This window comes from Streptomyces sp. NPDC079020 (assembly GCF_044542225.1).
Classification (GTDB): Bacteria; Actinomycetota; Actinomycetes; order Streptomycetales; family Streptomycetaceae; genus Streptomyces.
Genome location: NZ_JBITUB010000013.1, coordinates 1 through 56,671 on the forward strand (window position 1 = coordinate 1; position 56,671 = coordinate 56,671).

At 68.5% G+C, this 56,671-nt stretch carries 49 protein-coding genes, 1 tRNA gene and 2 pseudogenes; 31 read left to right on the plus strand and 21 right to left on the minus strand.

The window, feature by feature from the left end; all coding sequences use genetic code 11:
• Positions 1–144 precede the first annotated feature (144 nt).
• The 6 genes from ACIGJO_RS25485 to ACIGJO_RS25510 all read right to left on the minus strand — a co-directional run bounded on the left by ACIGJO_RS25485 (position 145) and on the right by ACIGJO_RS25510 (position 6,241).
• A complete protein-coding gene (locus ACIGJO_RS25485) occupies positions 145–564 on the minus strand; it encodes a hypothetical protein (RefSeq protein ID WP_266922509.1) in 420 nt (139 codons plus the stop codon).
• Positions 565–671: 107 nt separating this feature from the next.
• Positions 672–2,411 (minus strand): relaxase/mobilization nuclease domain-containing protein, encoded by a 1,740-nt coding sequence (locus tag ACIGJO_RS25490; protein ID WP_266922510.1) that lies wholly within the window; start codon positions 2,409–2,411, stop codon positions 672–674.
• Entirely contained in the window at positions 2,408–2,896 is a 489-nt protein-coding gene (locus ACIGJO_RS25495; RefSeq protein ID WP_358369609.1) for a mobilization protein, read from the minus strand. The genes ACIGJO_RS25490 and ACIGJO_RS25495 overlap by 4 nt, the downstream gene beginning before the upstream one ends.
• Positions 2,897–3,237: 341 nt before the next feature.
• A complete protein-coding gene (locus tag ACIGJO_RS25500) occupies positions 3,238–4,533 on the minus strand; it encodes a hypothetical protein (RefSeq protein WP_399961753.1) in 1,296 nt (431 codons plus the stop codon).
• 95 nt (positions 4,534–4,628) lie between these two features.
• On the minus strand, positions 4,629–5,327 hold the full coding sequence (locus ACIGJO_RS25505) for an ATP-binding protein (protein ID WP_327379880.1): 699 nt from the start codon (positions 5,325–5,327) through the stop codon (positions 4,629–4,631).
• Positions 5,324–6,241: a hypothetical protein gene (locus ACIGJO_RS25510; protein ID WP_147958778.1), complete on the minus strand. Its 918-nt coding sequence runs from the start codon at positions 6,239–6,241 to the stop codon at positions 5,324–5,326. Before ACIGJO_RS25510 ends, ACIGJO_RS25505 begins: the two co-directional genes overlap by 4 nt.
• 623 nt (positions 6,242–6,864) lie before the next feature.
• On the opposite strand from ACIGJO_RS25510, the gene ACIGJO_RS25515 reads away from it, so the two are divergent.
• The 4 genes from ACIGJO_RS25515 to ACIGJO_RS25530 all read left to right on the plus strand — a co-directional run bounded on the left by ACIGJO_RS25515 (position 6,865) and on the right by ACIGJO_RS25530 (position 10,254).
• Positions 6,865–7,116: a helix-turn-helix domain-containing protein gene (locus tag ACIGJO_RS25515; RefSeq protein WP_032791520.1), complete on the plus strand. Its 252-nt coding sequence runs from the start codon at positions 6,865–6,867 to the stop codon at positions 7,114–7,116.
• Between the two features lie 197 nt (positions 7,117–7,313).
• The gene (locus ACIGJO_RS25520; protein ID WP_007450342.1) at positions 7,314–7,664 is read left to right on the plus strand and encodes a helix-turn-helix domain-containing protein; all 351 of its coding nucleotides are present in this window, start codon (positions 7,314–7,316) and stop codon (positions 7,662–7,664) included.
• 30 nt (positions 7,665–7,694) lie between these two features.
• On the plus strand, positions 7,695–9,218 hold the full coding sequence (locus ACIGJO_RS25525; RefSeq protein WP_399961756.1) for a LacI family DNA-binding transcriptional regulator: 1,524 nt from the start codon (positions 7,695–7,697) through the stop codon (positions 9,216–9,218).
• A gap of 190 nt (positions 9,219–9,408) precedes the next feature.
• Positions 9,409–10,254, plus strand: coding sequence for a PE-PGRS family protein (locus ACIGJO_RS25530; RefSeq protein ID WP_390332607.1), 846 nt, complete (start codon positions 9,409–9,411; stop codon positions 10,252–10,254).
• Here ACIGJO_RS25530 and ACIGJO_RS25535 read toward each other — a convergent pair.
• Positions 10,184–11,476, minus strand: a complete 1,293-nt coding sequence (locus ACIGJO_RS25535) for a hypothetical protein (RefSeq protein WP_390332605.1) — start codon at positions 11,474–11,476, stop codon at positions 10,184–10,186. The two genes, ACIGJO_RS25530 and ACIGJO_RS25535, sit on opposite strands and share 71 nt — an antisense overlap.
• A gap of 599 nt (positions 11,477–12,075) precedes the next feature.
• On the opposite strand from ACIGJO_RS25535, the gene ACIGJO_RS25540 reads away from it, so the two are divergent.
• Positions 12,076–12,936 (plus strand): hypothetical protein, encoded by an 861-nt coding sequence (locus tag ACIGJO_RS25540; protein ID WP_399961759.1) that lies wholly within the window; start codon positions 12,076–12,078, stop codon positions 12,934–12,936.
• Positions 12,937–13,127: 191 nt separating this feature from the next.
• Here the strand turns inward: ACIGJO_RS25540 and ACIGJO_RS25545 are convergent.
• Both ACIGJO_RS25545 and ACIGJO_RS25550 read right to left on the minus strand, forming a co-directional pair.
• A tRNA-Pro gene (locus tag ACIGJO_RS25545) sits at positions 13,128–13,201 on the minus strand.
• Positions 13,202–13,301: 100 nt separating this feature from the next.
• The gene (locus ACIGJO_RS25550; protein ID WP_399961761.1) at positions 13,302–14,240 is read right to left on the minus strand and encodes a metallophosphoesterase; all 939 of its coding nucleotides are present in this window, start codon (positions 14,238–14,240) and stop codon (positions 13,302–13,304) included.
• Positions 14,241–14,319: 79 nt separating this feature from the next.
• Between ACIGJO_RS25550 and ACIGJO_RS25555 the strand changes: the two genes are divergently transcribed.
• Positions 14,320–14,784 (plus strand): GatB/YqeY domain-containing protein, encoded by a 465-nt coding sequence (locus ACIGJO_RS25555; protein ID WP_399961763.1) that lies wholly within the window; start codon positions 14,320–14,322, stop codon positions 14,782–14,784.
• Between the two features lie 400 nt (positions 14,785–15,184).
• On the opposite strand, the gene ACIGJO_RS25560 is transcribed toward ACIGJO_RS25555, so the two are convergent.
• On the minus strand, positions 15,185–17,428 hold the full coding sequence (locus ACIGJO_RS25560; RefSeq protein WP_399961765.1) for a transglycosylase domain-containing protein: 2,244 nt from the start codon (positions 17,426–17,428) through the stop codon (positions 15,185–15,187).
• 419 nt (positions 17,429–17,847) lie between these two features.
• Between ACIGJO_RS25560 and ACIGJO_RS25565 the strand changes: the two genes are divergently transcribed.
• On the plus strand, positions 17,848–18,198 hold the full coding sequence (locus ACIGJO_RS25565) for a WhiB family transcriptional regulator (protein ID WP_266927671.1): 351 nt from the start codon (positions 17,848–17,850) through the stop codon (positions 18,196–18,198).
• 118 nt (positions 18,199–18,316) lie between these two features.
• On the opposite strand, the gene ACIGJO_RS25570 is transcribed toward ACIGJO_RS25565, so the two are convergent.
• Positions 18,317–19,753, minus strand: a complete 1,437-nt coding sequence (locus ACIGJO_RS25570) for an ArsA-related P-loop ATPase (protein ID WP_399961768.1) — start codon at positions 19,751–19,753, stop codon at positions 18,317–18,319.
• 8 nt (positions 19,754–19,761) lie between these two features.
• Entirely contained in the window at positions 19,762–20,736 is a 975-nt protein-coding gene (locus ACIGJO_RS25575; RefSeq protein ID WP_399961770.1) for an ArsA family ATPase, read from the minus strand.
• Between the two features lie 71 nt (positions 20,737–20,807).
• Between ACIGJO_RS25575 and ACIGJO_RS25580 the strand changes: the two genes are divergently transcribed.
• The 4 genes from ACIGJO_RS25580 to ACIGJO_RS25595 all read left to right on the plus strand — a co-directional run bounded on the left by ACIGJO_RS25580 (position 20,808) and on the right by ACIGJO_RS25595 (position 23,474).
• Entirely contained in the window at positions 20,808–20,966 is a 159-nt protein-coding gene (locus ACIGJO_RS25580) for a DUF4177 domain-containing protein (RefSeq protein ID WP_019992579.1), read from the plus strand.
• Positions 20,966–21,436: a RidA family protein gene (locus ACIGJO_RS25585; protein ID WP_399961772.1), complete on the plus strand. Its 471-nt coding sequence runs from the start codon at positions 20,966–20,968 to the stop codon at positions 21,434–21,436. The genes ACIGJO_RS25580 and ACIGJO_RS25585 overlap by 1 nt, the downstream gene beginning before the upstream one ends.
• Before the next feature lie 254 nt (positions 21,437–21,690).
• Entirely contained in the window at positions 21,691–22,641 is a 951-nt protein-coding gene (locus ACIGJO_RS25590; RefSeq protein WP_399961775.1) for an NUDIX hydrolase, read from the plus strand.
• Positions 22,638–23,474 carry an MBL fold metallo-hydrolase gene (locus ACIGJO_RS25595; RefSeq protein ID WP_399961777.1) on the plus strand — a complete coding sequence of 279 codons (837 nt, stop codon included), beginning with the start codon at positions 22,638–22,640 and terminating at the stop codon, positions 23,472–23,474. The genes ACIGJO_RS25590 and ACIGJO_RS25595 overlap by 4 nt, the downstream gene beginning before the upstream one ends.
• Positions 23,475–23,781: 307 nt before the next feature.
• Here ACIGJO_RS25595 and ACIGJO_RS25600 read toward each other — a convergent pair whose 3' ends face one another.
• Positions 23,782–24,456 (minus strand): Crp/Fnr family transcriptional regulator, encoded by a 675-nt coding sequence (locus ACIGJO_RS25600; RefSeq protein WP_014046869.1) that lies wholly within the window; start codon positions 24,454–24,456, stop codon positions 23,782–23,784.
• 193 nt (positions 24,457–24,649) lie between these two features.
• On the opposite strand from ACIGJO_RS25600, the pseudogene ACIGJO_RS25605 reads away from it, so the two are divergent.
• From ACIGJO_RS25605 to ACIGJO_RS25670, 14 genes and pseudogenes are all read left to right on the plus strand, one after another.
• Positions 24,650–25,396: pseudogene (locus tag ACIGJO_RS25605) on the plus strand (endonuclease III); the annotation flags it as partial.
• Positions 25,397–25,483: 87 nt separating this feature from the next.
• On the plus strand, positions 25,484–27,268 hold the full coding sequence (locus tag ACIGJO_RS25610; protein WP_399961779.1) for a recombinase family protein: 1,785 nt from the start codon (positions 25,484–25,486) through the stop codon (positions 27,266–27,268).
• A gap of 698 nt (positions 27,269–27,966) precedes the next feature.
• Positions 27,967–28,398: a hypothetical protein gene (locus ACIGJO_RS25615; RefSeq protein WP_399961781.1), complete on the plus strand. Its 432-nt coding sequence runs from the start codon at positions 27,967–27,969 to the stop codon at positions 28,396–28,398.
• The gene (locus ACIGJO_RS25620) at positions 28,398–29,831 is read left to right on the plus strand and encodes a phage/plasmid primase, P4 family (protein ID WP_399961783.1); all 1,434 of its coding nucleotides are present in this window, start codon (positions 28,398–28,400) and stop codon (positions 29,829–29,831) included. Before ACIGJO_RS25615 ends, ACIGJO_RS25620 begins: the two co-directional genes overlap by 1 nt.
• A gap of 658 nt (positions 29,832–30,489) precedes the next feature.
• Positions 30,490–30,933, plus strand: coding sequence for a hypothetical protein (locus ACIGJO_RS25625; RefSeq protein ID WP_399961785.1), 444 nt, complete (start codon positions 30,490–30,492; stop codon positions 30,931–30,933).
• Between the two features lie 23 nt (positions 30,934–30,956).
• Entirely contained in the window at positions 30,957–31,784 is an 828-nt protein-coding gene (locus ACIGJO_RS25630; protein WP_399961787.1) for a hypothetical protein, read from the plus strand.
• 1,646 nt (positions 31,785–33,430) lie between these two features.
• Entirely contained in the window at positions 33,431–33,676 is a 246-nt protein-coding gene (locus ACIGJO_RS25635) for a hypothetical protein (protein ID WP_399961789.1), read from the plus strand.
• A gap of 28 nt (positions 33,677–33,704) precedes the next feature.
• Positions 33,705–34,169 carry a DUF6879 family protein gene (locus tag ACIGJO_RS25640; RefSeq protein WP_399961791.1) on the plus strand — a complete coding sequence of 155 codons (465 nt, stop codon included), beginning with the start codon at positions 33,705–33,707 and terminating at the stop codon, positions 34,167–34,169.
• A gap of 23 nt (positions 34,170–34,192) precedes the next feature.
• Positions 34,193–34,393 (plus strand): annotated as a pseudogene (locus tag ACIGJO_RS25645) (helix-turn-helix domain-containing protein); the annotation flags it as partial.
• 54 nt (positions 34,394–34,447) lie between these two features.
• Positions 34,448–35,044 (plus strand): DUF5753 domain-containing protein, encoded by a 597-nt coding sequence (locus ACIGJO_RS25650; RefSeq protein WP_399962086.1) that lies wholly within the window; start codon positions 34,448–34,450, stop codon positions 35,042–35,044.
• Positions 35,045–35,141: 97 nt separating this feature from the next.
• On the plus strand, positions 35,142–35,339 hold the full coding sequence (locus ACIGJO_RS25655) for a hypothetical protein (RefSeq protein ID WP_381293651.1): 198 nt from the start codon (positions 35,142–35,144) through the stop codon (positions 35,337–35,339).
• A 355-nt stretch (positions 35,340–35,694) separates the two neighbouring features.
• Positions 35,695–36,525 (plus strand): endonuclease III, encoded by an 831-nt coding sequence (nth, locus tag ACIGJO_RS25660; protein WP_399961794.1) that lies wholly within the window; start codon positions 35,695–35,697, stop codon positions 36,523–36,525.
• Between the two features lie 187 nt (positions 36,526–36,712).
• A complete protein-coding gene (locus tag ACIGJO_RS25665) occupies positions 36,713–37,393 on the plus strand; it encodes an NUDIX hydrolase (protein WP_399961796.1) in 681 nt (226 codons plus the stop codon).
• 90 nt (positions 37,394–37,483) lie between these two features.
• Entirely contained in the window at positions 37,484–38,686 is a 1,203-nt protein-coding gene (locus ACIGJO_RS25670; protein WP_399961798.1) for a MarP family serine protease, read from the plus strand.
• Positions 38,687–38,781: 95 nt separating this feature from the next.
• Here the strand turns inward: ACIGJO_RS25670 and ACIGJO_RS25675 are convergent, their stop codons facing one another.
• The 6 genes from ACIGJO_RS25675 to ACIGJO_RS25700 form a co-directional block, all read right to left on the minus strand.
• Positions 38,782–38,997: a hypothetical protein gene (locus tag ACIGJO_RS25675; protein ID WP_399961800.1), complete on the minus strand. Its 216-nt coding sequence runs from the start codon at positions 38,995–38,997 to the stop codon at positions 38,782–38,784.
• Positions 38,998–39,102: 105 nt separating this feature from the next.
• On the minus strand, positions 39,103–40,077 hold the full coding sequence (locus ACIGJO_RS25680) for an alpha/beta fold hydrolase (protein ID WP_399961802.1): 975 nt from the start codon (positions 40,075–40,077) through the stop codon (positions 39,103–39,105).
• Complete coding sequence (locus tag ACIGJO_RS25685) at positions 40,074–40,604, minus strand: phage holin family protein (RefSeq protein WP_399961804.1); 531 nt, start codon at positions 40,602–40,604, stop codon at positions 40,074–40,076. The genes ACIGJO_RS25680 and ACIGJO_RS25685 overlap by 4 nt, the downstream gene beginning before the upstream one ends.
• A 39-nt stretch (positions 40,605–40,643) precedes the next feature.
• On the minus strand, positions 40,644–42,050 hold the full coding sequence (nhaA, locus tag ACIGJO_RS25690) for a Na+/H+ antiporter NhaA (RefSeq protein ID WP_399961807.1): 1,407 nt from the start codon (positions 42,048–42,050) through the stop codon (positions 40,644–40,646).
• A gap of 232 nt (positions 42,051–42,282) precedes the next feature.
• Positions 42,283–44,280 carry an acetate--CoA ligase gene (acs, locus tag ACIGJO_RS25695; RefSeq protein ID WP_399961809.1) on the minus strand — a complete coding sequence of 666 codons (1,998 nt, stop codon included), beginning with the start codon at positions 44,278–44,280 and terminating at the stop codon, positions 42,283–42,285.
• Positions 44,281–44,485: 205 nt separating this feature from the next.
• Entirely contained in the window at positions 44,486–47,263 is a 2,778-nt protein-coding gene (locus tag ACIGJO_RS25700) for a SulP family inorganic anion transporter (protein ID WP_399961811.1), read from the minus strand.
• Between the two features lie 282 nt (positions 47,264–47,545).
• On the opposite strand from ACIGJO_RS25700, the gene ACIGJO_RS25705 reads away from it, so the two are divergent.
• A complete protein-coding gene (locus tag ACIGJO_RS25705; RefSeq protein ID WP_399961813.1) occupies positions 47,546–48,997 on the plus strand; it encodes a hypothetical protein in 1,452 nt (483 codons plus the stop codon).
• 48 nt (positions 48,998–49,045) lie between these two features.
• Here ACIGJO_RS25705 and ACIGJO_RS25710 read toward each other — a convergent pair whose 3' ends face one another.
• Positions 49,046–50,041 carry an ATP-binding protein gene (locus ACIGJO_RS25710; protein ID WP_399961815.1) on the minus strand — a complete coding sequence of 332 codons (996 nt, stop codon included), beginning with the start codon at positions 50,039–50,041 and terminating at the stop codon, positions 49,046–49,048.
• Between the two features lie 102 nt (positions 50,042–50,143).
• Here ACIGJO_RS25710 and ACIGJO_RS25715 point away from each other — a divergent pair, with 102 nt between their 5' ends.
• Positions 50,144–50,968, plus strand: a complete 825-nt coding sequence (locus ACIGJO_RS25715) for an oxidoreductase (RefSeq protein WP_399961817.1) — start codon at positions 50,144–50,146, stop codon at positions 50,966–50,968.
• A 374-nt stretch (positions 50,969–51,342) separates the two neighbouring features.
• Here ACIGJO_RS25715 and ACIGJO_RS25720 read toward each other — a convergent pair whose 3' ends face one another.
• A complete protein-coding gene (locus tag ACIGJO_RS25720) occupies positions 51,343–52,185 on the minus strand; it encodes an HAD family hydrolase (protein WP_399961819.1) in 843 nt (280 codons plus the stop codon).
• A 498-nt stretch (positions 52,186–52,683) separates the two neighbouring features.
• Here ACIGJO_RS25720 and ssd point away from each other — a divergent pair, with 498 nt between their 5' ends.
• The 4 genes from ssd to ACIGJO_RS25740 are packed head-to-tail and all read left to right on the plus strand — an operon-like array spanning position 52,684 to position 56,658.
• Complete coding sequence (gene ssd / locus ACIGJO_RS25725; RefSeq protein ID WP_399961821.1) at positions 52,684–53,835, plus strand: septum site-determining protein Ssd; 1,152 nt, start codon at positions 52,684–52,686, stop codon at positions 53,833–53,835.
• Positions 53,832–54,980: a TadA family conjugal transfer-associated ATPase gene (locus ACIGJO_RS25730; protein ID WP_399961823.1), complete on the plus strand. Its 1,149-nt coding sequence runs from the start codon at positions 53,832–53,834 to the stop codon at positions 54,978–54,980. The genes ssd and ACIGJO_RS25730 overlap by 4 nt, the downstream gene beginning before the upstream one ends.
• Positions 54,977–55,849: a type II secretion system F family protein gene (locus ACIGJO_RS25735; protein ID WP_399961825.1), complete on the plus strand. Its 873-nt coding sequence runs from the start codon at positions 54,977–54,979 to the stop codon at positions 55,847–55,849. Before ACIGJO_RS25730 ends, ACIGJO_RS25735 begins: the two co-directional genes overlap by 4 nt.
• Complete coding sequence (locus tag ACIGJO_RS25740; protein ID WP_399961827.1) at positions 55,846–56,658, plus strand: type II secretion system F family protein; 813 nt, start codon at positions 55,846–55,848, stop codon at positions 56,656–56,658. Before ACIGJO_RS25735 ends, ACIGJO_RS25740 begins: the two co-directional genes overlap by 4 nt.
• Positions 56,659–56,671: the final 13 nt, after the last annotated feature.

Genomic DNA, 56,671 nt, shown 5'->3' on the forward strand with positions numbered 1-56,671 from the left:
CACCGAACTCCACGACGCCTTCGTCTCCCTCGCCTGCAGCCTCATCTGCTGGAGACGCCTCAAGAAGTCCCGCTCATGATCGTGTTACGAGCTCTATGTGACCTTCCTTGACTGCGATTACCGGGTGGGTGAGGCTCTGCCGGGTCAGCTTCTTGCTCTGGCCGGTGAGTGACGCTCCCGGTGTGAGAAGGCGTAAGGGGTGAACGGGCGTATCGGTTCGTCCGCGAGGGCGAGCAGGCGATTGAACTCCGCCATTTCGGTCTCGCTCATGAGCGCGACTGCGTTTCCGAGCTTCTTCTCGGTGAGCTGCTCCATGAACGGGGCAAGGAAGCGCTGTGTGACGTCAGGGGCGTCGCATATCTCATGCACGTATTTCATGTACTGCGTGTGCTGCGCACTCAGCTCTTCGACTTCGGCGCGGGTTGCGCTGTCGGCAAGGGCCTGTTCCTCCTCGCTGAAAGGGCGACCGTCGCGGTGGGACCACGTGCCGGTGTCTTTTCGGGGCTGGAAGTCCGAGTCGCAGAGAAGGGCGAAAATCCAGGGATTGAAGTCGGGATTGGCCATACGGGTGTCGTGCTCCTCATGGATCGCTTGGGGCCCATCAATGGTCTGGAGAATCACCGGTTTGGCTAACCGACGATCGTCGGCTATGTTGCGCCCGCTTTTCCGGGTCAGGGCCGACGGCTGGAGTGGTTCGCTGCCCTGGCCGCCGGTGGTGTGGCGGGGTTTGACGGCGAGGCGCGTCGGCTGTCTCGGGCGGTCGTCGCCGGAGGGCTTTCGGGCGCGGCAGGCAGATGGGCGCTTCGGCGCAGGCGCCAGACGAGGACGTCGCTGATGGAGTCGGCGGTGTCGAGCTCGCGACGGTGGGTGGCTTCGGCGAGCAGTGCGGCCGGGTCTTGGCCTGCCTGCCGGGCGTCGGCGAGCGTGGCGGACAGGGCCGGCCAGCCGGGCTCGGCCTCGATTCGATCCGCGAGCTCCGGCAGCACGTGGTGCAGGAGATCGGCGTGCCGCTGCCGGATCTGCGGCGTCAGACGCTGGCCACGCTGGCGGAGGGCGGCGATGGGGTGGGCTGCGGCGGCCTGGTAGGCGGCGCGCAGGTGCTCGGCGGCTTGCCGGGCCGCAGCGGCTTGCTGGCCGTGGTGCTTCCTGGCGTGCCAGTTGGCCGCAGTGATCGCGAGGAAGACGGCCATGTCGATGACCATCGCCGTGGTGGCTCCGTCTTCGCCGCGGCCGAGGGCGGGGCCGCTGTGGACGAGATCGTGGGCGGCCTGTCGCAGGGCGTGGTCATGCCCGCGTACGGCACGGATGTGGGAGCGGCTGGCCCGCTCGAACGCGAAGGCCGCCTGCCGGAGTTCAGCACGGGTGTGGACGGCAGAGGTCTTGGCGAGTGCGTCCAGGACTTCTCCCGCCGCAGCGATCTGCGCTGCTGCCATGCCGTCGTCACCGTGATCAATGATCAGCAGAGCCTGCCAGGTGGCAGCAGCAGCCCGGCGCCGAGCGAACGCGGGATGGGTCACCGGTGGCAGAGCGGGCTGCACCGGCTCACGCTCGCCCTCGGTGTCCGCCTCCGCGTGAAGGGCCCAGCGTTCGCGTATGCGAGGCAGGGACAGGTCGGGGGCGAGTGTGGAGCCGGCGTAGAAGACCGGCTCGTCGTCCTTGTTGCGGTCGTCAGGCAGCGCGACCTTGTAGCCGAGCAGGTCGCCCGACGGTGCGATGCGCTTGCGGATCAGCAGACCGTCGGCGGCCAGACGGTCGAAGAACTCATCCGTGGAGGCAGCGCCGGCCGAGGCAGTGCGTACGGTCTCGCGTAGCTTCTCCCTCGCCGTGCGCTCTTGCCCTTGCCGTTCGGCCTTGTGGCGCTCGGCGCTGGTGGGGCGCTTGGCCGCAGTGCCGTCGCCGGGGGCGACACGGTGCAGGTCGTAGTCGGCTTCGATGAGGCGGGCAGCGGCCTGTGCGCGTTGGCCGGAGCGGTGGTGGTTGGGGCGGTGGCCGTCCTCGCGTACGAGGGTGGCGATGATGTGGATGTGGTCGTCGGCGTGACGGACGGCGGCCCACCGGCACCCGGCGTCGTCTACGCCGCCGGGGTCGATGCCGGTGGCGGCCACGATGCGCCGGGCGATGTCGCCCCACTCCTCGTCGCTGAGAATGGGGTCGGTGCCTGCTGCGCGTACGGAGCAGTGCCACACGTGCTGGTCGGGTCGCTGGCCTTCGTCGAGCAGGTGCAGTGGCTGGTCGAGAAGCAGCTGGAGATCCTCCTTCGTCGCGGAGGGGTCGCGGCCGGGGTCGGGTGCCATGGAGTCGAAGGAAGCGACCAGGTGCGGGTCGACGTGCTCCTCGCGGGTGCCCTTGCCGTAGAGGTAGTTGAGCAGCCCGCGGGTGCTGCTGCCTTGCTTGTGGATACGGGGGATCAAGCGGTCTCGTCTTTCTGCCGGTTGTTGATCCGCTCGACGGCCGCCCTGGTCGCGGTGGCCGCGTGGCGGACGGCGGCGAGGGTTTCCTCAATGCGGGCGATATCGCCGCCGGAGTTGAGGGCCTTGGTCATCTGGTTGAGGTTGCTGCCGGCCCAGCCAAGCTTGCGTCCGGTGGCGAAGAGCTCGGTGAGGATGTCCTGCTCGGCGGCGATGGTTGCGGCGGTGCGGGTCTGGTCGCGGGCGGCGGCCAAGGCGGAGTGGGCGAGGAAGCCGGCGACGCTCATGCCGACGGCGTCGGCGCCGGCCTGGATGACTGTGTGTTCGCGTTCGTTGAGTCGGACGCTCTGGGCGGGACGCTGCTTCTTGTCGCGCGGTCGCGATTTTCCCTTGGGGCGGCGCTTGCGGACGGCCGTTGTTGGCTGCGATCCGCCCTCGGTCGCAGCCTTTCCGTCCGGCGCCCCCTGGCGCTGGTCGGACCCCGCCACCCCTGGGGCGGGGCCGGGTTCGGACGCTCCCCCTGCGGGGGAGTGTCCGAACCTCCAACTTGCTCCGCTTCGGGTTGGCGTGGCGTGGGTCGCGTTTTGGTGCACGGGGCTGTTGGGGTACGAATCCTGTATGGAGATCAGCTCCTGGTATGGGGATGGGGAGAGCGCACCAGGCCGACGAACGGGCAGCAGCCCCGCCTCCCGCTGGTTCGAGTGGGAAAGCGCGGGGGAGGGCCGTGCGTGCCTGGCATAGCGGCCGAATGAGGCGGTGCCGTGGATCAGACAGAGTGGCTGGTCCACAGGTCCCCGTGCGGGCATCCGGGGGCTGACCGGATATCCGGTCAGCCCGTCGGGATGCCGCTCTTGGCGTCCTGCTCTGCGGCGAGTAGGGCCTTGAGTTCGGTGAGCCGGTCTTCGGAGATGGTGAGCTCGGCCGCGCGAATGGCGTTCCGCAGCACGGCGCGAGTGGCTGTTCCGTGCGTAGCGACGGCCCTGCGGCCGATCGCCAGCAGTTCCTCCATTTCGGCGCCGGGAGGACGTCCGTAGCGTTGCGCGGCGGGGACCTCGACCTCGGGGGCCGGCTCGGCGGTCTCGCGAGTGGGGGCCGAATCGTGCAGGGGAAGCCGGTCCTGCACGGATCGAGGAGGCAGGAGCTCGGAGCGAAGGCCGGAGGCGGGGTGCTCCGTGGCCTCCTCGCCCTGCATGGGGTAGTCGGCACTCGGCTGGCTGCGCCGGAGCGCCGTTGTCTCGCCGCGATGCGTCGTGCCCCCATCCAAGGGGGAAGCAGTCCAAGGCGATGCGAGTTCGATGGTGGCCAGCGCTGCCGCGTGACGGCGGACGGCAAGCTGCTGCAGCAGCACTTCGCGTTGGTGCTGGTCGATGCCCACTGCGGCTTGGGCGATGGCCTGTGAAAGTCGTCGTGAAGTGCGCCGACCTCGCCAGCCGGCGCGCTGCTTCTGAGTTCGCTCCGCGAGATGAGAGGCCAGGGCGACGGCCTTGCGGGTGGCCCGGTCGCGGGTGATCTGGGCGGCATCACGATCGCGTGCGGCGATACCGAGGCGGGAGAGAAGGCGCTCACGTGCTTCGCGCCCGACCCGGGCGAGCACGCTGTGGGAAGCGCCCTCGGGTGTGCGGATGCGCAGTTCGATGCCCATGGCCTGATGCCAGAGCAGGGCGGCCATGATGGGGCCGACGAAGGCTCGCACTGTGCCGCCGACCACGCCTGACTCGGCGTACGCGGGGATCACCTGCACGGCGGTGATCACCCAGGTCAGGGTTCCGGGCAGGCCGGGTGCCTGCTTGGGCCCGTGCAGATTCTGCCGGGCGAGCAGCGCCGTGGCGAAGAGGGCGAGTTCGGCCGCGGCGAACATCGCGATGCGCTCGGTGGTACCGCTCATGTCCAGGTAGTCGGCGGCGAACCGCCAGCTGGTGTCGGCGCTGTAGGCGGTACAGCCGACCGCAGCCAGTGCGGCGACCCTGACCGCAGGCGTTCCGGGCTGGTGCTTGCTGCGGTTCCGGGTAGTGCGTCGGCAGATCAGGAAGCCGACCAGCAGCATCGTGGAAGTGCCCAGGAGGGCGGTAAGCGTGAGAGACGTTGAGGTCCAGTGTCCGAGTGCGGGCAGGGCGAGTTGCGTCATGCAGGGGTCTCCAAAGTGGCCCGCCGCGCCGTTTGGGCAGGCGTGGACGCGGGCGAGCGGAGTGAGGAAGGGGTGAGGTGGTCGACGCCGTGCGGTCAGGCGCGGGGCCGGCGCCTGCGGTCTGCGCCGGTGAGGACGACGGTGGTGGTCATCTCGGCGAGACGGGAGGCGACGCGGTCGCCGACGGCATCGCGCAGCGCGGCGGTCGGCAGATTGGTCGTGAGGAGCGTGGGGAGCAGGTCGGTGTAGCGGCGGTTGATCAGCCGGTACGTGATCTCCTCGGTCCACTCCGACTGCTTGGCCGCGCCGAGGTCGTCCAGGATCAACAGCGGGCAGGTGCTGAGAGTGGCGAGGTCTCGCTCGGCGTCGTGGCCGGCGCGTGGGCGCAGGCGGGCGTACAGGTCGGCTGTAGTGGCGGCTTCCCACCGCAGGCGCACACCGGCGGTCAGCAGCGACCGCACCGCGCCGTACGCCTGGTGCGTCTTGCCGGTGCCGGTGGGGCCGGCGATCAGCAGGGACGGTCCGAGCGCGATGCCCCGGGTGCCGCTCGGGCCGGGCCGTGCGGCGAGGGCCACTTCGTCAACCCAGGCGGCAACCTGCTCGTGACCAGCGAGGGCGTCGCGGTAGCGAGGTGGGATGCGTGCCTCGGCCAGTTCCAGTGCGGTCACCCGCTCGGAAGGCGCCTCGGCGGGTGCGGCGGTCGCGTCGATGCCCCGGTCGGCGAGGATCGTGTCGAGGCGGGCTGCCAGGGAGCTGATGCGCTGCGGCTCCCGGCTGGTGGTGGCTGTGGTCACAGCTGGCCTCCGTAGGCCGCCTCGACGTCAGAGGACGCCGGGTTGGTCCACGCGCGGTGCGGGGCAGCAGCTGCTTGAGGAGCGTTCATGGCCTCGTTGACCAGGCTCGGCAGCAGGTTCGCGGACAGGCCCTTGGCCCGCATGCGGCTCATCCCGGCGCGGATGTGCTCGGCCGAGATGCCCTCGCCGAGCAGTTTGCCGGCCACCTTGCCGAGGCGACCCAGTACGTCGCTGGGCGGCCGGTGCTCGCAGGATGCGACGTACTCGCCGACCAGGTCCCTGGCCGAGATCGCGCCCGAGATGGCGGGTGGCGCGGGGGCGCTTGCGCTCCCCACCGGAGGTGATCCTAGATCCAGGATCCTAGGTCCTAGATCCGGACCCTGATTCCTCACCGCCATCTCCCGGCGTTGTGGTGAGGGCTCACTGAAAATGCCCTGACCTGCAACTTCCCGGTTCACGGATGGTTCGCTGCATTCACCGGACCCCTCAGGTCCTCCACGGTGAGGGCTCGCGTCCTGTTCACGGAGGACACCGTGAACAGGCGAGGCCGGCTCGGTAGATCGGCTTCCCTGATGGCGCGGGCAGGCCGGGCAGCGGCTGCCGCTCGGCCGGTTGATCTTCTGGTGACGAGCCCAGGTGACGATGTGCAGGTAGCGCTTGCCGTCGTCACCCTCGTACCGGCAGACCAGACCGGCGCCGTCGAGCTGTGTGAGGTCGTCCTCGACCTCCAGAGGGCCGTGTTCGGGGCGGAGGGACCACAGGGCGCCGGCGATGACAGCAGCCTGGTCCCGGAAACGGCCGTGGTCGTCTGCCTGGGTGAGGAGGCCGAAGAAGGTCCGCTCGGCGTGGACGCTCACCGCAGCGAGCGACTCGGAGATGAAGGCTTCCGGCTTGATCGTGCGTATCCGCGCCATGACTATCGCCCCGCCTTCGTGGGCAGAGCGGGCGACTTCGGCGACGAGGATGCGACTACGGCCGCGAGGGCTGTAGCTTGTTGGGGCATAGACGGTTCCTCACCCGGTGGCGTTGTGACCGCCACCGTCTTGATCGTTCAGGTACGGGCGATATCGGTAGGGGCTCCCTGACCCCCGGCGTTGGCCCGCCGGGGGTTTTCATGTGCCCGGAGTCGCCAGGTGTTCCGGCTGCATGGCCAAGACAGCCACACCCTCCCCGCACAAGTCCAGCATTCCGCCGAGAAAGCAAACAGCTCTCGGCGAACGCGTCGTGCGCGGCTTCCCTATAACGGTAGACCCGAATTAGCGGTTGACCTAGAAGCGGCACAAATGGGGCGACTGGTGAATCGCTGTCTGCCTGCATCAGCGATCGGTCTGACATGACCGCGTGATGCAACAACCCACGCCAGGGCAGTCGAAGGCGGCGCTCCTTCCGGACGAGCACAGGGATTTGGGCAGCGCCGAATTCCGGTCTATATTGCGTCGCTCGCGGATGCGGGGGACCAGATCTGACAAAAAAGACGTGGAACATAGCAGCAGATCGCCGGTTACCCAAACCGGCAATGCGGAGCTACAACAGACGCATGCCTGAAATCCCCCTGGGAATTGGTCCGGCCGGCGTGCTGACCGCCCAAGCCATAACCCGTTCCCGCGCAGCGCGCGGATTCGCTCAGCGCCAGCTGGCCGAACGAGTGACTGCGCTCGGCCGCCCCATGACCATCACGATGCTGTCCCGCATCGAATGCCGGCAGCGCCGCTGCGACGTCGACGACCTCGTCGCCATCGCAGCCGCCCTCGACGTCTCGCCGCTCACGCTGCTCGCCGAGACGAGTTAGCGAAGCACTCGCAGCGCCGTCCGGGGTGGGCCAACACCCGGCAGCGTCCGCTCACATCACCTCGCCCGTACCAAGCGATCAACCAGCGCGTCACGGGTCACACCGCCGCGCCAGAGAAGGAACCCCCTTGCGCCAAGAGGCCATTCCCCCTGCCTTGTCGCCCTTCCGCCGCAGGACCACGAAGGAGGCGATCTCACGTGGCTGAGCAAACAGGCGCCGAGGTCGCACCGGCCCGCCTCTACCGCCCCGACGAGGTCGCCGCCGTGCTCGGCTGCTCTGCCTGGTGGGTCAAGGACCGCGCCCGCCGTCGCCAGATCCCCTTCGCCCGAGTGGGTCGTGCCTACCGTTTCACCGCCGCCCATCTCGCCGAGATCATCCGCCTCCACGAGGAGCGACCGACCGTCGCTGCGCGGCCACCGTCCCCCGACGCCCCGCCTGCGGCCCCTGCCCGACGCTCCAGCGCACCCGAGCCGGGTGCACCCTCCGGCCGCCTGCGCGCCAGGCCGCCGCGCCGATCCGACCGAGCCGCATTCGACACCGCCGCGTAGAACACCGCACCGAAGAGGAAGGAAACGCACTTGGGTTTCGCGGAGAAGCGCGGAAACTACTGGCGTGCCCGCTACAAGACCGCTCCCGGCAAGCACCTCACGGTCGTCGACGAGCAAGGCAAGACGATCAAGTTCGCCACCAAGGGCGAGGCCCAACGCTCGGCGAGCGAGGCCGAGAACAAGTACCGACGCGGCGACTGGCGCGACCCCGCCCTGGGGCAGGAGACGTTCGGCGAGTACGCGAGTCGCTGGTACGAGGCCCAGGATCTGGCAGCCTCGACCATGCAGAACTACAAGCGCCACATCGAGGAGCACCTCCTCCCCGACTTCGAGGACCATGCGCTCGCCGGCATCTTGCGCTCGGACGTCGACCGGTGGGAGAAGAAGGAAAGGGCCCTGTACGCGGCCTCCAGCGTGAAGACCTGGCGCTCCACGTTCCACCTGATCTTCGAGGACGCGATCGACGAAGGTCTGATCACGTCGAACCCGGCGACCAGGCGACGCGGGCGGGGCAAGCGCGCGGGCCGCTCTCGTGACAGAGGCCCGGAGAAGGTCGTCACCGATCCGCTCGGCGTCCTGCTCACCGCCGAACGGGCAGCCCTGCTGTCCGGCCGCGACGACGAGTTCGTCGCCGTGGTGCTCAAGGGATACACCGGCATGCGCTGGGGCGAAGTCGTCGGCCTGGAGACCGAGTTCGTTCGCGCCGGATCCGTCCGTGTCGAGTGGCAGCTCTACGAGCTCGACTCGGGTGAGATGGTGCGCTGCCCGCCCAAGGATGACAGCTATCGCACCCTCGACTCGATGGACTGGCTGTCCGCCCTGGTCGCCAACCACGTCGCCCGCACGAAGCCGACGCCCTGCCCCTGCCACGGCATGACCTACGTCTTCCGTGGCCAGGGCGCGGCTCGTACCGGAGGGCACCAGGGCGCGAAACTTGTCGACGTCGCACGCCGGGCCGAGGTCTCCACTGGGACGGTGTCCAACGTCCTCAACCACCCTGATCGCGTCGCCGAGGCCACCCGAATGCGGGTGGAGAGGGCCGTCAGCGACCTCGGGTTCGTGCGTGGCGGAGTTGTGGCGGAACATGCGGCGCACTGGCGCAGAAACGGCTTCGGGACCTGGCTGTTCACCCCGGCGGTGTCAGGCTGGTACCCGAAGAAGGCCCCGCAGGAGGCGCGCCCCGTGCCTCTGCTCGGCGAGCCGTGGCCGGGCGTCCCCGTACGGGGACGCGGCGCCGGCAACCGGGCCGACGCCTGCTGGCTCCCGATCGCGAAGGGCCTCACCCCCCACGGCCTGCGCCACACGCATCGAACGATGATGGAAGACCTCGGTACCGAGAAGGTCCTCATGGACCAGCGCATGGGCCACATCGACGGCTCCGTATCGGCGCGCTATGCCCACGTCACCCCGGGCATGCGCAAGCGGCTGATGGCCGGGATGACAGAGCAGTGGGAGGCAGCTCTCGACTTGCGGCTGGCCATGTGTCCCACATCATCGGTGCGCGTGCTCCGCGACCTTCTGCACGTACGCAGGCAAGCACGCGGCCTGGAGTAACACCAGTAGCGAGTTACGCCTGTGCCCCACGGGGGTGCAGGCGTACGAGCGCTTCGTCGTCGCTCGAAGGGATGGGACTACCCACCGATCCTGACCACGCCGACGGAACCTGGGGCGCTTGCTCGATTCCGCCTGGTGGTTTTGGTGAATCGGCGGGCGCTGGTGCCAGCAGACCTGGCTCAATAGGCGCATGGAAATGGGTGAGCACTGGGCGTACCGCGTGAGGCCGAAGGACCTGGGCAGCGCGGTTCACCAGGTAGAGATTGTTCGTGTCGGCGGCCCCGGCAGGACGGGCGGGGTCCACGTGCGGTTCCTTGACGGTGACGCCGCCGGGCTACAGGAATGGGTCAACCCCACGTGCCTCGTGGTTCCGTGGGCGGAGGCCGAAGAGTTCCACGCGGACGACGCGGCGGAGTTGGCGTTGGCCGAGGCGTCGCGACACGTGAGGGGCAGCACGGAGTTCGAGGCCGCGCGGCTGATCCTCGGGTTCGTCAGACCGAAGAGCAAACTGCGCCTGCGGCGAGGCGTCCAGGACGCCGGCATCCTGGACATGGGCCGACTGGATGAAACCGCACCGCTCGTCGGTATGGACCCCGCGAAACTGCGGGACGATCCTGCGGTCCACGAGAACCGCGACGGCCACTGCCTTGCAGGTTGGCCAGTCACTGAACGTCTCGCCCGCCATGTGGCCGAACGTCTCGCCGACACGATCCTGCCGGAGGTGGACCGCAAACAGCAGAGCCTTGAGCAGGAACGCGCCCAGGGTTCTTGGTACTCCTCCTACAGCCGTCGCGATGACCGCAAGCTGGACGCCGAAGCGACCGTCCTGAGGACCGTGCGGGCCTGGTGCGGCGAGGACAAGTCTGAGCGCTATGACGAACTGGTCGCCCTGCGGGCGGAGGTCATCCGCCTCGGGCAACTGGTCGAGCGAGCCGTGACGACCCTACGTGACCGCGGACACGGCTTCATCGCCTCCACCATTGAGCGCGAGCTGGGCGTCCATATCTCCAGCCTTGATCCAGACGTTCGTCGCTGAAGTCGTGCCGCCGGTCTGGCTCCGGCTTGGGTGACGCGACTTCCACCTGTGGCTTCTCCTTCACCAATTCCACTCTCTCGGGACGCTGCGGGTGCCAGCCGTCGAGAAACGGCCGCAGTTGGTCGCCCGTCGGCTGCGCATGGAAGCCGTGGCCGGTAAGTCCCCTGCCGCGCACAGTGGGGTCGAGCCGCTCGGCCTCGGCCTTCCCCCACGCCGACCACTCCCGCAGCCTTTCGGCGTCGAGGTCGTCGCTCGACGTGGCAGCGGCCTTGTCCAGCGCTGAGCAGAAATCTCTGATCTCCCCCGCAGTCCGCCAGTGCTCCAAAGCCGTACTGAAGCGCTCGACCCGCACCGCGTCCACGGCCTTGATCGTCGCGACGCTGACAGCGGCCTCCCACTCCTGCTGCCTGCGCTGCATCTCCTCCGCTTCCTGTAGGCGGCGCTCTCTCTCCTCCCGCTCCCGCTCCTCACGCAGTCGCAGTTGCTCAGCTTCCCGCTCCTCCCGCAGCCGCCGCTGCTGAGCCTCGCGCTCCAACCGAGCCCGCTCCTCCTCTTCGGCGTGTGCCTTGAGCGCGCGGAAGACCGAACCGATTTGGTCCTCCAGCGACTTCTTGGCGGTGTCGGCCCAGTCCTTCTTCCATCCGGATCCGTAGCTGTAGCCCGAGTGCTGGCTGAGATGCAGTTCCAGCTCGCCGGACGGCTCGGACCGGTTCGCCGGAGCAACCCGCTGCCAGTCGTACGTACGCCGGCCCGGTTGCTTGGGCACGTACCTGACCTGCTTCTGCCGCTCGCGGAAGCTGACCTCGTACGTCCTGCCGTGGACCGTCAGCAGGGGGCGCGCCTGCCTGCGCTTCTTGGACACCGCGATCTCGCCATGGCGAACGAGGGCCTGCTCGGTGAGGAGACGGAGCAGTGCGATCACCCGGGGGAGGACCTCCTCGGAGATCTCAAAGGCACTGTGGTCTGCGGTGACCGCCGCGACCACGTCCTCAACGTCGGTGATCACGCGGCTACGAGCCAGGCGAATCCGATTCCACTCGGTGTCGTCCTCGCCGGTCACCCTGAGCAGGCCGAGAACGAAATCACCCCTCTCCCGCCCCGTGTGCTTGAGGTGGTACCCCTCGGGGGCGCATTGCCGCGCAGCATCGAATGCTCGCCGGTAGCGGGCCCGCTCCCCGTCGCTCGGGTTCGGGATACGGAGGAAGCGGCCGGCCTCCTGCACTTGGGTGATCAGGGCCGCGCCAATCGAGGGCGGTGAGGGACGCGAGGGCTTCGCAGCCGCAGACGAGGGCGCTGTCTGTCGGCTGGGAGGGCCAGCCTGTGGTGTCAGCTTGGGGGCCGCCGAACGCTGCCTGCGTGGAGTCCGCTCCGGCCGGTCCGGGTGGTGCCCGTGCTCCAAGTAGAAACGTCCGTCGTTGGTGATGTCCGCCTGCCACCTCCCGCCCTGCTTCGGCATGATGATCAAGCCCCGCCCCTTGAGGGCGTGAGCGGTGGCGGCAAGTTCCGGGCTGTCTGAGGTAACAGGTTCCGTCCCCTCCCCAATGCGGGTGAGCAGGACCAGCTGGCGATCATTGAGTGGCGACCAACGGTGCATGGCACGGTCGTACCGTGTGTGCTCGCGTCAGCACAACTTGTATCAAGAAACTCGCTCAGGTTCCCTACGAGGGGTTCCTGTGGGATCAATTCGCCTGAATGCGACCTGGCGCTTGTGAGCGCGGCAGGCGCGATGCGCACGACAAGGCGTTTCACGACTTTACGCCTTCCTCGCTATGAACCGGACCAAGACTGGGTGACCCGGTTCAAACGAAGGAAGGGAACCTTATGCAGAAGCAAGCAGTGCAAGTCGCACCCGAGGGAACCCATGGGGAGGGCAGGATCCGACCGCATGACGCCTGGGCATTGGAACTGCCGGTACTGCTGGATGCGATGAACACACAGGCAGTCGAGATCGACCTCGGGCAGCACGGCATGCAGGCTGCATTGGCCGTCCTTCCAGACCGGATCTGCGTGCTGGTGCGCCCCGGCCTCAGCGAGCAAGAACTGTCGGTTGCCATCCGGTCGCTTCTCGCTCGATACATTCACCGTCCCTTCCCTCACCTGGTCCTCTGGCCGCAGCGAGAAGGCCAAGGTGTAGTGGTGAAGGAGCCGAGCGACGTGTTGGCGGACTTGGTGCTGGGAGACCCGCCGGACGCGACGGTCGATGTCCTCCATCTCTACAAGGATGGAAACTGGGCGCCGAAGGACGGGTGGCGGAGCGACGAAGAGGTCCTCACGGAGCTCCTGAAGCTTGCTGCCGTCGACATGAAGGGCGTAGTGGAGGACATCCCTGAGGAGATGTACCCGCTACCCGACGGGCTGGGTGCCGTCGTCTCCGCCGGCTACGACAGTGAAGGGCTGGCACACCCGCTGGTGTTCCTTCGAGGTGACCTGGCCGTCGGCCTGCGCGTCGATCTCCTCGGCTTCTGCCTCGCGCTGGCCGCCGGCACCGAGCACGAGGGCCGGGAGCCGGACGAGAACGGCTTGTTCTATGTCGGCACGGATGCGGGACCGCTGTGTGGCCCGGGGACAGCGCTCCTCGGCGCTCTCATGGTCCAGCGCTTGGGGCGGCGTCCAGGAGACTGCGCTTTCAGACTCCTCGACCCGCCGGAGGATTCCGCCCCAGGGGTGGAGTCCGCTGCTTGACCGCGGGGAGGCTCTGCCGGGCGTCCGTCCCGTAAGTGTCGCGTCGAGGTTCTGCTCGGCAGGCTCAATGGCGGCTCCCTGGGAGCCGGATCCTGAGATCGGCTCCCAAACGGCTCCCAAGACGCCCCCAGAAACCACTCAGGGGCCTGATCCACTAAGTGGATCAGGCCCCTGACCTGGTGTTTCAGCTGTCGGGGTGGCGGGATTTGAACCCACGACCTCTTCGTCCCGAACGAAGCGCGCTGCCAAGCTGCGCTACACCCCGATGTCCACCGGTCTCCCGGCGACATCGATTACTTTAGCCCACCCGCGGCCGGAGGCGAAATCTGCTTTCTCCGGGTGCTGCGGGAGGGCACCGGCGGGCGTCAGTCGCGGGGGGTCAGGGTCAGCAGGGTCACCTCGGGGGGGCAGGCGAAGCGGACCGGGGTGTAGCGGTTGGTGCCGCAGCCTGCGGAGACGTGGAGGTAGGCGCGCTTGGGCCCCACCGTGTGGCTGGACAGGCCCTTCACCCGGTCGGTGTCGAGGTCGCAGTTGGTGACGAGCGCTCCGTAGAACGGGATGCAGAGCTGGCCGCCGTGCGTGTGACCCGCCAGGATCAGCGGGTATCCGTCCGCCGTGAAGGCGTCCAGGGAGCGCAGGTACGGGGCATGGACCACGCCGATCGAGAGGTCGGCGCCCGTCTCGGGGCCACCCGCCACCTCCGCGTAGCGGTCCCGCCTGATGTGCGGGTCGTCCAGGCCGGTGAACGCGATCTCCAGGCCGTCGGCTTTGAGCCGGCCGCGGGTGTTGGACAGCCCCAGCCAGCCCGCCTCGTCGAACGCGTCGCGCATCGGCTTCCACGGATTGTGCACGACCCCCACCGCCGGGGCGTTCCCGTTGAGGCCGTGCTTGCCATGGACCTTCTCCAGGAGGTAGCGGGCCGGGTTGCGGAGCTTGGGGCCGTAGTAGTCGTTGGAGCCGAAGACGTACACGCCCGGGAACTCCATCAGCGGACCGAGCGCGTCCAGCACCTCCGGCACCGCCTCCGGGTCGGAGAGGTTGTCGCCGGTGTTCACGACGAAGTCCGGGCGCAGCCCGGCCAGCGACTGCAGCCAGGCCCGCTTCTTGCGCTGGCCGCTCACCATGTGGATATCGGAGACCTGGAGCACGCGCAACGGGCGTGCCCCGTGCGGGAGTACGGGGACGGTGACCCGCCGCAGACGGAACGAGCGGGCTTCGAATCCGGCGGCGTAGGCGAGGCCGGCAGCGCCGACCGCGGCGCCGACTGCCGTGACTTTCAGGGGTACTCCGTAGCGTGCGCGCATGCGTCCATCGTCGCAGACACGGTGCGGCGAGCGGAAAACCGGCGGGCGGCGGGCGGGCCGCACCTGTCACAATCGCGGCATGACCACGCTCAAGTCCAAGCTCAAGGAAGACCTCCACACGGCCATGAAGGCGCGCGACGAGCTGACCTCGTCCACCCTTCGGCTCACCCTCACCGCGATCACCAAGGAAGAGGTCAGCGGCAAGACGGCGCGCGAACTCTCCGACGACGAGGTGCAGAAGGTGATCGCCAAGGAGGCGAAGAAGCGCCGCGAGGCGGCCGAGGCCTTCGCCCAGGGCGGCCGGACCGAGCAGGCGGAGCGGGAGAAGGCGGAGGGCGAGCTGCTCGACGGCTATCTGCCCAAGCAGCTGTCCGACGACGAGCTGAACGCCATCGTCGCGTCCGCCGTCGAGGAGGCGAAGGCCGCCGGGGCCGAGGGACCGCGGGCGATGGGTGCCGTCATGAAGATCGTGAACCCGAAGGTCGCCGGACTCGCCGAGGGCGGCCGCGTCGCCGCCGCGGTGAAGAAGCTCCTCGCGGGCTGAGAGGGTCTGCCGGGGTCCGCGTGCCCGGCAGACCCTCTCACGGGGTCCGCGTGCCCGGCAGACCCTCTCACGGGGTCCGCGTGCCCGGCAGACCTCTCACGGGGTCCGCGTACCCGGCAGCCCAGGCGCCTGGGGCCCTGTGCCGTATCCGCACTCCTTCCCCGGGCCCCTGTGCCGTATCCGCACCCCCCAGGCGCCTGGGGCCCTTGTGCCGTCGCCACATCCCTTCCCCGTGGCCCGACCGGTGCCGGAGGCCCGCGTGGCCCGACCGGTGCCGGAGGCCCGCGTGGCCCGGCCGGTGCCGGTGCCGGGGCCGGTGAGTACACAGACGAAAGTGGGGCCCTCCCGGTCGATCGTGACCGACCGGGAGGGCCCCACTGCCGTACAGGCACCTGACGGGTCAGGGGCCGTTCGTTTCGCCGTCGTGGTTGCCGCGGGAGTCGCCGCCGTTACCGAACCCGCCCGGCGGGATGCTGATACCGGGGAACGGGTTGTTGTCGCCGGGCTTGCCGTCCTCGCGGTCCTCGTGGTCCTCGTCCCTGTCCCGGCCCTTCTCCTTGTCCTCCTTGGGCTTCGCCCGGGGGACGGAGACAGGCGTGAAGGAAGGCGTTTCGGAGGCGTTCAGCGCCCCAGTCATCGCGATCTTCCAGATCGGGCCCGGGAGACAGCCACCACAGACCTTGTCGTAGTACTGGCCGCCGATGGTGACGCCGAACATCGAGCTCTTTTCGCCGATGTCGTCGCCCACCCACACCGCTGTGGAGAGGTTGGGGGTGTACCCGACGAACCAGGCGTCCTTGCGGTCGTTCGTCGTACCGGTCTTGCCGGCGTTGTCGCGGTCGCTGAGCCCGGCCTGCGTACCGGTGCCGTCCTCGACGACGCCCTTGAGCATCTGGTTGATCATGTCGGCGGTCCGCTCGGTCATCGCCCGCGAGCACGAGGACTTCGGGACCTTGAGCTTCTTGCCGTTGGCGTCGGTGATCGACTCGATGGCGATCGGCGTGCAGTACGTGCCGCGGTTGGCGAACGTCGCGTACGCGGCGGCCATCGAGAGAGGCGTGCTCACCTCACCGCCGAGGGTGATCGACGGGTTCTCGCCGATCTCCTTGCCGTCGCCCCGCTCGTACCCCATCTTCTTCGCCATCTTGACCGTGTCGCAGAGCCCGGCCTTCTGCTCCAGCAGCGCGAAGTAGGTGTTGATGGACTTGCCGAGCGCGCTCGTCATGTCCCAGGAGCCCTTCTCCGACTCCATCTCGTTCTGCAGGTCCCAGTTGCCGCCACCGGCGGTGGAGCCCGAGCAGGTGGTGAAGGAGCTCATCGGGACCGAGAGCCTCCAGTCCGTGGAGAACGACGTGGACGGGCTGATGCCCTTCTCCAGCGCCGCCGCCGCGGTGATCGGCTTGAACGTCGAGCCGACCTGGAAGCCGTAGGTGCTGCCGCCCATCTTGTTGCTGACGGAGAGGTTGAGCACCGTCTCGTTCTTCTTCTGGTCCAGGCCGTAGGGACGGGACTGGCCCATGGAGAGGATCTTGCCGGTGCCGGGCTGGAGCTGCACCACCGACGCCGCGAACTTGTCGTCCTTGTTGACCTTCGCGGTGGCGGCCTCGTTCGCGGCCTGCTGCGCGCGCGGGTCCAGCGTGGTCCTGATGGTCAGACCGCCGAGGTTCCAGAGCTTTGAGCGCTCCTCCTCGGTCTTGCCGAACGCAGGGTCACGGAGGATCGCCTTGCGCACGTAGTCGCAGAAGAACCCGGAGCCGCTGACGGCGGTGATGCAGCCGTTCTTCGGCTTCTTGACCTTCAGCTTGATCGGAGTGGCCATGGCCTTCTCCGCCTCGGTCTGCGAGATGCTGCGGACGGCGGCCATCCGGGCGAGCACGGTGTTGCGGCGCTTGGTCGCTTCCTCCGCGTCGTTGACCGGGTCGAAACGGCTCGGAGACTGGACGACGCCGGCGAGCAGCGCGGCCTCCTCCAGCTTCAGGTCCTTGGCGTGCTTGGAGAAGTAGCGCTGGGACGCGGCCTCGATGCCGTACGCCTGCTGCCCGAAGAACGTGATGTTGAGGTAGTTCTCCAGGATCTTCTTCTTGCCCAGCTCCTCCTCGACCTGGATCGCGTACTTCAGCTCGCGGACCTTGCGGCCCAGGGTCTGCTGGGTGGCCTCCGCGACCTTCTCCGGATCGTCGCCCGCCTCCTCGACGAAGACGTTCTTCACGTACTGCTGGGTGAGGGTCGACGCGCCCTGCGCGGCCCCGCCCGCCTGCACGTTGCGGTTCATCGCGCGGAGGATGCCCTTGAGGTCGACCGCCCCGTGCTCGTAGAAGCGGGAGTCCTCGATCGCGATGATCGCGTCCTGCATGTACGGGGAGATGTCCTTGAGGGGGACCACGGTGCGGTCACGCGAGTAGACCGTCGCGAGCGCGCCGCCCTCGCGGTCGAGGATCGTGGTGCGCTGACTGAGCGGTGGAGTCTTGAGGTTGGAGGGGATTTCGTCGAATCCCTCGACCGTCCCCTTGGCGGCGAGGCCCAGTGCTCCGGCCGCGGGCAGCGCGATGCCCGCCAGCACAGCTCCGGAGAGTGCGGCGACACCGAGGAACTTGGCGGCCTGCTGGGTCGTCGTGAGACCCCCGCCCGAGCGCTTCTTTGGCATGGGGGCAGCCTACGTTCTCATTTGCCGGACAGGCGTATATGCATTGGCCTAAGCTGCTCTCAACTGTCACAGCAGTCCGGTTACGTATCAAGCCCCATGCGCAATTTCTGGTCATTCTCCGTCACGCCGTCGCGCACCCGAGCCATCCACCGGGACGTTCCCGAAAACGCCTCGTGTGTCATGGAACGTCCGCTGCAACTCGGGTGTACTGTCCCGATTTCGCGGAGATAGTCCCGCATGTCCTCACCTCACTCCCCTGGGTGATCTGCCGCGTACGCATAGTCCGTTCGGACCATTCAAGATTGGGCCCGAAGGGGGTGTTGTGCTGTCCCCACCTTCCGTAACGTCCTCAACTGGCAGCGGTGAATATGCCGCTGCCGCCGTGGGGGAGCCTCGATTCGGGAGAGGACGGCGCCGGCATGGGCTGGGTAACCGACTGGAGTGCGCAGGCAGCCTGCCGCACTACCGATCCGGATGAACTGTTCGTACAAGGAGCAGCGCAGAACAGGGCCAAGGCGGTGTGCACCGGATGCCCGGTGCGGACCGAGTGCCTGGCCGATGCGCTCGACAATCGCGTCGAATTCGGCGTGTGGGGCGGAATGACGGAGCGGGAAAGACGCGCACTGCTGCGCCGTCGCCCCACCGTCACGTCCTGGCGCCGACTGCTGGAGACCGCGCGCAGCGAGTACGAGCGGTCGACGGGCATCCTGCCCGCGGTGATCGGTCTGGAGGACGACGAACTGCACGAGACGTACGCCGCCGCCGGCTAGCGGCCCTGGGACACCCCTGACGTTGTGGCAGCTGTGGGCAGCCGCTTCGGGCGGGGCAGGCAACAGGGGCGGGTACGACGACTGCGTGGGACCGGCGTGTCCGTGCGGGTGTGCTCGGCTACGCGGCTCCGTGCGGGGGCTGACCGGAGCCGGCCGCGAGCCGTTCACCGATGGCCCGAAGACCCGCGAGGTCGTGCACATCACCGGGCAGGGCCGCCACTTCGGTCACCAGGACCTCCGGGTGCAGCGCGGCGAAGCGGTCGCGGGTGTGCTGCTCGCGCGCGACGACCTGCATACGCTCGGCGTGCAGCCGCAACAGACCTGCGGTCAGTTCTTCGACAGGGACCGCGGCAAGGACGTCCTCGGATTCGGAGCCGTGACGTGCACCGGGGCGGGGGTCGGGGCCGGGTTCCGGTTCGGCGTGCGGCTCATGTGCGGGTGCGGGTGCGGGATCGGATGAGGCGTTGGACTCGGATACGGCGTCGGATGCGAGGTCGGGCTCAGATGTGGGCTCGGGCTCGGGGGAGAGCGACGGCTCGGGGGCTTCGGGAGAGGTGACCGCCGGGCCCGACGGGTCACAAAGGGCAGCCTTCCCTGCCGTCTGATCGACAATGCGGGCCTCTTCAAGATTTTCCGCGGCGGCCAGCGCCTGCTCGGCGGAGAGCCGTGAAGCCTCGCTTCCATGGACCCGGTTGAGGACCAGACCGGCCAGCGGCATGTCCTCGGCGGCCAGCCGTTCCACGAAATACGCGGCCTCCCGCAGCGCGTCCCGCTCCGGGGTCGCGACCACGAGGAACGCCGTACCGGGCGCCTGGAGCAGCTTGTACGTGGCATCGGCCCGCGTGCGGAACCCGCCGAACATCGTGTCCATCGCCGCGACGAAGGTCTGTACGTCCCGCAGGAACTGGCCGCCGAGCAGTTTGCCCAGCGTCCCCGTCATCATCGACATGCCCACGTTGAGGAACTTCATCCCCGCCCGGCCGCCCACCTTCGCGGGCGCCATCAGCAGCCGGATGAACTTGCCGTCCAGGAACGAACCCAGCCGCTTCGGCGCGTCCAGGAAGTCCAGCGCGGAGCGCGAGGGAGGGGTGTCGACGATGATCAGGTCCCACTCGTCGCGCGCCCTCAGCTGCCCGAGCTTCTCCATCGCCATGTACTCCTGCGTACCGGCGAAACCGGCCGACAGGGACTGGTAGAAGGGGTTCTCCAGGATCGCGCGGGCCCGCTCGGCGTCCGTGTGGGCCTCGACGGTCTCGTCGAAGGTCCGCTTCATGTCGAGCATCATGGCGTGCAGTTCGCCGTCGCCCTCGATGCCCTCGACGCGGCGCGGGATGTTGTCCAGCTGGTCGATGCCCATCGACTGGGCGAGCCGGCGGGCCGGGTCGATGGTGAGGACGACGGCCTTCCGGCCGCGCTCCGCCGCCCGTACGCCGAGCGCCGCCGCGGTCGTGGTCTTGCCGACCCCGCCCGAGCCGCAGCACACGACGATCCGGATGCCCGGGTCGTCGAGCAGCGCGTCGGTGTCCAGCCCGGGTGCCGCGTCTTCGGCCGTCATGACCGGGGTCATGAGCCCACCTCTTCCCCTGCGCCCTGTTTACGGAGCTCCGCCGCCAGTTCGTACAGCGCGGCGAGGTCCACGCCCTCGCCGACCAGCGGGAGCTCGGCGGCCGGCAGTCCGAGACCGGCCAGTACGGCGCGCTGCTCCCGCTCCAGGCCGACCCGCTGTGCGTGCTCGGCCGCCTGCTCGACCAGCGGTCGTACGAGCGCGGCGGAGCCGGTCACTCCGGCCCGGGTCAGCGTCTTCGCGATCTCCTTGCGGCGGCCGCTCGAAGCGGTGCGCAGCGCGTCCTCGTCCAGCAGGTGCGGGCGCACCATGTTCACGACGACCCGGCCCACGGGCAGCTCGGCGGCCCGGAGCTCGGCGATACCGTCCACCGTCTCCTGGACCGGCATCTCCTCCAGGAGGGTCACCAGATGCACGGCGGTCTCCGGGGACTTCAGGACCCGCATCACGGCCTGGGCCTGATGGTGTATCGGGCCGATCCTGGCCAGCCCCGCCACCTCGTCGTTCACATTGAGGAAGCGGGTGATGCGGCCGGTCGGCGGGGCGTCCATGATCACGTGGTCGTAGACGAACCGTCCCTGCTTGTCCTTGCGGCGCACGGCTTCGCAGGCCTTGCCGGTCAGCAGGACGTCCCGGACCCCGGGCGCGATGGTGGTGGCGAAGTCGATGGCGCCGAGCTTCTTCAGGGCCCGGCCCGCGCTGCCGAGCTTGTAGAACATCTGGAGGTAGTCGAGGAGCGCGCGCTCGGCGTCGATCGCGAGGGCGTACACCTCGCCGCCGCCGGGCGCGGAGGCGATCATCCGCTCCTCGTAGGGAAGCGCTTCCGACTCGAAGAGCTGGGCGATGCCCTGCCTGCCCTCGACCTCGACGAGAAGGGTGCGCCTGCCCTCGGTCGCGAGGGCGAGCGCGAGGGCGGCGGCCACCGTCGTCTTACCGGTACCGCCCTTGCCGCTGACGACCTGGAACCTGCTCACGTATTCGAGCCTAACCAGTCCGGCCCCGGGCTACGCACGAGACCGTACGTGCCAGGTATTACAGTCGGCCCATGACCAAGTGGGAATACGCGACCGTGCCCCTTCTCGTGCACGCGACCAAGCAGATTCTGGACACCTGGGGCGAGGACGGCTGGGAGCTGGTCCAGGTCGTCCCCGGCCCGAACAACCCCGAGCAGCTCGTGGCCTACCTGAAGCGGGAGAAGCCGTAGTGGCGGGCGCCGTCGAGGCGAAGCTCGCCGAACTCGGTCTGACCCTGCCGGGGGTCGTGCCGCCGCTGGCCTCGTACCAGCCGGCCGTGCGCTCCGGGGTGTACGTGTACACCTCCGGCCAGCTGCCGATGGTGGACGGCAAGCTCGCCGTCACCGGCAAGGTCGGTGCCGAGGTGACGCCGGACGAGGCGAAGGACCTGGCCCGGATCTGCGCGCTCAACGCGCTGGCCGCCGTGAAATCGGTCGCGGGCGACCTGGACCGGATCGCGCGGGTCGTGAAGGTCGTGGGCTTCGTCGCCTCGGCCGCCGACTTCACCGGGCAGCCGGCCGTGATCAACGGCGCGAGCGAGCTGCTGGGCGAGGTGCTCGGTGACAAGGGCGTGCACGCGCGCAGCGCCGTGGGCGTCGCGGTGCTGCCGCTGGACGCACCCGTCGAGGTCGAGGTCCAGGTCGAGCTGGTCGAGGCCTGAGACATCACCGCACGGTGCGCTGCCGTGCGGTGCGCTGCCGTGCTGTGCGGTGAGGGAAAGACGCGGTGATCCCGTCCGGTCGACGAGACCGGGCGGGATCTTCGTTCTGCCGCCGGGTCCGCTCCAGCGGGCTTTCCGCGGCAGGTCCCCGGCGGGCTTCCCCCTCAGCGGGCTGCTCAACCGCAGGCTCTCGCTCCGGTGGTCATTCCCGATCACCTCTCGAACATCGGCCCGCTTCCGGATAGCCTCCGGCCATGTCCAATGGTCAGTGGTACCCACCGGAATGGCCCGACCGGATCCGGGCACTCGCCGCGGGCGAGCTGACGGCCGCGACACCCAGGCGGGCCGCCACCGTGATGCTGCTGCGTGACCGTGCGGAAGCCGGCGCCGGAGGCGGCACCGTCGTGCACATGCTGCGCCGCAGCGCGTCCATGGCCTTCGCCGGAGGCGCGTACGCCTATCCGGGTGGCGGCGTGGACCCGCGTGATGACGACCGCCTGATCGGCTGGGCCGGGCCGTCGCTGGAGAGCTGGGCCCGCAGGCTCGGCGTCGGCACGGTGACCGAGGCGCAGGCCATCGTCTGCGCGGCGGTCCGTGAGACGTACGAGGAGGCGGGCGTCCTGCTCGCAGGGCCGACCGCCGACACCGTCGCCGGGGATGTCACCGGGGCGGACTGGGAGGCCGACCGCGAGGCGCTGGTGGCCCGTGAGCTGTCCTTCGCCGAGTTCCTGGACCGGCGGGGCCTGGTGCTGCGCTCCGACCTGCTGGGCGCCTGGGCGCGCTGGATCACCCCGGAGTTCGAACCGCGACGGTACGACACCTGGTTCTTCGTCGCCGCGCTTCCGGACGGGCAGCGCACCCGCAACGTGTCCACCGAGGCCGACCGCACGGTGTGGATCTCCCCCGGTGAGGCCGCCGACGGGTACGACCGGGGCGAGCTCCTGATGATGCCGCCCACCGTGTCGACGCTGCGCACGCTGAGCCCGTACGGGACGGCTGCCGAGGCGCTGAAGGCCGCGGACTCCCAGGACCTGGCTCCCGTACTCGCACAGGCCCGGCTGGAGGGCGACGGGCTGGTGCTGAGCTGGCCGGGGCACGACGAGTTCACCAAGCACATCCCCGGGGCGGACCGGGCCCGGGAGCAGGCGCCCGGGGCGGACCGGGCGCGGGAGCAGGCTTCGGGCGCGGGCGGTGGTGCCGGGTGAGTGACGCCGCCGCACTGCCCGGACAGCCGCGCGGCGGGGTGCTCTCCGGCCCCGCCACCGCCCGTACGGTCAATGTCCTCGCGCCCAACGCCTCGGCGATGACGCTGGACGGAACCAACACCTGGATCGTCGCCGAGCCCGACTCCGATCTGGCCGTCGTCATCGACCCCGGCCCGCTCGACGACGTCCACCTGAGGGCCGTCATCGAGACGGCCGAGCGGGCCGGACGGCGCGTCGCCCTCACCCTCCTCACGCACGGCCACCCCGACCACGCGGAGGGCGCGGCACGCTTCGCCGAGCTGACGCGTACGAAGGTGCGGGCCCTGGACGTGGCACTGCGGCTGGGCGACGAGGGGCTGTCGGCGGGTGATGTGATCACCACCGGAGGGCTCGAACTACGGGTGGTCCCGACTCCCGGGCACACCGCGGATTCGCTCTCCTTCCACCTGCCCGCCGACCGCGCGGTGCTGACGGGCGACACGATTCTGGGCCGTGGCACCACGATGGTGGCCCATCCCGACGGTCGGCTCGGCGACTACCTGGACACCCTGCGGCGGCTGCGCTCGCTGACCGTCGACGACGGGGTGCACACGGTGCTGCCGGGGCACGGACCGGTGCTGGAGGACGCCCAGGGGGCGGTCGAGTTCTACCTGGCCCATCGCGCCCACCGGCTGGCCCAGGTGGAGTCGGCGGTGGAGGCGGGGCACCGCTCACCCTCGGAGGTGGTGACCCAGGTGTACGCCGACGTGGACCGCTCCCTGTGGCCGGCCGCGGAACTTTCGGTACGGGCTCAGCTGGAGTACCTGACGGAGCACGGCCTGATCGAGGGCTGACCAGGGCCGGTCGGGGGCTGACCAGGGCTGGTCGCGGGCGGCCAGGGTTGGTCGAGGGCCGGGATTGGTCGCTGGGCCGGTCGGGGAACCGTTCCGGGTTCCGGTCCGGGAGTCGTACCGGAACCTGCTCCGGCCCCGCCCAGGAGACGCGTGAAGGGCCCTGCCGTCCGGCCGGGCCCTTCATCACACGCAACACGCAACACGCGACACGCGACACGCGACACACAGCCGCAGCCGCAGCCGCAGCCGCGGTCTCAGCCTCGGTTTCGGTTTCGGTTTCGGCCTTGGACTGCGGCGCGGGCGCCGGTCAGCGGGACCGCTTCGCCAGCCGCTCCACATCCAGCAGGATCACCGCACGGGCTTCGAGCCTCAGCCAGCCGCGACCTGCGAAGTCCGCGAGCGCCTTGTTGACCGTCTCGCGGGAGGCGCCGACCAGCTGGGCCAGCTCTTCCTGCGTCAGGTCGTGGACGACGTGGATGCCCTCCTCGGACTGGACGCCGAAGCGGCGCGACAGGTCCAGGAGCGCACGGGCCACACGGCCCGGAACATCGGAGAAGACCAGGTCGGACATCTGGTCGTTCGTCTTGCGCAGGCGCCGGGCGACGGCGCGCAGCAGCGCGGTGGCCACCTCGGGGCGGGCGTTCAGCCAGGGCTGGAGGTCGCCGTGGCCGAGGCCGAGGAGCTTGACCTCGGTCAGCGCGGTCGCGGTCGCGGTGCGCGGGCCCGGGTCGAAGAGCGACAGCTCACCGATCAGCTCGCCGGGGCCGAGGACGGCCAGCATGTTCTCGCGTCCGTCGGGGGAGGTGCGGTGGAGTTTCACCTTGCCCTCGGTGACCACGTACAGGCGGTCGCCCGGGTCACCCTCGTGGAAGAGCGCGTCTCCGCGCGCGAGGGTCACCTCACTCATCGAGGCGCGGAGCTCCGCGGCCTGCTCATCATCGAGCGCCGCGAAAAGCGGGGCGCGCCGCAGAACGTCGTCCACGAGTTCTCTCCTTGTCGGCCTGTTCAGGGAACCGTGGTCCCCATCATGCCGGACGGTAAAACAGTGCGATCAATCACAAACCAGTTTGACGCACGGGCGTGCCGGACCCTACGGCAGGGGGCCGATCGGGCGTGGATGCGCGGTGACCGGGGCGGATGTCAGTGGCGGGCTCTAGGCTGACCGGGTGTCCAGAATGCCGGTGAGAGCGCAGGCCGAGGGGGCTGATGGGGTGTCGGATGGCCGCAATTCCGCTGTGGGCGAACAGCCCGCTCGACGCCCGAAATGTGCCACAAAGGGCCCCGCTGGAGCGTTGGCCCAGAAGCCGGCCGGGAGGCCCGAAGTGAAGACCACCAAGCCGAGCGCCGCGCCCGAGCCACCGAGCACCGCGCCCGAGCCACCGAGCACCGCGCGCAAGCCGTCGCGCGCCGCGTCGAAGCCGAAGACCTCCGGGACTTCCAAAACCTCCGGGACTCCCAAGGCCTCCGGTACCCCCAAGGCCTCCGGTACCCCCAAGGCTTCCAGGACGCCGAAACCGGAATCGCGTCTCGCGATGGTCCGGCGGGCCCGCAGGATCAACCGTGAGCTCGCCGAGGTCTATCCGTACGCCCACCCCGAGCTCGACTTCCGTAATCCTTTCGAGCTGCTTGTCGCCACCGTGCTGTCCGCCCAGACCACCGACCTGAGGGTCAACCAGACCACTCCCGCGCTCTTCGCCGCCTACCCCACTCCCGAGGACATGGCCGCGGCCGTCCCCGAGGAGATGGAGGTGATCATCCGGCCGACCGGCTTCTTCCGGGCCAAGACGACGTCGTTGCTCGGCCTGTCCGCGGCTCTCCGGGACAGGTTCGGCGGCGAGGTCCCCGGCCGTCTGGAGGACCTCGTCACGCTGCCCGGGGTCGGCCGCAAGACCGCCAATGTCGTGCTCGGCAACGCGTTCGGGTTCGCCACTTAGGTACGACGGTCTTCACAGACTCGCTCGCTCCTAGTAGCGGCCCGCAGGGGTCACTACGACCCCAGGAGACAGAGCGTGTCCACCACTCAGCTTGCCGACGTACCGGCTAGCTTCCTCTCGGCCCCCGCCCTTGCGGCCGTCGCCGTCAGCTACATACGGCAGTCGTCAGCCAAGACCAACAAGACCGAGGCATCCCCCCTTACACAGCGCGCTGCGAACGAGACCCGCGCCGCTGAGCTGCACGGCCGGTTCCTCCGTCACTTCGAGGACATCGGCATTTCCGGCTGGAACCCCGACGCCGAGCGGCCCGGCTTTGAGGAAATGCTCAAGTCTGCCCGCGCTGGCTCGTTCAACATGCTCGTCGTTTACGACGTGAGCCGGTTCTCTCGCCGTGAAGTCATGGACGCTATCCCCATCGTGAGCGAACTCCATTCGCTCGGGGTCACCATCGTCAGCGTCTGCGATGGAGTATTCGCCCCGCGCGACACCATGGCGCTGATTTACCTAATCATGCGTCTTGACGCAGCGAACAAGGAATCCGATGTCAAGTCCAAGAAGGTGCGCGACGTAAAGGCGGCGCAGCGCGCTAAGGGTTCGTGGCTCGGGGGACAAACTCCGTACGGTCTCGACGGCGAAAAGTACGCAGAGGGAAAGCTCGACCTTATGCGTCTCGTCCACAACAAGGATGAGGCTGCGAACCTCCGCCGAATCGGCGCGCTGATCATCAAGCACATGCACACCCCCGTCACTCGCAAGCCTGGCCAGCGGAACCCCGGCACCATTTCCGCGCTGTGCGACGACATGAACGCAAGGGGAATCCCGACGCGCGGTCAGCGAAAGGGAAAGGAGCGGAAGAACTCGACTTGGCAGGTTCGCACGCTGAAATGGATTCTCCTCAATCCGGCCATTGCCGGTATACGAGCCGAGCCGATCTACAAGGTTCGAGAGAACGGCACCCGGACCAACACCCTGATCGGCTATCGGATCATCCGGGATGAGGACGGCCGACCGGAAATGCTCTGCGAACCGATCATCGCCCCGGCGCAATGGTTCGTGATCCGGGATTGGCTGTTGGGTCGGGGTCAGGGTGAAGGAGTGGCGCACGGGACCTCTCTCCTTAGCGGTCTGCGGAGCGCTCCCCGTACTCCGGTCCTCGTGTGCGAATGCGGACGGCCCGGTAAGGCACAGAACAGCGGTAACAAGCCGGTGTATCTGTGCACCCGAGGAACGACCGTTGCGACCAACGGCGAACACGCGGGACTGAATCGCGTGATGCAAAGCCACCTTGACGACTACGTGGCGCGGCGCATCTTCGCTGTGATCCAGAGCGTCACCGATGGCACAGCGGACGACGACACAGCGGACATCGTGGCCGAGGCAACGCGGGTTTTCTCGCGGTCCATTGAGCGCCCCGAGACGGCCGCAGAGCGAACCGAGGTAGTCACGGAGCGGGCCGACGCGCTGAACGCCCGTGACGACCTGTACGACGACAAGGACGCGGACCTTTACCCCGGCGAGTATGGAAAGAAGCGATTCCGGGAAAAGCTCCACCGGATCGAGGCCCGTCTACGCGCGGCCGAGACACGGCTAGAGGAACTGGCCGACCCGGAAACCGTGGAACTCCCGTTCGCCGAATGGCTGGAGGGTTCCGAGGATGGTGACCCCCTCGGTAAGGGTTCGTGGTGGGCCACTGTGGACATGGCCGAGCGGCGCAAGTTGATTGAGTTGTTCGTGCGGCGCATCACGGTTACGGCGGTGACGAACTCACATCGTGGCCGGGTACGGGGTGGCTATGACGTGTCGTCGCGCATCACGCTGGAATTCGTCCGGCCCGAGGAAGATGACCAGACCGAAGACTGACCATCCGTAAGAGGCGCTGAGAGCCTTTGAGAGCCCCGGTGAGGGATTCCCCCGCCGGGGCTCTTTCATGTCCGCAGACGGCCGCACAGCGGCTCTCACCCCAGTGCCACGGGAAAGGGGCCAGCGCGCCCGGCAAGGGCCCTGGACGTCCGCCTAAACGCCGCCCTCCCTCTCGCTGCCCTCCGGTGTTGGCGGTCCCTGGCGAGCCGGTAGAGGACCACGGGAGAGCTGTAACCAAAGGATCACTCTCCGTTACATGGGGGCTCCAGCCGGCCGAAATCGGCAGGCTTTCAACTCGCCCTCTACACACTGGAGTTCGGGTGTGCGCTTCGCATCGCTCCCCAGCTCGACTGACTCGCTCGCGATAGCTGAGGGCGACGACGGCAAGCACTTAACCCACTCCCCTCGTAGACCGTGACGCCGCTTCACCGGCGCACTCAGGCACTCCCGCCGAGGGGGTGCTTTTTCTTGGCCCGGATTTCGATTAATCGGAAAGGGAGATCCACCATGCGCACCAAATGCGACTGCGGTAGTCAGCTGCCGCCCTATCACGGGACCGGCCGCCGCCCCATGTACTGCGGTCGCTCATGCCGTGAACGCGCCTACTACCAGCGCAAGACCTACGGCACCGCCACCCGCTGACACCACCCCTAAACGTCAAGGGGTGCTCAGCACGCCACCCCGAGGAGACACGCCCCATGAACCTTGATACCTACACCCCCAAAACGCAGTCATTCCTAATCGACGTCCATTACAGCAACGGCAGGCTAGCCGGGCAGAGTCGCGTAATCGCCTGCCCTTTCTGCGGCTGTGAGCACATTCACGGAACATCTCTCGGGCACCGCACCCCGCATTGCCTACCACAGACCATCCAGCGCGGACGGCTCAAAGGCAGCGACGCGTACGGGAACCCTGGCTACGAACTGTGCGCCCCAACCGACGATGTGAACTGGGATCTTGAGCGGGTCTATGCGCAACTCTGGGTTGCCCGTAAGCGGTACCTGCGACTGCTCGCTGAACACGACCACATGGACCCGTGGACGGCGCGCGAGAAGAACGTAAAGAAGAAGCTCAAAGAAGAGATCGATGGAATAGCGGCCGTTATGGGCGCTGCTGGGGTGGAGCTGTAATGGACCTTTCGAACCTGAACACCGAGGCCCTACTAGCCGCGCTACAGCAGGCAGCAAACGGCAGCGACAGCGCCGAGGAAATCGGCACCATGGCTGACGATGACCTAGCTATCCATGCGCTGAGCAGTCGCTTTAACGGCTCGCTGTCATTCAACCGGGCGCGCGGCTGGCACTCCTTCCCCGAGGATGCCCACCACTGGCACACGGACGCCGAGGGCGACGACGTAACGTCCACCGTTCAAACCATGCTGCGCGATCTACGCAAGAGCGAAAAGGACCAGCGCCGATCTCAGTACCTCGGGAGCAAGCAGCGCCGGGACAACGTCGTGGACATGCTTAAGGGTCTTACCGATGTTCGGTACAGCGGAGATTGGGACGCCGACCCGTGGCTATTGGCGGCCCCAAACGGGGTCATCGACCTACGCACCGGAGAGCTATCCGAGGGCACGCCGGGACAGCGGATCACCAAGGCTGTCAGCGTGCCTTACGACCCGGATGCTAAGGCCCCTCGGTGGGAACAGTTCCTCGCTGAAGTCTTCGCCCACGACCCGGAGTTGCCCGACTATGTGCAGCGGCTGTTGGGGTACGGCATCACGGGCAGCACAAAGGAACAGTGTTTCGCGGTCCTCTATGGTTCCGGCTCAAACGGAAAGTCCACACTGCTAACCACGCTGCGGGAACTGCTCGGCGCGCACGCAACAACGGTGCCTTTCGACATGTTCACCACTAGCGGGAAGACGCGGGGCGGGCCCGATGCGGAAATGCTTGTTGGCACTCGCCTAGCGCTGGCCAGCGAGACCAACCGTTCTGCCGTTCTCGACAGCGCCGCTATCAAGAATGCGACCGGCGGGGAAGAGATCACGGTTAACCCCAAGTATCGCAAGCCTTACGCGTTCAAGCCGCAAGCGCTGATCCTGCTCGCGAGCAATTACAAGCCGGTCGTCAAGGAGCAGGACAACGGCACATGGCGGCGCGTCAAGCTGATCCCTTTTCTCCAGAGTTTCCAGGGTGAAAACAAGGACCTGAATCTAGAGGACACGCTACGCGCCGAAATGCCGGGCATCCTCGCATGGCTGGTCCGTGGCAGCGTCGATTGGTACGCCGATGGGTTGCACGACCCGGACAGCGTGAAGGCCGCTGTGGAGGCGTACAAGGAGGAGTCCGACACCCTGGCCGGATTCTTCCCCGGCATCCTTGTGGCCGACCCCAAGGGACGCGTTACCGGCGCTGATCTGTGGAATGCGTACACAGCGTGGGCCGAGGAAGAGGGCATGGACGCGTTCCGCACCAAGCGTTCACTGACCAACGCACTCAAGGAACGGTGCCGCACCATGGGCACGTACAACAGCGCGGGCAAGCGCGGGTTTACTGGCATTCGCCTTGCAGCGCAGACGGATTGGTCGGATTCCCCAGAGATGTTCCGGGCCGAGTAGGACAGCGCGGAGGGGGTGTGTTGCGTGTGCACGCTATGTGTTGCACGTCCGCACCCCCTCTGACCTGGGTAAAGCAACAGAACAACAGATGGTGCACAAGATTTGAAGACATGTAACTCAGACAGACCTAATGGTATTTGGAAAGTATCCAAGGCAACTGTTTGATGTGTTGTTGCGTTGCGCCCCCGCATTTCCCGCTGACCCCGAGCCGGCTGGCAACGGTTGGATAACGACTTCCCGCCCCCGTGCGATATTCCGTCCCTTTCAGCCTTTCCGCTTAACCCACACACCTCGTAGAGAGGGAACGGCTAATGCCGTTCGTGAATCAGCAATCAGAGATTCCGCCGAATCCCCACACTCGTCCGGACGTGGACGCTTGAGCTTGCTGGCTTCAACCGGGGTAGTTCCCTGGTGTGTTTCCTTTCAAATGGTGCTAGGCCGGTCAGGTTCTCACCCAGCCTGACCGGCTGCCCCACCACCCCTGAACGTCAAGGGGTGACCCCCTGCGGATGCCGCCGCAACCCCCTTCAATCTTCGGTGAGTTGTAGTCACGCGCGCTAGTCGGCGTACTCCTCACCGGTGGCCCCCTTGTCCCGCTGTGGTCTCGGCATAGACCCCGGCAGGCAAGGGGGCATTTTTGTACCCGAAAGGACTGCCAATGACCACCGTATGGGATACGCCCGATTCGGGCCAGGGATCAAACTCTCGGCTCAACACAGCGCGAATGCACCAGGGTTCCACAGAGAACGCCGACCGGCTCATTGCTGAGCGTCGGCGGCGCGATATGGAAGCCAGCTGGGAAGTGTCCGACCGCAACAACGCATTGCTAGACCAGTACGAGGCACGCGCTCTAGCACGTGAGGCGGAAAGGCGCGAGCTAGATGAATGGCGAGCCGAGCAAAAGGCGGAAGCCGATCGGAGCAAGCGCGCTGAATTGGGTGAGCGCTGGCAGGCAGAGGCCGACATAACCGCTTCCCGGCATTCCGACATGACCGACGAACTGGGCGCAGCGCGTCAGAGTTACGACCAATTCACGCAGCGCGCCGAGGGCGATGAACTAGCCGCCCGCATCTTCAACCGCATTCACACCCCCTGGCTTTAAGCACCCCAACGAGGAGACACACAATGTCCGAGAACACCACCCCAGAAGACCTAGTCACCAGCAACCACGAATTCATGATGCGCAACAAGCGTCATGGTGCTCTCGCGCCGAAGGTGGCCGATGATCGTTGGCAGGCCCTACAGGCCGTTGTCAGCGAGATGGACCGGCTGACTGAACTCTATTACGAGCGAGCCGAGGCGGCCGAGGATGCCCACCTAGATGCCGTTGCAGCGAATGCCCGTGCTGCCGATTCCGGCAAGCCTGTTCCGGCCGGTACCGCTGTCAAGGTCATGGATGCCCGGCTAGCCGTTGACGGCACTCTCTCCGCCTTCCGGGGCAACTTCCCTCGACTGGCGACGGCGCGCAAGGCGTACGACGCACTGTTTGAGGACCGCGCATTCATCACAGAATATCGAGGGTCTGTCGCGTCCGAATTCCTCAAGCGGCGCGAGGCTGCGGTGAAGGCATTCAAGGAGTTGGACGCACAGATTCCCGCGCTGGCCGAGCTATACGGCCTCCTCGGTGACTTCACGCTAACCCACCTGCTGAGTGATGAGCTGCGCGAAATCGAGTTCAACGATTCCCCGCTGGAGCACGGGGGAGTCTTTACCGGGCAGGGGGCCGAGAGTTGGGATGCCCCCAAGCTCAGCAAGGCAATGAGCGATGTTCGCCGGTACGTGCTGAATGACGACCCCATCCAGGGCGGCACTCTACTAACCGAGGACCTACCCACCATTGCCGCTGCCCTCCCCGAGCTTGCCGAGCAGCGTTACGAGGAATGGCAGGAGAGGCTAGCCAGCGAGCGTATGACGATGCGCAACGCAAGCCCTTACGGCGGCTTCACCCACTAGGCATTCATCGAGTGGGGTCGGGCACTAATCGGCTCGGCTCCGCTCGCTGTTCCTGGTTCATGCATTCCGCGCGCTGTGAGTCGTGTGATTCTCTCGCTGTATTCACGCTAGGTGACAGTGGAAATCTCACGGAAAGTCACCGGAGGGGTGGGGGGTGACCCCAAAACCGAGCCTTTGGGGACCGCATGCGTATAGCAGCTTCGCCAGTCCGTCCGGAGAGCCCAGATCAGTTAACGCCGTGTGACCAGCGCGAATACCGAATACCCCTGGAGTTTCACTATGAGTAAGCCAAAGCTGAGCACCACCTTTCGCCGGTCGGTTGTCGATGAGTTCGACCTAGAGGCACACGAGCTAGTCACCCTGGAACGGGCGTGCGCTGTGCTGGATCAGATCGAGGGACTAGAGCTAGACGTGAAGGATCGCGGCATTATCGTGCGCGGTGTTCGAGGCGGTCTATATCCGAACCCCTCGCTTAAGGAACTGCGCGCCGCTGAAACGTCGTTCCTCGCTATCGTGCGCGCCCTCGGTCTACAGGATGCGGACATGGGCGCTGGCAAGGGTTCCCCGGCTGCTGCTGCCCGTACATTGAACCGAGCACGTTGGGGGGTGCGAGGTGGTCGCGCGGCGTAAGCGTCAGCCGGTTGATTCTGGCCCGACTGCCGAGGACGTAGCAATGGGCCGCCTCGCTGTCGTATACGCGCTGGCCGGTCAGCGGGAATGCCCCGACCCTAAGCGCGAAGCATCCGAGCCTTTCAGTGATCCGGCCCTAGAGAGTCGCGCCCAAGGGTTCGCCGAGCGACACCGCCATATTTGGGCCACCTGGTAAGGAGGATTCCTAGTGTCAGATCTACGCACATGCACTCGCCTCGGTTGCGCGAGACCCGCATTTAAGCGCACGGATACAGGAGGCTTCCGGCCTTTCTGCTCGGTGTTTTGCCGTCGCTGGCATCGGGCATGGGTTGCGTTCAGCGAGGGTGGCGCAGCACGCGACAGAGACGCCGGTCACGACCGTGCGCTATTCGCTGAGCTGTTGCACCTGCGGGAGAGCGCCCCGCCGTCCGCGTCGTATTACAGCGCGTGGGAACTATGGAAGGCGTACGGCAGGATATGAACCCAACCCGCGTAGTCCTCGGCCCGAACGGTTGGAAGCCGTCCAGCGGCCCAGCCCCGCCCGGCATGGTCGCGTGGCGCTTCCCCCGCTCGCTGCCGATCGTCCGACCCGCTGAGCAAACCGCCCCTCGGTTCCCCCGTCGCGTACGGCTCGACGGCCACCCGAGGAACTGCGGCACCAGGTGACCACCCCTGAACGTCAAGGGGTGCTCATGACCCCCGATGGACCGGCCCCGCTGTGGGTTCGGCTGTCGGGGGTTTTCTGCGTTCCTTGGAATGCAAGGCGGGAAGTCGCGAAAAGTCGAGCCGGCGAGCGGGTAGAGGTCAGACGCCCCAAGGGATTTTGCCACTTTGGAAACGCAGGTCGCCCCGTTGCGTTGCGCGCCGGGAACGTAGGTGATGCTTCGGTAAGTTACCGATGAGTAACTATTCTTGACGTGGTCAAGTCCCGGAGAGATGAGCGGTCTTGACGGGGCGCACCCGGCGGGGTGACGCTCATGCAACTAGCCGCAACTGAGTAGGTAGGGGTCAAGGTCATGGCTCTAAAGTTCTTCGGTAAGGACCCGAACACCAACGGCGACAACTGCCCCACCGTGTGGGTGGACGACAGCACGGCGGACATGGTGTTGCAGGGGTGGAAGGCCGACGAGGAGACGGAAGCGGAATGCCTCACGGTTGGGCACCTCCCCGACTCTGAGGCGGTGATCCGTATTCCGGCACGCATGGTGCCGCTGATCAGGAAGGCGTGTGATGAGGCCGAGCAGCGTTCCGCCGTTCAGTGAGCTGATCAAGGACTGTCATCGGTCCGCCGTGCACCTCGAACTGCGGGACACGTACGAGGGGTACGACGACGGGGGCCGCTTCGCTGAGTGGAAGCGGGCAGGCGGGATCACTCCGGCCTTTGTCGAGGACTTCCGCCCATGGATGGAAACGGTGCGGGAAGCGGTCGGGCGGGGGGTGGAGATGCGGCGGGCCCGCGTCGTGTCCGAGCCGGTTACCGATTACATCCGGTTCGAGCACGAGGCATCACACCTCAACCAGGAAGCCGGGGAACAGGTGCGTTGGCTGCCACGCAAGGACGCCGCAACCCTGCTCCTGCCTGGCGCTGATCTGTGGATCTTCGATGACCGGCTGATCAGGTTCGGGCACTTCACCGGCAACGGCGCGTTGGACTGCAACGAGATGTGTGATGACCCGGCAGTGATCAAGAAATTCAGCGAGGCGTTCGAGTCCGTGTGGCAGCGCGCCACTCCGCACGAAAGGTTCACGGCCTAGCCGCTACAGCGGCAAGTTAGCTCATGCCCCAGTACCAATCATCGAGTGTCGAGAGCGCCCGAAAAGCTGTCGCGGCACGGCTCCGTGAAGCGCGTCTAGACGCTGGCTTGAAGGGGCATGAGCTGGCCTCTCGCTGCGGCTGGCACAAGTCCAAGACTTCCCGCATTGAGAGTGCCCGGACGCCTCCGTCTGACGCTGATATCCGCGCATGGTGTACCGCCTGCGGGGCGGGTGATCTGGCGGCCGACATAGTGGCCGCATCGCGTACGGCGGACTCCATGTATTTGGAGTGGAAGCGACTACAGCGCACCGGCTTGCGTCGGCTGCAAGAGGCCCGCATCCCGCTGTACCAGCGCACGAAGCTGCACCGGGGCTACGCCTCGCACGTGGTGCCGGGACTCTTCCAGACGCCCGCATACGCCGCCGCGCTGCTCTCGTCCATTAGCCGGTTCCACGGCACCCCTAACGACACAGCGGAAGCCGTGGACGCCCGCATGGACCGTGCCCGCGTGCTGCACGAGGGAACGCACCGTTTCGCGCTGTTGGTCGAGGAAGCCGTATTGCGCTACCAGGTGGGCGACTCCGAGGCGATGGCCGGTCAGTTGGGGCACCTGCTATCGGTCATGTCCCTTCCCGCTGTCTCTCTGGGGATCATCCCGTTTGCAGCGCGTGAGCGGCACATGTGGACGCTAGAGACTTTCGACATCTTCGACGATCAGCGCGTGCATGTGGAATTGCTGACGGCTCAGGTGACACTCACTGCGCCGGGTGAAGTGGGCATGTACGTCAAGGCGTGGGGCGATCTTCAGGAGCTGACCGTTTACGGCGCGGAGGCCCGCGCGTTGGTGGCGGCTGCTCTGGATGCGCTGCGGTGAGAAGTCGCGTGCAACAACGTAGAACTCACTAGGAAGTGGGGTCGCTGCCTCCCTAGCGTCGTCGTCATACGGACGACTGCGAAGGGGTGGGCCGGGCATGACCGAGCCGACGAGGTACAGCACCGCACCGCTTGAACTCCCCCCGAGACTCAGCGAGTTGGAGCCGACTCCCGTAGACGGTTGCGCCGGTTGCCGGGAGCTGGCCAACGTCCGGGACCGTGCGCGGACGGGTGGCGACCTGACCACGGTGTCCGACTGCAACGTCTACATGCGGCGGCACCCCGAGGGGCACTAGGTGACGACGGCCCCTGAGAGGCCCCGTACCAAGCCACAGCGGAAGCGGACCGCCATCCCGGCTCCGGCTCCGGCTCCGCCCCCGGACGACCGGCCTACGTCGTACTGCGGGACGTGCGCCGGACACCGCGCTATCTGGTGCGACGGCTGCTGTGGGTTCGCCGGGTGCGCGCTGTGCTCCTGGACGTTCAAGCGGCCTTGTCCTACGTGTGTCGGCGGGGATGCCGAGCGCATCCGATGGTGAGCCCCTGGACCCCGGCACGTCGTGTTCCGCCGATGGTGCGGCGCGCCGGTTGCTCGGCCCCGTTCGCGTGCTTCCCCCGTAGCGTGCGGACGGGGCCCGTACGCTGGCCAGCATGGCGGAAGAGACCCGGCTAGCGATGGTCCGGCGGGCGCGAAAGATCAACCGCGTACTTGCCGAGACGTACCCGTATGCCCATTGCGAACTCGACTTTGTGAATGCCTGGCAACTGTTGGTTGCAACGGTGCTCAGCGCGCAGACCACAGACCTACGGGTGAACCAGGTAACCCCGGCGCTGTTCGCGAAGTACCCCCGCCCGGCCGATCTGGCAGGGGCCGAGGTGGACGACGTAGAGGCGCTGATCCGGCCTACGGGGTTCTTCCGTGCGAAGACTCGGAGCATCACGCGCATGGCTGCTGCCCTCGTGGCCGACCATGACGGCATGGTGCCGCGCACCCTCGCTGACCTGGTGAAACTCCCAGGTGTCGGGCGTAAGACAGCGTTCGTCGTGACCGGCAACGCGTGCGCCTGCGAGGCAAGCCGGGCGGGTGATCCTGATCATGGTGCTAATGTGCACACCCCCTTCGGTGTTCCCGGCATCACGGTCGACACCCACTTCGGACGGCTGGTGCGCCGCTGGAAGTGGACCACCGAGGAGGACCCGGTGAAGGTCGAGGCGGATGTGGCCGCGATCTTCCCCAAGAGCGAGTGGACGATGCTCTCGCACCGCGTGGTGTTTCACGGCCGCCGGATCTGTCATGCCCGGAAACCCGCCTGCGGCGCCTGCCCGATCGCCCCGCTCTGCCCCTCGTACGGTGAGGGCGAGACGGATCCGGAGAAGGCCAGGAAGCTCCTGAAGTACGAGATGGGCGGCTATCCGGGCCAGCGGCTCAGCCCGCCCCCGGACTATCCGGGCAAGCCCGCACCGGCACTGGGAGCCGAATGAGGGAACGGCCACGGGAAAGCCCCCACCGCACGGAATGGCTCGGAACGAAATGGCCGACGACAGGCGTTGTAAAGCGACGGGGGTGCCCATGACGCACGCACAGAGCTCGACGCATGCACCACAGACTGGGGTGCCGCACGCCCAGCCCGGGGCGCCGCACCCACCGGGTGCGCCATCCGCCGCCGCCATGATCCCGGACAGCGCGATGGCCGTCACCGGCGACGGTCTGCCCGACTGGCTGGCCCCCGTCGCGAGGGCCGCGCGCACCGTGCGCCCGCAACAGCTCAGCCGCTTCCTGCCGCCCGAGAACGGCGCGGGCCGGCAGTCCGCCGTCCTGGTCCTCTTCGGCGACGGGGCGCGCGGTCCCGAGCTGCTCCTGATGGAGCGCTCCGGCTCGCTGCGCTCCCACGCCGGGCAGCCGTCCTTCCCCGGAGGCGCCCTGGACCCGGAGGACGGCGACCAGGCGACGACCGGGCCGCTCAGAGCCGCGCTGCGGGAGGCCGAGGAGGAGACGGGGCTCGATCCGCGGGGTGTGCAGCTCTTCGGCGTGCTGCCCCGGCTGTACATTCCGGTCAGCAGCTTCGTCGTGACGCCCGTCCTCGGCTGGTGGCGGGAGCCGAGCCCGGTGGCGGTGGTCGACCCGGCCGAGACCGCCCGCGTGTTCACCGTTCCCGTGGCGGATCTCACGGACCCGGCCAACCGGGCGACGGCCGTGCATCCGAGCGGTCACCGGGGGCCCGCGTTTCTGGTCGAATCCGCCCTGGTCTGGGGTTTCACGGCCGGAGTGATCGACCGCATCCTGCACTACGCCGGGTGGGAGCGCCCGTGGGACCGGACCAGGCAGGTGCCGCTCGACTGGCGCGCATGACAGGCTGACTTCCCTGCTGCGCTGTTCCGGGCCCGGCCCGGACCCCGTCGTACGGACGGGCCAGGTGACGAATCTGCGAGGCAATAGACGGTGAACGTGCTGGACATCCTGCTGCTGGTCGGTGCCGTGTGGTTCGCGGTCATCGGCTACCGCCAGGGTTTCGTCGTCGGCATTCTTTCGGTGATCGGCTTTCTGGGCGGCGGACTTGTCGCCGTCTATCTGCTGCCGCTCATCTGGGACCGGGCGACCGACGGGTCCGAGGTCTCCTCGACGGCTGCCATCGTCGCGGTCGTCGTCGTGATCGTGTGCGCCTCGATCGGCCAGGCCTTCACCACCCACCTGGGCAACAAACTCCGACGGTTCATCACATGGTCGCCCGCGCGCGCCCTGGATGCCACCGGAGGCGCCCTGGTCAATGTGGTGGCGATGCTGCTGGTCGCGTGGCTGATCGGGTCGGCGCTCGCAGGTACGTCGCTGCCGACCCTGGGCAAGGAGGTCCGCAGCTCCTCGGTCCTGCTCGGCGTCTCCCGGGTGATGCCCAAGCAGGCCTCCACCTGGTTCACGGACTTCTCCTCGGTCCTCGCGCAGAACGGCTTCCCGCAGGTCTTCAGCCCCTTCGCCAACGAACCGATCACCGAGGTCAAGGCCCCGGACCCGGCCCTGGCCGGCAGCCCCGTCGCGGCACGCGCCAAGAAGTCGATCGTCAAGGTCATGGGCATGGCGCCCAGCTGCGGCAAGGCCCTCGAAGGCACCGGCTTCGTCTTCTCCCCCCGCCGAGTGATGACCAACGCCCATGTCGTGGGCGGCGTCGACGAGCCGACCGTCCAGATCGGCGGCGAGGGGCGGCTGTACGACGCGAAGGTCGTCCTCTACGACTGGGAGCGCGACATCGCCGTACTGGACGTCCCGGATCTCACGGCCAAGCCGCTCAGGTTCACCGGCACCGACGACGCGGAGACGGGTGACAGCGCCATCGTGGCCGGCTTCCCGGAGAACGGGGGGTACGACGTGCGCTCGGCGCGCGTACGCGGCCGCATCGACGCCGACGGCCCGGACATCTACCACCGGGGCACCGTGCGCCGCGATGTGTACTCGCTGTACGCGACCGTGCGCCAGGGCAACTCCGGCGGACCGCTGCTCACTCCGGAAGGCGAGGTGTACGGAGTGGTGTTCGCCAAGTCCCTCGATGACCCGGACACCGGCTACGCGCTGACGGCGGACGAGATCCGCGAGGACATCGACCACGGCCGTACCGCCAACCAGCAGGTCGACAGCCAGGGCTGCGCGCTCTGAGTCCTGGCCGCCGCTGCCGGCCGGCCGGCAGCCGTCCGATCAGCTCCGGTCCTGCCGGTCAGGCGGCGGGTGAAGGCGTCGCGGAGTCCTCGCGTTCAGTTGCGGGGGTGCCGCAGCCGCGCCGAGACCCAGCGGGCACGGCGGCGGAGAATGCGCGGAATCCCGAGCCTGGCACGGGTGTGGGGATGATGAACGTCATGCGTGTCGTGCAGCCGGCCCTGGGGGCCGCCCCCCTCGTGAGTGCCCACACCGGCTGTCGCGGTGGAGCGGCGGTTGCGTGCTTCGTCAGTGAAGTCGTGCGTCCAGCCCATACCCCGACGTCTGCCCGTGACCCAAGGTCGGTAATCGTGTGGGAGTCAGCCAATTGGCCTATGCGGCAGGCAATTGGCCATGCGTCGCTCACCTGTGCGCCCGGACTACCGGTCAGGTTCAGGATCCTTGAGCCAGTTGATGAGTTCGGTCGAGAAGCCGACCGGATCCTCTTCGTGGGGGAAGTGCCCGAGACCGTCGAAAAGTCGCCACCGGTAGGGCGCTTCGACGTACTCGCCCGACCCTGCGGAACTGCGCGTCCGGACCGCCGGATCGAGTGACCCGTGCAGGTGCAGTGTCGGCACGCGTACCGGCCGCTTCATCCGCCGGTTGAACTGGACACCGTCCGGTCGCGCGAGGGAGCGCACCATCCAGCGGTACGGCTCGATCGAGCAGTGCGCCGTGGACGGAATGCACATGGCACGCCGGTAGACGTCCACGGTCTCGTCGTCGGGGAAGTCCGCGGTCCGCGGTCCCGACCAGTCCCGGATCAGACGGCCCACCAGGGCGGCGTCGTCGGCGACGAGCTGACGCTCCGGCAGCCACGGTCGCTGGAAGCCCCAGATGTACGAGCCCGCCCGGGACTGCGAGAAGTCGGAGAGCATCGCGGAGCGCCAGCGGCGCGGATGCGGCATCGAGGACACCACGAGCCGCCGCACCAGCTTCGGCCGCATCACCGCGGCGGTCCAGGCGAGATAGCCGCCCATGTCGTGGCCGACCAGTGCGGCGTCGGGCTCGCCGAGCGAGCGGATGACGCCGGTGACATCGAGCGCCAGGTTGGCGGGGTCGTAACCCCGGGGCGTACGGTCGCTGCCGCCCACTCCGCGAAGATCCATGGCCACTGCACGGAAACCGGCGTCGGCGAGTGCGGTCAGCTGGTGGCGCCATGTCCACCAGAACTGCGGGAAGCCGTGCAACAGCAGCACCAGCGGCCCGTCACCCATTTCCGCGATGTGGAAGCGCGCGCCGTTGGCCGCCACGTCGCGGTGGGTCCAGGGGCCGTCGAGGCGTACCGGACTGCCGGCACCGGCCGGACTCATCGAGCCTGCCGGACCGAATGGGCTGGAATCGGGGACCGTCATGTGGACGAGCGTGCCACAGCGGCGGCCTTGTCCTTACCCGGACGGTTCTCGATGGCCTTGTCCGACAGGGTGCTGCCGGAGGCCCGGAGGATCTCGTCGGCCCCGACGGCCGGCCGGGGGTGCGGCTTGACGCTCTGGAGCACGGCGGCGGTCTGCTTGGCCGAGGCGATGGACTTCTCCGGCGGCTTGACCTTCTTGAACTTGGCGATGGCGATCAGCGCGAGCAGTGCCGCCAGAAGAATGAACGCGCCGCCGACGATCAGGAACGACCAGGCGAGGCCGAGCCCCAGATTGTGGATCCCGTACGCGGCCGCGAAGCTCAGCACGGGCAGTGCGAACAGGATCAGCACGCCCGCCACGATGAACGCCACACTGCCGACGACGCCGCGCCTGACGTCCTGCCGTACCTCGGCCTTGGCCAGGGCGATCTCATCGTGCACCAGCGCGGACATCTCGGCCGTCGCCGAGGCGACCAGCTGTCCGAGACTGCGGTCCGCGCTGCCCACGTAGTTGCCGGGGTCGCTCATCCCTGACTCCCTCTTCTCTTCGACACATCCGATGTCAGATCATGCCGGACTGTCCGGCTTGTTGCGCGCTGCCCCCGCCAGTTCGGCCAGACGGCGGTGCTCGGCCGCCTTCCGCTCGTGGATCACGGCCATCCGCAGGTGGTACTCCGGGTCGTCCTGTTCGTAGATGTCGGGCACACCCGACTCGTCCTCGTCGAGCTCCTCCGCCTCGTACAGGGCCCGGTATCTGCGTACCCGCAGTTTGAGCAGTACACCGGAGAACACGGCCGCTATCAGGGAGCCGATCAGTACGGCGGCCTTGATCTCGTTGACCGTTTCCGCGTCGCCCTCGAAGGCGAGTTCGCCGATGAGCAGGGAGACGGTGAAGCCGATTCCGGCGAGCGAGGCGACCGCGAAGACATCCGCCCAGGCCAGATCCTTGTTCAGCTCCGCCCTGGTGAAGCGGGTCGCGAGCCAGGTGCCGCCGAAGATGCCGATGGTCTTGCCCAGAACCAGTCCGAGTACGACTCCGAGCGTCTCCGGACGGGTGAAGACCCCGGCGAGCGCGTCACCCTTGAGGGAGACCCCGGCCGAGAAGAGCGCGAACAGGGGCACGGCGAGCCCGGCCGACAGCGGGCGGACCAGATGTTCGATGCGCTCACCGGGCGATTGCTTCTCGCCCTCGCGCTTGGTGCAGCGCAGCATCAGGCCCATGGCGACACCGGCGATGGTGGCGTGGATGCCGCTGTTGTACATCAGACCCCAGATGACCAGGGCCAGCGGTATGTAGATGTACCAGCCCCGGATCCCCTTGCGGATCAGTAGGTAGAAGACGACGAGACCGGCGAAGGCCCCGCCGAGCGCCATGAAGTCGATGCTGTCGGTGAAGAAGACCGCGATGATCAGGATCGCGAAGAGGTCGTCGACGACGGCGAGGGTGAGCAGGAACGCGCGCAGGGCGGATGGCAGCGAGGTGCCGATGACGGCGAGGACGGCGAGCGCGAAGGCGATGTCGGTGGCCGTGGGGACGGCCCAGCCGTCCGTGGACCCACCGCCGAGAGTCGTGGTGAGGAAGTAGACCAGCGCGGGCACGATCATGCCGCACAGCGCCGCGACGACCGGGAGGGCGGCGGCCTTGGGGTCACGGAGTTCGCCCGCGACCAGTTCACGCTTGAGTTCGACGCCCGCGACGAAGAAGAAGACGGCGAGCAGCCCGTCGGCCGCCCAGTGCGCCACGGAGAGGTTCAGGCCCAGCGACCCGGGGCCGAGATGGAAGTCGCTGATCGTCCGGTAGCTGGACTGGAAGGTGTTCGCCCAGACCAGTGCCGCGACCGCGGCGACCAGCAGGATGACTCCGCCGACCGTCTCGGCACGCAGCGCCTCCGCCACAAAGTTCCGCTCGGGCAGGGACAGGCGTCCGAACAGGGTGCGGCGGGGCGAGGGCGGTGCGGGGGCGGGCGCGGCCACGAGTGGGGACCTCCGGGTCGGTACGGCAGCGATGGCATGGCTGATGCACTTGCCGACCAGACTTCCCGGCACACCCTTGGGAGATTTCTTATTACGTTATTGACGCAGCGACCACTGTACCTGGGCGGCCGGGAGCCGTATCCAGCGCTTCCGACCCTAAATGCCCGATGGGCACCCGGCGCGTCGCCGGGTGCCCATCGGGGTCGTACGTACCGCCGCGGCGGCCGGGCCGTCAGTCCTCGGAGGACGCGGACGGCAGCTGGGTCTGGATCAGGTCCATCACCGAGGAGTCGCTGAGCGTGGTGACGTCCCCCACCTCACGGTTCTCGGCGACGTCGCGCAGCAGGCGGCGCATGATCTTGCCCGAGCGGGTCTTGGGGAGTTCGGCGACCGGCAGGACCCGCTTGGGCTTGGCGATCGGGCCGAGCGTCGCGCCGACGTGGTTGCGCAGGTCCACGACCAGCTCGTCGGAGGCGGTCGCCGTACCGCGCAGGATCACGAACGCGACGATCGCCTGGCCCGTCGTCTCGTCGGCCGCGCCGACCACGGCGGCCTCGGCGACCGACGGGTGCGACACGAGCGCCGATTCGACCTCGGTGGTCGAGATGTTGTGCCCCGAAACGAGCATGACGTCGTCGACCCGGCCCAGCAGCCAGATGTCGCCGTCCTCGTCCTTCTTCGCACCGTCGCCCGCGAAGTACTTGCCCTCGAAGCGCGACCAGTAGGTGTCGATGAAGCGCTGGTCGTCGCCCCAGATGGTGCGGAGCATCGACGGCCACGGCTCGGTGAGGACGAGATAGCCGCCCCCGCCGTCGGGCACCTCGCGGGCCTCGTCGTCGACGACCGTGGCGGAGATGCCCGGCAGCGCGCGCTGGGCGCTTCCCGGCTTGGTCTCCGTCACGCCGGGCAGCGGCGAGATCATCATCGCGCCGGTCTCGGTCTGCCACCAGGTGTCCACGATCGGGCACTTGTCGGCGCCGATGTGCTTGCGGTACCACATCCACGCCTCGGGGTTGATCGGCTCACCGACCGAACCGAGGACGCGCAGCGACGACAGGTCGAACTTGGCGGGGATGTCGTCGCCCCACTTCATGAACGTACGGATCGCGGTCGGCGCGGTGTAGAGGATCGTGACGCCGTACTTCTGCACGATCTCCCAGAAACGCCCCTGGTGGGGGGAGTCGGGCGTGCCCTCGTACATGACCTGGGTGGCGCCGTTGGCCAGCGGCCCGTAGACGATGTACGAGTGTCCGGTCACCCAGCCGATGTCGGCGGTGCACCAGTAGACATCGGTCTCCGGCTTGAGGTCGAAGACCGCGTTGTGGGTGTACGCCGCCTGGGTGAGGTAGCCGCCGGAGGTGTGCAGGATGCCCTTCGGCTTACCCGTGGTGCCGGAGGTGTAGAGGATGAAGAGCGGCTGCTCCGCCTCGAAGGCCTCGGGGGTGTGCTCGGCGGACTGCCGGCCGGTGATCTCGTGCCACCAGACGTCGCGTCCCTCGGTCCACGCGGTGTCCTGGCCGGTGCGGCGGACCACGAGGACGTGCTCGACGCTCTCGATACGGGAGACGGCGTCGTCGACCGCGGGCTTGAGCGCGGAGGGCTTGCCACGGCGGAAACCGCCGTCCGCGGTGATGACGACCTTGGCGTCCGCGTCCTGGATGCGCGCGGCGATGGCGTCGGCCGAGAAGCCGCCGAAGACCACGGAGTGGGCGGCGCCGATGCGGGCACAGGCCAGCATCGCGATCGCGGCCTCGGGGATCATCGGCAGATACACGGCGACCCGGTCGCCCGTGCCGACACCGAGTTCGATGAGGGCGTTGGCGGCGCGGGACACCTCGTCCTTGAGCTCCGCGTAGGTGATGGCGCGGCTGTCGCCGGGCTCACCCTCGAAGTGGATGGCGACCCGGTCGCCGTTGCCCGCCTCGACATGGCGGTCCACGCAGTTGTACGCGACGTTGAGCTTGCCGTCCGCGAACCACTTCGCGAAGGGCGGGTTGCTCCAGTCGAGCGTCTCGGCCGGCTCCGTGGCCCAGGTCAGGCGACGGGCCTGCTCGGCCCAGAAGCCCAGCCGGTCCGCTTCGGCCTGCTCGTACGCCTGCGCTGTGACGTTGGCGTTGGCGGCCAGTTCGGCAGGCGGCGCGAATTTCCGCTCTTCCCGAAGCAGGTTGGCCAGGCTTTCGTTGCTCACGACTTCTCCCAGTCCCAGGGTGTCCGTTGTGTCCCGGGGCATAGCTCATCAGGCCGGGGGCCAGGTGACAAGTGTCTGCCGGGAATTGGTTTAGACCTGTGTCTTCGTGTATGGAGGCACGATCCCGCTCCGCACGCATGTCGTCGCACAGTGCCACGGGGCACCGCACGCAGGCATGGCGCCTGCGGAACGGGATCACAAGATCTCACGGAACTGGGGTGTGTCCGGTTCAGAGGGTGTGGCCGGTTCAGACGCGGGTACGTTCCAACTCGCCCGGACCGGAAGGGCCGGTGAACAGCGCGTGGTCTGTGCCGTCGTCCCGCGCGTCAGGATCCGCGCCGGACCCGACCCGGTCGAAGACCTCATGGGGCTCCGTACCGGAACTGGACTCCTCGGTCAGCAGATACGCCTGCGCCTCGCCCACGTGGAAGTACATCCCGTGCAGCTGGAGCGTGCCTTCCGCGAGCCGCCGTGCCACCGCCTCGTGCGCCCGCAGATGCTCCAACTGCTGGACCACATTGGTGAGACAGAGCTGCTCCACCGCGTCGGTGGGCAGCCGGCCGGAGATCCGCGCCCAGGAGTGGTGGCGGGACGCCATCCGCTCCAGGCTCGGCAGCCCGTGTCGCAGCCAGCGCCACAGGGGCGTCGTCCTGGGTGTGCCGGGATCGGCGCCGAGCAGCGCCTGCATGGCTCCGCAGCCGGAGTGCCCGCAGACGGTGATGGACTCGACCCTGAGCACGTCCACCGCGTACTCGATCGCCGCGGCCACGGAATCGTCCCCGCCCGCCGGGGACTCGGTGTCCGGCGTGGGCACCAGATTGCCGACGTTGCGCACGGTGAAGAGGTCACCCGGGCCGCTGGACGTGATCATGCTGGTGACGAGGCGGGAGTCGGCGCAGGTGATGAAGAGCTGGGAGGGCCGCTGCCCCTCGGTGGCGAGTCTGGCCAGCTCCTCCCGCACCAGCGGTGCCGTATTGCGCTGGAACGAACTGAGGCCGCTGAGCAGGCGATGGGCCCCGGTCGGGCGTGACATGCCCGCGGAGCCGCCGAGGCCGCTGTTGGTGCCGGTGCCTTCTGTCCCGGCCGTGCCGCCGTGCGGGCCCGGTCCCGAGCCGGAGTCGGAACCGGCGTGGGAAGGGGAGGCGGTGCCGACGGCGCTGCCGGTGTCGTGGAGCGTGTTGGCGGCGGTGGTGGGGCCTGTGGGGTTTCCGTGGCAGTGGTGGTTGCGCCACGGGGTCCAGGGGCGGCAGCAGGAGTGCGCCGCCGAGGCGGGCTCGGCGATGCGGCCGCCCGACCTGCCGGTGAAGGAGATCCGGGCGCCCTGGGCGAGCTGCGTGGTGCGCCAGTCCTGGATGCTCTCGTAGGCCGCGTGGTCCATGAAGAACCCGTCGAGTTCGACGATCGCGTCCACCCCGGGCGGAAGCTGGCCGAGGGTCCGGCTGAGCCGTGGAACGGCCAGGAAGGTCAGCTGGCCGCGGATGGTCACCAGATACCGCTCGCCCTGCTCGCTCACGGTGACCCGGGTGCGGGCCAGCCGGTGCAGCGCCACGGCCACGGCCACGGTGATGCCGATCGTCACGCCCTTCAGCACGCCGAAGGCGATCACTCCGGTGATCGTCGCGCCGTACACCAGGAACTCCCGGTGTCTGTGGACATTACGGATATGGGCGAAGCTCACCATCTGGATGCCGACCACCATCACCAGCGCGGCGAGCGCGGCCAGCGGGATCCATTCGAGCACCGTCACCAGCAGCACCGCCGCGAGCAGGACCCAGACGCCGTGCAGGACGGTGGAGGCCCGGCCGGTCGCCCCCGCCCGTACGTTGGCCGAACTGCGCACCGCACCCCCGGACACCGGAAGTCCACCCAGCAGCCCGGCCAGGGCGTTGGCGATGCCCTGAGCGCGCAACTCGCGGTCGAGGTCCGAGCGTTGGAGGAGAGCCGGAAGCTGTCCGGCGTCCTGGGCGGGTGGCCGGCCGGTGCTCCGCGCGGACGGAGGGGAGGCGGAAGGACCGGCCGGCCGGTCGGGTGCCTGTCCGTTCGCGGGGGCGGAGGGCGGGGACGGCGGTACCGCAGGAGCCGGGGGCGTCGAGGATGCCGGGGGCGTCCGGTCGGCCGCGTGGTCGGTCCGGATCGCCGCGCGGTCCGCGGTCAGCTTGTCCACGGCCACCGCGGCGAGCAGCGATTCCAGGCTGGCCACCAGCATCACCGTGAACGCCGCGGTGGCCAGGGCCAGTACGGGACCCTGCGGCAGCTCGGGCAGGGCGTGCGAGCGCCACGACGGCAGGTCGACCCGGGCGATCCCGGGCGTCGCGAGGGCGGCTACCGCGGTCGCGAGGGCCACCGAGGCGAGCGCGGCCGGAATTCTCCGTACCGCTCTCCCGGCGCGGCCCGGCAGCCGTGGCCACAGCACCAGGACGGTGATGGTGAGCGCGCCGATCAGCGGGGCGGCCGGGCTGAAGCGGGCCAACTGGTCCGGCAGGGCCCGGGCGTTGTCCATGGCGGAGCTCTGCGGTGAACCGCCGAGCACGATGTGCAGCTGGGCGAGGGCGATGGCCACGCCGATACCGGCGAGAGTGCCGTGCACGATGGCGGGGCTGACGGCGAGCGCACTGCGGGCCGCGCGCAGCGAGCCCAGAAGGATCTGCAGAAGTCCGGCACCGATGGTGATGGCGCAGGTGGTGCGCCAGCCGTAGATCTGGATCAACTCGGCCGTGACCACGGTCAGTCCGGCGGACGGGCCGCTGACCTGGAGGGGTGTTCCGCCGAGGAGCCCGGCCACGATGCCGCCGATGGCCGCGGAGACCAGGCCGGCCGCCAGCGGGGCGTCCATGGCGACGGCGAGGCCGAGGGACATCGGGACGGCGATGAGGAACACCGTGATCGATGCGGACACATCGGCGCCCGCGATACGGAAGCGGCGCCCGCCGGGTGGCGGGCTGTGTGGGCGCTTGACTCCCGAGGCGCGGGGAGGGCGCGAACTGCGAGGGGTGCGTTCATGACGTGTGGGGACGCAGGCAGACATGTTCCCGTCTCCTCCGGGGCAGCGCGGTCGCGGGGTGTGGGGGACGCGGCCGTGGGTCACGGCGTGCAGCGGCGGGATTTCTCAACTCTCAGTAAACGAATCGTAATGGAGAGTAAAGTTACGCGTCTCACATTTCGGGCAAATGGGCCATCGAACCACCCATTCAAGTGAATAAGCGTCTTTTCATACGGCCTGTCGCGAGGCGATTGCAGGGCTGCGTGCGAATTTGGCGGCGCCGTCGGCACTTCAGCGCAAACAACCTGCAAGGAAGAGGGTGGGCGGATGATGGCCGCCACGAAGAGGATGGCCTTTGGCGCCATGGCCATGGCACTGATCACGGGTCTGGCGGGCTGCTCCGGCGCGGAATCCGGTGACAGCGGCTCCCGGGCGTCCGGAGCGGGCGCCGAGAAGAAGGCGAAGGAGGCCGAGCAGAACGGCCCGGCCGCCCCCAGGAACGCGGTGAAGCTCATCGGGGACGGCTCGACCGCCTTCACCGGCGTCCAGCCGAAGCTGCCGGCGGCCAAGCGTCTCGCGCCCGGCCAGAAGCCTCCGCAGTTCGTGGTGTTCTCCTGGGACGGAGCGGGGGAGGACAGTCAGAAGCTCTTCTCGCACTTCCGCGGTGTCGCCAAGAAATACAACGCCAACATGACCTACTTCCTCAGCGGCGTGTACCTGCTGCCCGAGGAGAAGAAGGCCCTCTACGACCCGCCCAAGCATTCGGCGGGCCGCTCGGACATCGGCTTCAACGACACCCAGGGCATCCGCGACACCCTCACCGAACTGCGCGCCGCGTGGCAGGACGGCAATGAGATCGGCACCCACTTCAACGGTCACTTCTGCGGCAAGGACGGCGGGGTCGGGACCTGGTCCGTCGAGGAGTGGAAGAGCGAGATCGCCCAGGCCAAGTCCTTCGTCAAGGGGTGGAAGACCAATACCCCGGAACTCAAGGCCGAGGCACCGCTGCCCTTCGACTACGACAAGGAACTCGTCGGCGGACGCACCCCCTGCCTCGAAGGGCAGAAGAACATGGTCGCCGCGGCCCGGACGATGGGTTTCCGGTACGACTCCAGCGGTGTCGGCAATCAGGTCTGGCCCGAGAAGAAAGGCGGCATCTGGGACCTGCCGCTCCAGCTCGTCCCGGTGCCCGGCCGCGCCTTCGAGACCCTCTCGATGGACTACAACTTCATGTTCAACCAGTCCGGCACGACGCAGGGCGACCCCGACCAGCACGAGTACTGGGGCAACCAGATGCGCGACGGCCTGCTCCAGGCCTTCGACCGCTCGTACAACGGCAACCGTGCGCCGCTGATCATCGGCAACCACTTCGAGTCCTGGAACGGTGGCACGTACATGCGTGCCATCGAGGAGACGGTGAAGACCGTCTGTACCCAGAAGGACGTGCGCTGCGTGTCCTTCCGGCAGCTCGCCGACTGGCTCGACGCGCAGGACCCGGCCACGCTGGCCAAGCTGACCACCCTCGGCGTCGGCCAGGCGCCGAAGGGTGGCTGGACGTCCTACCTCACCGCCCCGGCAGCGGCGGGAAAGCCTGCTGACAAGGGCGCCGAGAAGAGCGCCGAGAAGGGCACCGAGGAGGGCGCCGAGAAGGGCGCCGAGAAGGGCACCGACAGGGGCGTCGAGAAGGGCTCCGGTAGGAGCGAGGGCGATGAGTCCGCGGAGAAGGGCGGCGAAGTGAAGGCCGCCCCCGCGGAAGCGGAGGACCACGCCGCCGAATAGTCCGGGATGCCGGACCGGTCGGGTCGCCCCGGCCGGCCGGCCGGGCGGCTACGCGGGTGCGGTGACCCCCGCCTCCGCGCACCGTTCGTCGAGCACGAAGGCGGGGTCGACCTGGGCGGCCAGGTCGGCGCCCGTCTTCTCGTTGCCCCAGCTCTCCGCGTTCTTCAGATGGAAGTGCACCATCTGGCGCGTGTAACGCTCCCAGTCCCGCAGTTCGTACGAGTCCTCCGCGGCGTCCTGGAGGGCCTGCAGAGCCATCCGGTTGTCCGCCTCCAGCAGGTCGAACCGCGACGGGCGGCCCTTCTCCATCGCCCGGACCCAGTCGGACTGGCCCACCCCGACGAGCAGGTCGTCGCCGACCTCCGCGCGCAGGAAGTTGAGGTCGTCCTGCCCCTGCACCTTGTTGCCAATGACCTTCAGAGCGATGCCGAAGTCCCTTGCGTACTCCTTGTACTGGCGGTACACCGACACCCCCTTCCGGGTCGGCTCCGCGATCAGGAACGTCATGTCGAAGCGGGTGAACATCCCGGAGGCGAACGAGTCCGACCCCGCGGTCATGTCGACCACGACGTATTCGTCGGGGCCGTCGACCAGGTGGTTGAGGCAGAGCTCGACCGCCCCGACCTTGGAGTGGTAGCAGGCCACACCGAGGTCGGACTCGGTGAACGGGCCGGTGGCCATGAGCCGGATCTCCCCGTCGTCGAGCCGGACCGTGCGCGCGCACGCGTCGTAGACGGGGTTGTCCTCGCACACGCGCAGCAGCCGCGATCCCTCGCCGGGCGGCGTTGTCTTGATCATCGTCTCGGCGGAGGCGATACGGGGGTTGCTGCCCCGCAGATAGTCCTTGATCAGAGGCAGTTGCGCACCCATCGCGGGCAGCGCGGAGGCCTCTTCCTCGTTCAGGCCCAGCGCGGCCCCGAGGTGCTGGTTGATGTCGGCGTCCACTGCGAGGACGTGGGCTTCATTGGCGGCGAGGTGGCGGATGAAGAGCGAGGACAGCGTGGTCTTGCCGCTGCCGCCCTTCCCTACGAAAGCGATCTTCATGTTCACCTAGGGTAGCCGCATGAACGCGTACCGCTGCCAGGATTCGTGAAGAAGACCACTCCAAGGCGGTAAGGGCGCAGGGGGCGCGTAGCCTCGCTACTTATGAGTACGACTGCCTCAGACCCGCTCGCCGCCCTCGGTGCCCTGCCCGGGGTCGCCGACGCCGTGGACTCCGTACGCAAGGCCGTGGACCGGGTCTACGGCCATCGTGTGATGCGCCGTCGCAGCAACGAGGTCACCGCCGAAGCGGCGCTGCGCGGCTCGCGCGGTTCCGCCGCGCTGGCCGGTGCCGACTGGAATCTGGAGGAGGTGCGCCGGCGCACCGACTTCCGCGGTGAGGACCAGGCGCGCACGGTCGGAGCGGCGCTGCGGCTGACGGCGGAAGCAGGTCAACTGCTCTCCATCTGGCGGCAGTCACCGCTGCGCGTCCTTGCGCGACTGCATCTGGTGGCGGCCGGTGGCGCTTCTCCCGACGACGCGGTCGGACGCCCGCGGCTGGCCGGTGAACCCGTTGACGAGCCGCTGATCGAGGCACCGCTGCCGAGTGCCGAGGAGGTGGCCGGGCGGCTCGAAGGCCTCTCGCAGCTGATCATCGCGGGCAGTGCCGCCCCGGCGCTGGTGACCGCGGCGGTCGTGCACGGAGAACTTCTCGCGCTGCGTCCCTTCGGCTCCCGCAACGGCCTGGTCGCGCGGACGGCGGAACGGATCGTCCTGATCGGCAGCGGGCTGGACCCGAAGTCCATCTGCCCGGCGGAAGTGGGCCACGCGGAGCAGGGGCGGGCGGCCTATGTCGCGGCGTTCGAGGGCTATACGGGCGGGACTCCCGAGGGCATGGCTGCCTGGATCGCCCACTGCGGACGCGCGGTGGAGCTGGGAGTGCGGGAGTCGACCGCGGTGTGCGAGGCGCTTCAGCGGGGTGCCGCGTAGGGCGTGCGCGCCGGACGCCAAGGGCGGTGAACGGGTTGCGGCGGTACCGGCTCCGGTACCGCCGCTGGCACGTCCACCCAGTTACCAAGCGTCCTCGGAATATGCCCATCAGGTCGGGAACCTTGCCCGTCACCTGGTGCGGCTGGCCCGTAATCGACGGGTCGACGTCGCGTGGGTGCTCGGTTTTCGTGCTCGGTCCGTGGGGCCTTGCTGCGTGAAGGTGATCCTCTCGGATGTCCCTGGTCTCGCGGGCCGTTGAGTCCTTTGTACTCCTGTACCAGGGGAAGGGAAAGCCCTGGCTCCACTTCTTTACTTTTAGGTTCAATTAAGGGTGAATCGGGCGGGCCCGTCAGGCTGTTCTCCGGACCCGCGCATCACGCGGAGAGTGCGCCGGCGGTGCGCCGGCGATTGGCGTACCAGACCAGCCCGGCGGTGACGGCTGCCGCTCCGACCGCTGCCGCGGCCACGAGCGCAGGGCGCGGCGGCATCGAGAAGGCGGGCAGGCGCTGCTTGAGGCGAACCGGCCGGTCGAAGACGAGAATCGGCCAGTCCCGCAGGGTCGCTTCGCGCCGCAGTGCCCGGTCCGGGTTGACCGCGTGGGGGTGCCCGACCGACTCCAGCATCGGTACGTCGGTGGCGGAGTCGCTGTAGGCGTAGCAGCGCGAGAGGTCGTACCCCTCCGACACCGCGAGCGCCTTGACCGCCTCTGCCTTGGTGGGTCCGTACGCGTAGTACTCGACCTCGCCCGTGAAGCAGCCGTCGTCGCCGACGACCATCCGGGTGGCGACGACCCGGTCGGCGCCGAGCAGCTCGCCGATCGGTTCGACGACCTCGGCGCCCGAGGTCGAGACGATGACCACGTCGCGTCCGGCGGTGTGATGTTCCTCGATGAGGGTGGCCGCCTCGTCGTAGATGATCGGGTCGATCAGGTCGTGCAGGGTCTCGGCGACGATCTCCTTGACCTGCTGGACGTTCCATCCCTTGCAGAGCGCGGAGAGATATTCGCGCATCCGCTCCATCTGATCGTGATCTGCGCCCCCGGCAAGGAACACGAACTGTGTGTACGCGGTGCGCAGTACGGCACGGCGGTTGATCAGTCCACCTTGGTAGAAGGACTTGCTGAAGGTCAGAGTCGAAGACTTCGCAATGACCGTCTTGTCCAGGTCAAAGAAGGCTGCTGTGCGCGGCGAGAAGCAGTTTTCCACAAGGCTGAGCATAGGGGCCCACCATTCGGCGTAAACTCCGGCGCGTGGGTTTGCCTGAGAAGGCCCTCGGGTACACCATGGAAGTCACGGATCGTTCGCGACCGTGCTAACCCGGTCCGACTCCTCCCCCCCCGAGTCGGCCGTGGGGACGACCCCCGCTCTCCCCCCCCGGCGGGGGTCGTCGCATGTCCGGACGCGTTTTTGACGCTCGGATTCATGATTCCCCCTCTCTCCCGGGCTGTGATGCCCTCGCGCTTGCCGTGCTCTGCACACTCTCCCTCGTCACCGTGCGTAACGGAAGGGCTGCGCTCCGGAAGTCACCGGTATGAGCTACGGAGTTATTCACAGCGTCGAAGTTGTCCACAGTTTTTCAGCAAGATCCACATGTTTTTCCGAGGTGTTGCACGTTGATTCCACCCGTGAAGTCCGCGGGTTCCGGAATCGCGCATCTCGGAACGCTCCGAGATCGCCGCGAACCGCACTGAAGGGCAGTGAGAAGGGGCGGAGATCGTGGCTGGATCCCTCGCACGAGAAGGTCTGCCGATCGCCGAAGGGCGGCGGGGCGGACCGTTGATCGTGACCGAAGATGTGGAGTTGCTCGACGATCTGCTGCGGCTGTGCGCGGCAGCAGGGGCGGAACCCGAAGTTCATCACGAGCCGCCCGGACGAAGGGGCGGCTGGGAGCAGGCCCCGATGGTCCTGGTGGGCGACGACGCGGCCGCCCGGTGCCGCGGCACAGCCCGCAGGCGAGGTGTGCTGCTGGTCGGACGGGAGCAGGACGACCCGGACGTCTGGCGGAAGGCGGTGGAGATCGGGGCCGAATACGTGTTGCGGCTGCCCGATTCCGAGAACTGGCTCGTCGACCAGATCGCCAACGCGTCCGAGGGGGTGGGCAGCCCCGCCCTCACCGTCGGGGTGATCGGCGGGCGGGGCGGCTCCGGCGCATCCACGCTGGCCTGTGCCCTCGCGGTCACCGCGGCGCGGTCCGGCCGTCGGACCCTGCTGATCGACGGTGACCCGCTCGGCGGTGGCATCGATGTGCTGCTCGGAGGTGAGCGGGCGGAGGGTATGCGATGGCCGGATTTCGTCCATTCCAAGGGGCGTCTCGGCGGTGGGGCCCTGGAGGACTCGTTACCCGCACTGCACGGGCTGCGGGTGCTCAGCTGGGGCCGGGACGATGAGGTGATCATCCCGGCGCAGGCGATGCAGGCCGTGCTCTCCGCCGCGCGCCGTCTCGGCGGGGCGGTCGTCGTGGATCTGCCCAGAAGGGTCGATGGGGGCGTCGCGGAGGCGCTGGCGCAACTGGACCTCGGCCTGCTCGTGGTCCCCGGCGAGCTGAGGGCGGTCGCGGCGGCGAAGCGGGTGGCGGCGATGGCCGGAATGGTGCTGGACGACATCCGGGTGGTGACGCGGGGGCCGTATGCGGCGGGACTGGACGGACAGTGGGTCGCGCAGGCGCTCGGCCTGCCCCTCGTGGGTGAACTTCCGCTGGAATCGGGGCTGCTGGCCGCCCAGGACGGTGGTGTGCCACCGGGCGGCAGTGCCCGCGGGCCGCTGGCGCGGTTCTGCGAGGCGTTCTGGGACCGGGCGGACGTCCGGCGCGGCAGCGGTCCGACCGTCGTCGGCACGACGACCGGCCCGGCCGGGGGAGGCCGGTCATGACGGAGGCCTTGCTCGACGCCGTACGGCAGCGGCTGGCGCGCAGCGGCGCGCCGCCCACACCTGCCGGAGTGGCGGCCGCACTGCGGGCTCAGGGACGGTTGCTGGGCGATGCGGAAGTGCTGGGCACGGCAGAGCGGTTGCGCGGCGAGCTGGTCGGAGCCGGAGTGCTGGAGCCGCTGCTGGCTGATCCGGCGGTGACCGATGTGCTGGTGTCCGCGCCGGACCGGGTGTGGGTCGACCGGGGCCGTGGGCTCGAACTGACGGAGATCGCCTTCCCGGACGCGGCGGCGGTACGGAGACTCGCGCAGAGGCTCGCTGCGATGGCCGGGCGACGGCTGGACGATGCCCGGCCGTGGGTGGACGCGCGACTGCCCGACGGGACCCGGATGCATGCGGTGCTGCCACCGGTCTCCGTCGGTTCGACCTGCCTCTCACTGCGCGTCGTGCGGCCCCGGGCCTTCTCCCTGGCGGAGCTGGTCGCGGCGGGGACGGTGCCGCCGGGCGGCGACAGAATTCTCCGGGCGCTGGTGGAGGCCAGGATCTCCTACCTGATCAGTGGGGGGACGGGAGCCGGGAAGACAACACTGTTGGCGAGTCTGCTCGGAGTGGTCGGCGCGCACGAACGGATCGTGCTCGCGGAGGACTCCGCGGAGCTTCGGCCGGACCATCCGCATGTGGTGCGCCTGGAGTCCCGGCCCGCCAACCAGGAGGGTGCGGGGCAGGTGAGCCTGCGGGACCTGGTGCGGCAGGCGCTGCGGATGCGCCCCGACCGGCTGGTGGTCGGGGAGGTGCGCGGAGCCGAAGTGACCGACCTGCTGGCCGCGTTGAACACGGGGCACGAAGGCGGGTGCGGCACTGTACACGCGAATGCCGCCGGGCATGTGCCGGCCCGGCTGGAGGCGTTGGGCACGGCCGCGGGCCTCGACCGGGTGGCGCTGCACAGCCAACTGGCCGCCGCACTCTCGGTGGTGGTCCATCTCGTACGGGACCGGTCGGGCCGGCGGCGGATCGCCGAGGTGCATGTCCTTGAGCGGGACGCGGCGGGGCTGGTGGTGACCGTGCCCGCCCTGCGCTGGGGTGCCGACGGCTTCGTGCGGGACCGGGGCTGGGAGCGGCTGGCGTCTCTGACCGGCGGTGCCTCATGACGGGAGCGGCTTCGGCGTACGCGGCGCAGGCGATGGCGGTCTGTGCGGGTTCGGCGGTCTGGCTGGCAGCGGTGCGGGACCCGGGTGCCCGGCGGGCGAGGGCGCTGTTCATGGGTGAGGCGGCGACGCCCCGTTGGTCGCGTGAGGGCCTCGGCGCCGTGCGGGCGTTTGTCCTGGGACGGCGGGAGTGGTGGTCCGTGCCGGTGGCGGTCGTGCTCGCCGTGCTGGGGGAATCGGTGGTGCCGCTGTTGGCGGGTGCGGTGGCGGTGCCGCTGGTACGGAGGTGGCTGAGGGGGCGCTCCGGGCGGCGGGAGCGGGAGCGGTCGGCGGAGGCGGTGGCCGTGCTGTGCGGTGCGGTGGTGGGGGAGCTGCGCGCCGGACAGGAGCCGGGCCAGGCGTTGCTGGCCGCCGTGCGGGACACGGCGGGGTCGGGCGGGGCGATGGGCGGGGCGGAGGCCGCGGTCCTGGCGGCTGCGCGGTTCGGCGGAGACGTGGCGGGTGCGTTGCGGCAGGCGGCGGACGGGCCGGGTCTGGGCGGGCTCGCCGGAATGGCGGCGTGCTGGCGGGTGGCGGTGGACGGCGGGGCCGGTCTCGCCGCCGGTCTGGACCGCCTTGAGGGGGCGCTGCGGGCCGAGCGGCGCAGACGGGAGGAGTTGCGGGCCCAGTTGGCGGGCGCCTGGTCGACGGTCGTGGTGCTGGCGCTGCTGCCGGTCGCCGGCCTCGGGCTGGGCGCGGCGCTCGGGGCGGATCCCCTGGGGGTTCTGCTGCACAGCGCGGGTGGGCTGGTCTGTCTGGCGGTGGGCGGAGCCCTGGAGGCGGCCGGGCTGTTCTGGGCGAACCGGATCGTACGGGGAGGGGAGGCGGCATGAACGTGGCGGCCGGAGAGATGCCGCGCAACCTGGGGCTGTGGGGAGCACTGGCGGCCGCGGTCGCGCATCTGGTCCTGGCCTGGGCCGGGTGGCGACGGGAACGGACGGTGCGGGGACGGGGAACGGTGCTGCTGGCGGCCGGGTCCGCCGGGCGGGCGCGCCGGCGGAGCGGACGGAAGGGGGTCAGGGGCGACGGCAGCCGGCTGAAGCGGTGGGCGGCGCCGGTCGGGGCCTTCGCGGCCGGGTGGATTCTGGCCGGCGGGCTCATCGGGTGCGCGGTCGGCTCGGTCGCGGCATACGGCATGTGGCGTCGGCAGAAGGCCCGTTGGGCACGCCGGCCGGATGTGACGGATGAAGAGAAGGAGCGGACGGCTCTGCAACTTCCGCTCGCGGCAGATCTGTTGGCGGCCTGTATCGCGGCGGGCGCGGGTCCGCGGGAGGCGGCGGAGGCGGTGGGGGAGTCCCTGGGCGGCCCGGTCGGCGACCGTCTGATCCGCACGGCGGTGGAGATCCGGCTGGGTGGTGAACCGTCACTGGCCTGGGGTCGGTTCGGGGAGATACCGGGTGCCGGGCCGCTTGCCCGCTGTCTGTACCGGGCCGGGGCGACCGGGGCTCCGGCGGCGGAACCGGTCGCCAGGCTGGCCGAGGCGATGCGTGCCGAGAGAGCCGGTGCGGCCGTGGCGAGGGCCCAACGGGCGGGTGTGCTGATCACCGCCCCGGTCGGACTCTGCTTCCTTCCCGCCTTTCTGGCGGTCGGGGTGGCGCCGGTGGTGATCGGACTGGCGACCGGGCTGATGGGCGCCGGCTGAGCCGTCCCAGGTG

Coding starts and splice junctions, on each gene's coding strand:
- ACIGJO_RS25485 (WP_266922509.1), bottom strand. CDS start 564: ATGGCCAATCCCGACTTCAATCCCTGGATTTTCGCCCTTCTCTGCGAC.
- ACIGJO_RS25500 (WP_399961753.1), bottom strand. CDS start 4,533: ATGACGCAACTCGCCCTGCCCGCACTCGGACACTGGACCTCAACGTCT.
- ACIGJO_RS25510 (WP_147958778.1), bottom strand. CDS start 6,241: ATGGCGCGGATACGCACGATCAAGCCGGAAGCCTTCATCTCCGAGTCG.
- ACIGJO_RS25515 (WP_032791520.1), top strand. CDS start 6,865: ATGCCTGAAATCCCCCTGGGAATTGGTCCGGCCGGCGTGCTGACCGCC.
- ACIGJO_RS25530 (WP_390332607.1), top strand. CDS start 9,409: ATGGAAATGGGTGAGCACTGGGCGTACCGCGTGAGGCCGAAGGACCTG.
- ACIGJO_RS25540 (WP_399961759.1), top strand. CDS start 12,076: ATGCAGAAGCAAGCAGTGCAAGTCGCACCCGAGGGAACCCATGGGGAG.
- ACIGJO_RS25550 (WP_399961761.1), bottom strand. CDS start 14,240: ATGCGCGCACGCTACGGAGTACCCCTGAAAGTCACGGCAGTCGGCGCC.
- ACIGJO_RS25555 (WP_399961763.1), top strand. CDS start 14,320: ATGACCACGCTCAAGTCCAAGCTCAAGGAAGACCTCCACACGGCCATG.
- ACIGJO_RS25560 (WP_399961765.1), bottom strand. CDS start 17,428: ATGCCAAAGAAGCGCTCGGGCGGGGGTCTCACGACGACCCAGCAGGCC.
- ACIGJO_RS25565 (WP_266927671.1), top strand. CDS start 17,848: ATGGGCTGGGTAACCGACTGGAGTGCGCAGGCAGCCTGCCGCACTACC.
- ACIGJO_RS25570 (WP_399961768.1), bottom strand. CDS start 19,753: ATGACGGCCGAAGACGCGGCACCCGGGCTGGACACCGACGCGCTGCTC.
- ACIGJO_RS25580 (WP_019992579.1), top strand. CDS start 20,808: ATGACCAAGTGGGAATACGCGACCGTGCCCCTTCTCGTGCACGCGACC.
- ACIGJO_RS25590 (WP_399961775.1), top strand. CDS start 21,691: ATGTCCAATGGTCAGTGGTACCCACCGGAATGGCCCGACCGGATCCGG.
- ACIGJO_RS25615 (WP_399961781.1), top strand. CDS start 27,967: ATGAACCTTGATACCTACACCCCCAAAACGCAGTCATTCCTAATCGAC.
- ACIGJO_RS25620 (WP_399961783.1), top strand. CDS start 28,398: ATGGACCTTTCGAACCTGAACACCGAGGCCCTACTAGCCGCGCTACAG.
- ACIGJO_RS25625 (WP_399961785.1), top strand. CDS start 30,490: ATGACCACCGTATGGGATACGCCCGATTCGGGCCAGGGATCAAACTCT.
- ACIGJO_RS25630 (WP_399961787.1), top strand. CDS start 30,957: ATGTCCGAGAACACCACCCCAGAAGACCTAGTCACCAGCAACCACGAA.
- ACIGJO_RS25635 (WP_399961789.1), top strand. CDS start 33,431: ATGGCTCTAAAGTTCTTCGGTAAGGACCCGAACACCAACGGCGACAAC.
- ACIGJO_RS25650 (WP_399962086.1), top strand. CDS start 34,448: ATGTATTTGGAGTGGAAGCGACTACAGCGCACCGGCTTGCGTCGGCTG.
- ACIGJO_RS25655 (WP_381293651.1), top strand. CDS start 35,142: ATGACCGAGCCGACGAGGTACAGCACCGCACCGCTTGAACTCCCCCCG.
- nth (WP_399961794.1), top strand. CDS start 35,695: ATGGCGGAAGAGACCCGGCTAGCGATGGTCCGGCGGGCGCGAAAGATC.
- ACIGJO_RS25665 (WP_399961796.1), top strand. CDS start 36,713: ATGATCCCGGACAGCGCGATGGCCGTCACCGGCGACGGTCTGCCCGAC.
- ACIGJO_RS25675 (WP_399961800.1), bottom strand. CDS start 38,997: ATGGGCTGGACGCACGACTTCACTGACGAAGCACGCAACCGCCGCTCC.
- ACIGJO_RS25680 (WP_399961802.1), bottom strand. CDS start 40,077: ATGACGGTCCCCGATTCCAGCCCATTCGGTCCGGCAGGCTCGATGAGT.
- ACIGJO_RS25685 (WP_399961804.1), bottom strand. CDS start 40,604: ATGAGCGACCCCGGCAACTACGTGGGCAGCGCGGACCGCAGTCTCGGA.
- acs (WP_399961809.1), bottom strand. CDS start 44,280: ATGCCCCGGGACACAACGGACACCCTGGGACTGGGAGAAGTCGTGAGC.
- ACIGJO_RS25700 (WP_399961811.1), bottom strand. CDS start 47,263: ATGTCTGCCTGCGTCCCCACACGTCATGAACGCACCCCTCGCAGTTCG.
- ACIGJO_RS25705 (WP_399961813.1), top strand. CDS start 47,546: ATGATGGCCGCCACGAAGAGGATGGCCTTTGGCGCCATGGCCATGGCA.
- ACIGJO_RS25710 (WP_399961815.1), bottom strand. CDS start 50,041: ATGAAGATCGCTTTCGTAGGGAAGGGCGGCAGCGGCAAGACCACGCTG.
- ACIGJO_RS25715 (WP_399961817.1), top strand. CDS start 50,144: ATGAGTACGACTGCCTCAGACCCGCTCGCCGCCCTCGGTGCCCTGCCC.
- ACIGJO_RS25720 (WP_399961819.1), bottom strand. CDS start 52,185: ATGCTCAGCCTTGTGGAAAACTGCTTCTCGCCGCGCACAGCAGCCTTC.
- ACIGJO_RS25730 (WP_399961823.1), top strand. CDS start 53,832: ATGACGGAGGCCTTGCTCGACGCCGTACGGCAGCGGCTGGCGCGCAGC.
- ACIGJO_RS25735 (WP_399961825.1), top strand. CDS start 54,977: ATGACGGGAGCGGCTTCGGCGTACGCGGCGCAGGCGATGGCGGTCTGT.
- ACIGJO_RS25740 (WP_399961827.1), top strand. CDS start 55,846: ATGAACGTGGCGGCCGGAGAGATGCCGCGCAACCTGGGGCTGTGGGGA.